The organism is Saccharothrix obliqua (assembly GCF_019375475.1).
Lineage (GTDB): Bacteria > Actinomycetota > Actinomycetes > Mycobacteriales > Pseudonocardiaceae > Actinosynnema > Actinosynnema obliqua.
Genome location: NZ_JAHXGQ010000010.1, coordinates 57,672 through 114,801, shown reverse-complemented (window position 1 = coordinate 114,801; position 57,130 = coordinate 57,672). Strand labels below are relative to the sequence as shown.

The 57,130-nt window shown below is 73.4% G+C and carries 56 protein-coding genes (1 of these 56 running past the window's edge); 48 read left to right on the top strand and 8 right to left on the bottom strand.

The window, feature by feature from the left end; genetic code table 11:
* Positions 1–1,234: the 5' portion of a PTS transporter subunit EIIC gene (locus KZQ38_RS27775; protein ID WP_219445959.1), read on the bottom strand. The gene continues 56 nt to the left of window position 1, outside the view; the window shows 1,234 of its 1,290 coding nt (coding positions 1–1,234); it begins with the start codon at positions 1,232–1,234; its stop codon lies beyond the left edge, outside the window.
* Positions 1,231–1,998: a GntR family transcriptional regulator gene (locus tag KZQ38_RS27770; RefSeq protein WP_219445958.1), complete on the bottom strand. Its 768-nt coding sequence runs from the start codon at positions 1,996–1,998 to the stop codon at positions 1,231–1,233. Before KZQ38_RS27770 ends, KZQ38_RS27775 begins: the two co-directional genes overlap by 4 nt.
* A gap of 166 nt (positions 1,999–2,164) precedes the next feature.
* On the opposite strand from KZQ38_RS27770, the gene KZQ38_RS36540 reads away from it, so the two are divergent.
* The 11 genes from KZQ38_RS36540 (at position 2,165) to nusB (ending at position 11,932) form a co-directional block, all read left to right on the top strand.
* Complete coding sequence (locus tag KZQ38_RS36540; protein ID WP_308258623.1) at positions 2,165–2,398, top strand: PTS sugar transporter subunit IIB; 234 nt, start codon at positions 2,165–2,167, stop codon at positions 2,396–2,398.
* Positions 2,395–2,850 (top strand): PTS sugar transporter subunit IIA, encoded by a 456-nt coding sequence (locus tag KZQ38_RS27760; protein ID WP_219445956.1) that lies wholly within the window; start codon positions 2,395–2,397, stop codon positions 2,848–2,850. The genes KZQ38_RS36540 and KZQ38_RS27760 overlap by 4 nt, the downstream gene beginning before the upstream one ends.
* 494 nt (positions 2,851–3,344) lie before the next feature.
* Complete coding sequence (locus KZQ38_RS27755) at positions 3,345–3,914, top strand: prepilin peptidase (protein ID WP_219445955.1); 570 nt, start codon at positions 3,345–3,347, stop codon at positions 3,912–3,914.
* Positions 3,915–4,065: 151 nt separating this feature from the next.
* Entirely contained in the window at positions 4,066–5,265 is a 1,200-nt protein-coding gene (gene aroC / locus KZQ38_RS27750) for a chorismate synthase (RefSeq protein ID WP_219445953.1), read from the top strand.
* Entirely contained in the window at positions 5,262–5,768 is a 507-nt protein-coding gene (locus KZQ38_RS27745; protein WP_219445952.1) for a shikimate kinase, read from the top strand. Before aroC ends, KZQ38_RS27745 begins: the two co-directional genes overlap by 4 nt.
* Positions 5,769–6,185: 417 nt before the next feature.
* On the top strand, positions 6,186–7,292 hold the full coding sequence (gene aroB / locus KZQ38_RS27740; RefSeq protein ID WP_219445950.1) for a 3-dehydroquinate synthase: 1,107 nt from the start codon (positions 6,186–6,188) through the stop codon (positions 7,290–7,292).
* Entirely contained in the window at positions 7,289–7,750 is a 462-nt protein-coding gene (gene aroQ, locus KZQ38_RS27735) for a type II 3-dehydroquinate dehydratase (RefSeq protein ID WP_219445948.1), read from the top strand. Before aroB ends, aroQ begins: the two co-directional genes overlap by 4 nt.
* Positions 7,751–8,282: 532 nt before the next feature.
* Entirely contained in the window at positions 8,283–9,770 is a 1,488-nt protein-coding gene (locus KZQ38_RS27730; RefSeq protein WP_219445946.1) for a glycoside hydrolase family protein, read from the top strand.
* Positions 9,771–9,827: 57 nt separating this feature from the next.
* Positions 9,828–10,913 (top strand): M24 family metallopeptidase, encoded by a 1,086-nt coding sequence (locus KZQ38_RS27725; protein WP_219445944.1) that lies wholly within the window; start codon positions 9,828–9,830, stop codon positions 10,911–10,913.
* 33 nt (positions 10,914–10,946) lie between these two features.
* The gene (gene efp, locus KZQ38_RS27720) at positions 10,947–11,510 is read left to right on the top strand and encodes an elongation factor P (protein ID WP_219445942.1); all 564 of its coding nucleotides are present in this window, start codon (positions 10,947–10,949) and stop codon (positions 11,508–11,510) included.
* A gap of 2 nt (positions 11,511–11,512) precedes the next feature.
* Entirely contained in the window at positions 11,513–11,932 is a 420-nt protein-coding gene (nusB, locus tag KZQ38_RS27715; RefSeq protein ID WP_219445940.1) for a transcription antitermination factor NusB, read from the top strand.
* Between the two features lie 904 nt (positions 11,933–12,836).
* Here the strand turns inward: nusB and bldD are convergent.
* Positions 12,837–13,325, bottom strand: a complete 489-nt coding sequence (bldD, locus tag KZQ38_RS27710; RefSeq protein WP_015103676.1) for a transcriptional regulator BldD — start codon at positions 13,323–13,325, stop codon at positions 12,837–12,839.
* A 258-nt stretch (positions 13,326–13,583) separates the two neighbouring features.
* Here bldD and pyrR point away from each other — a divergent pair, with 258 nt between their 5' ends.
* The 12 genes from pyrR to metK all read left to right on the top strand — a co-directional run bounded on the left by pyrR (position 13,584) and on the right by metK (position 26,185).
* Complete coding sequence (pyrR, locus tag KZQ38_RS27705) at positions 13,584–14,156, top strand: bifunctional pyr operon transcriptional regulator/uracil phosphoribosyltransferase PyrR (protein WP_219445938.1); 573 nt, start codon at positions 13,584–13,586, stop codon at positions 14,154–14,156.
* The gene (locus KZQ38_RS27700) at positions 14,153–15,106 is read left to right on the top strand and encodes an aspartate carbamoyltransferase catalytic subunit (protein ID WP_219445936.1); all 954 of its coding nucleotides are present in this window, start codon (positions 14,153–14,155) and stop codon (positions 15,104–15,106) included. Before pyrR ends, KZQ38_RS27700 begins: the two co-directional genes overlap by 4 nt.
* Positions 15,103–16,425 (top strand): dihydroorotase, encoded by a 1,323-nt coding sequence (locus KZQ38_RS27695; RefSeq protein WP_219445934.1) that lies wholly within the window; start codon positions 15,103–15,105, stop codon positions 16,423–16,425. Before KZQ38_RS27700 ends, KZQ38_RS27695 begins: the two co-directional genes overlap by 4 nt.
* Positions 16,422–16,907 (top strand): PH-like domain-containing protein, encoded by a 486-nt coding sequence (locus KZQ38_RS27690; protein WP_219445932.1) that lies wholly within the window; start codon positions 16,422–16,424, stop codon positions 16,905–16,907. Before KZQ38_RS27695 ends, KZQ38_RS27690 begins: the two co-directional genes overlap by 4 nt.
* Positions 16,904–18,016 (top strand): glutamine-hydrolyzing carbamoyl-phosphate synthase small subunit, encoded by a 1,113-nt coding sequence (gene carA / locus KZQ38_RS27685; protein ID WP_219445931.1) that lies wholly within the window; start codon positions 16,904–16,906, stop codon positions 18,014–18,016. Before KZQ38_RS27690 ends, carA begins: the two co-directional genes overlap by 4 nt.
* 2 nt (positions 18,017–18,018) lie before the next feature.
* Positions 18,019–21,318, top strand: coding sequence for a carbamoyl-phosphate synthase large subunit (gene carB, locus KZQ38_RS27680; RefSeq protein ID WP_219445929.1), 3,300 nt, complete (start codon positions 18,019–18,021; stop codon positions 21,316–21,318).
* Entirely contained in the window at positions 21,315–22,133 is an 819-nt protein-coding gene (gene pyrF, locus KZQ38_RS27675; protein ID WP_219445926.1) for an orotidine-5'-phosphate decarboxylase, read from the top strand. The genes carB and pyrF overlap by 4 nt, the downstream gene beginning before the upstream one ends.
* Before the next feature lie 301 nt (positions 22,134–22,434).
* The gene (gene mihF, locus KZQ38_RS27670; protein ID WP_033427832.1) at positions 22,435–22,752 is read left to right on the top strand and encodes an integration host factor, actinobacterial type; all 318 of its coding nucleotides are present in this window, start codon (positions 22,435–22,437) and stop codon (positions 22,750–22,752) included.
* Positions 22,749–23,348 (top strand): guanylate kinase, encoded by a 600-nt coding sequence (gene gmk / locus KZQ38_RS27665; protein WP_219445925.1) that lies wholly within the window; start codon positions 22,749–22,751, stop codon positions 23,346–23,348. Before mihF ends, gmk begins: the two co-directional genes overlap by 4 nt.
* Before the next feature lie 62 nt (positions 23,349–23,410).
* Positions 23,411–23,689, top strand: coding sequence for a DNA-directed RNA polymerase subunit omega (gene rpoZ, locus KZQ38_RS27660; protein ID WP_015103666.1), 279 nt, complete (start codon positions 23,411–23,413; stop codon positions 23,687–23,689).
* Positions 23,686–24,918, top strand: a complete 1,233-nt coding sequence (gene coaBC, locus KZQ38_RS27655; RefSeq protein ID WP_219445924.1) for a bifunctional phosphopantothenoylcysteine decarboxylase/phosphopantothenate--cysteine ligase CoaBC — start codon at positions 23,686–23,688, stop codon at positions 24,916–24,918. The genes rpoZ and coaBC overlap by 4 nt, the downstream gene beginning before the upstream one ends.
* A gap of 64 nt (positions 24,919–24,982) precedes the next feature.
* Positions 24,983–26,185 (top strand): methionine adenosyltransferase, encoded by a 1,203-nt coding sequence (metK, locus tag KZQ38_RS27650; RefSeq protein ID WP_219445922.1) that lies wholly within the window; start codon positions 24,983–24,985, stop codon positions 26,183–26,185.
* Between the two features lie 707 nt (positions 26,186–26,892).
* Here the strand turns inward: metK and KZQ38_RS27645 are convergent.
* A complete protein-coding gene (locus KZQ38_RS27645) occupies positions 26,893–28,887 on the bottom strand; it encodes a primosomal protein N' (RefSeq protein ID WP_219445921.1) in 1,995 nt (664 codons plus the stop codon).
* Between the two features lie 226 nt (positions 28,888–29,113).
* Here KZQ38_RS27645 and KZQ38_RS27640 point away from each other — a divergent pair, with 226 nt between their 5' ends.
* The 8 genes from KZQ38_RS27640 to KZQ38_RS37275 all read left to right on the top strand — a co-directional run bounded on the left by KZQ38_RS27640 (position 29,114) and on the right by KZQ38_RS37275 (position 37,491).
* On the top strand, positions 29,114–29,458 hold the full coding sequence (locus KZQ38_RS27640) for a hypothetical protein (RefSeq protein WP_219445919.1): 345 nt from the start codon (positions 29,114–29,116) through the stop codon (positions 29,456–29,458).
* Between the two features lie 74 nt (positions 29,459–29,532).
* Positions 29,533–31,305 (top strand): gamma-glutamyltransferase, encoded by a 1,773-nt coding sequence (gene ggt / locus KZQ38_RS27635; RefSeq protein WP_257902432.1) that lies wholly within the window; start codon positions 29,533–29,535, stop codon positions 31,303–31,305.
* Between the two features lie 122 nt (positions 31,306–31,427).
* Positions 31,428–31,562, top strand: a complete 135-nt coding sequence (locus KZQ38_RS36535) for a hypothetical protein (protein WP_257902387.1) — start codon at positions 31,428–31,430, stop codon at positions 31,560–31,562.
* Positions 31,563–31,623: 61 nt separating this feature from the next.
* Positions 31,624–32,169 carry a peptide deformylase gene (gene def / locus KZQ38_RS27630; protein ID WP_219445915.1) on the top strand — a complete coding sequence of 182 codons (546 nt, stop codon included), beginning with the start codon at positions 31,624–31,626 and terminating at the stop codon, positions 32,167–32,169.
* Between the two features lie 2 nt (positions 32,170–32,171).
* Entirely contained in the window at positions 32,172–33,095 is a 924-nt protein-coding gene (fmt, locus tag KZQ38_RS27625) for a methionyl-tRNA formyltransferase (protein WP_219445914.1), read from the top strand.
* Positions 33,092–34,510, top strand: a complete 1,419-nt coding sequence (locus KZQ38_RS27620; RefSeq protein ID WP_219445913.1) for an RsmB/NOP family class I SAM-dependent RNA methyltransferase — start codon at positions 33,092–33,094, stop codon at positions 34,508–34,510. Before fmt ends, KZQ38_RS27620 begins: the two co-directional genes overlap by 4 nt.
* Positions 34,507–35,031 carry a flavoprotein gene (locus tag KZQ38_RS27615; protein ID WP_219445912.1) on the top strand — a complete coding sequence of 175 codons (525 nt, stop codon included), beginning with the start codon at positions 34,507–34,509 and terminating at the stop codon, positions 35,029–35,031. The genes KZQ38_RS27620 and KZQ38_RS27615 overlap by 4 nt, the downstream gene beginning before the upstream one ends.
* Positions 35,032–35,067: 36 nt before the next feature.
* Positions 35,068–37,491: a LuxR C-terminal-related transcriptional regulator gene (locus tag KZQ38_RS37275; protein ID WP_219445911.1), complete on the top strand. Its 2,424-nt coding sequence runs from the start codon at positions 35,068–35,070 to the stop codon at positions 37,489–37,491.
* A gap of 4 nt (positions 37,492–37,495) precedes the next feature.
* Here KZQ38_RS37275 and KZQ38_RS27605 read toward each other — a convergent pair whose 3' ends face one another.
* Positions 37,496–38,125, bottom strand: coding sequence for an SDR family NAD(P)-dependent oxidoreductase (locus tag KZQ38_RS27605; protein ID WP_219445910.1), 630 nt, complete (start codon positions 38,123–38,125; stop codon positions 37,496–37,498).
* A gap of 154 nt (positions 38,126–38,279) precedes the next feature.
* On the opposite strand from KZQ38_RS27605, the gene rpe reads away from it, so the two are divergent.
* The 7 genes from rpe to KZQ38_RS27570 all read left to right on the top strand — a co-directional run bounded on the left by rpe (position 38,280) and on the right by KZQ38_RS27570 (position 44,203).
* The gene (rpe, locus tag KZQ38_RS27600; RefSeq protein ID WP_219446245.1) at positions 38,280–38,939 is read left to right on the top strand and encodes a ribulose-phosphate 3-epimerase; all 660 of its coding nucleotides are present in this window, start codon (positions 38,280–38,282) and stop codon (positions 38,937–38,939) included.
* A 32-nt stretch (positions 38,940–38,971) separates the two neighbouring features.
* Complete coding sequence (gene ribD / locus KZQ38_RS27595) at positions 38,972–39,949, top strand: bifunctional diaminohydroxyphosphoribosylaminopyrimidine deaminase/5-amino-6-(5-phosphoribosylamino)uracil reductase RibD (protein WP_219446240.1); 978 nt, start codon at positions 38,972–38,974, stop codon at positions 39,947–39,949.
* A 10-nt stretch (positions 39,950–39,959) separates the two neighbouring features.
* Positions 39,960–40,571 (top strand): riboflavin synthase, encoded by a 612-nt coding sequence (locus KZQ38_RS27590; protein ID WP_219445908.1) that lies wholly within the window; start codon positions 39,960–39,962, stop codon positions 40,569–40,571.
* Positions 40,568–41,842 (top strand): bifunctional 3,4-dihydroxy-2-butanone-4-phosphate synthase/GTP cyclohydrolase II, encoded by a 1,275-nt coding sequence (locus KZQ38_RS27585; protein WP_219445906.1) that lies wholly within the window; start codon positions 40,568–40,570, stop codon positions 41,840–41,842. The genes KZQ38_RS27590 and KZQ38_RS27585 overlap by 4 nt, the downstream gene beginning before the upstream one ends.
* Positions 41,839–42,318 (top strand): 6,7-dimethyl-8-ribityllumazine synthase, encoded by a 480-nt coding sequence (ribH, locus tag KZQ38_RS27580; RefSeq protein WP_219445904.1) that lies wholly within the window; start codon positions 41,839–41,841, stop codon positions 42,316–42,318. The genes KZQ38_RS27585 and ribH overlap by 4 nt, the downstream gene beginning before the upstream one ends.
* A gap of 5 nt (positions 42,319–42,323) precedes the next feature.
* Entirely contained in the window at positions 42,324–42,752 is a 429-nt protein-coding gene (locus KZQ38_RS27575) for a PH domain-containing protein (RefSeq protein ID WP_219445902.1), read from the top strand.
* A gap of 110 nt (positions 42,753–42,862) precedes the next feature.
* On the top strand, positions 42,863–44,203 hold the full coding sequence (locus KZQ38_RS27570; protein WP_219445901.1) for a M28 family peptidase: 1,341 nt from the start codon (positions 42,863–42,865) through the stop codon (positions 44,201–44,203).
* On the opposite strand, the gene KZQ38_RS27565 is transcribed toward KZQ38_RS27570, so the two are convergent.
* From KZQ38_RS27565 to KZQ38_RS27555, 3 genes are all read right to left on the bottom strand, one after another.
* Positions 44,157–45,146, bottom strand: a complete 990-nt coding sequence (locus KZQ38_RS27565) for a helix-turn-helix transcriptional regulator (protein ID WP_219445900.1) — start codon at positions 45,144–45,146, stop codon at positions 44,157–44,159. The two genes, KZQ38_RS27570 and KZQ38_RS27565, sit on opposite strands and share 47 nt — an antisense overlap.
* Before the next feature lie 61 nt (positions 45,147–45,207).
* A complete protein-coding gene (locus KZQ38_RS27560) occupies positions 45,208–45,693 on the bottom strand; it encodes a hypothetical protein (protein WP_219445898.1) in 486 nt (161 codons plus the stop codon).
* A complete protein-coding gene (locus KZQ38_RS27555; protein WP_257902386.1) occupies positions 45,693–47,081 on the bottom strand; it encodes a helix-turn-helix domain-containing protein in 1,389 nt (462 codons plus the stop codon). The genes KZQ38_RS27560 and KZQ38_RS27555 overlap by 1 nt, the downstream gene beginning before the upstream one ends.
* Before the next feature lie 446 nt (positions 47,082–47,527).
* Here KZQ38_RS27555 and KZQ38_RS27550 point away from each other — a divergent pair, with 446 nt between their 5' ends.
* From KZQ38_RS27550 to tpiA, 10 genes are all read left to right on the top strand, one after another.
* Entirely contained in the window at positions 47,528–48,013 is a 486-nt protein-coding gene (locus KZQ38_RS27550; RefSeq protein WP_219445896.1) for a hypothetical protein, read from the top strand.
* Positions 48,014–48,027: 14 nt separating this feature from the next.
* The gene (locus tag KZQ38_RS27545; RefSeq protein WP_219445895.1) at positions 48,028–48,429 is read left to right on the top strand and encodes a Rieske (2Fe-2S) protein; all 402 of its coding nucleotides are present in this window, start codon (positions 48,028–48,030) and stop codon (positions 48,427–48,429) included.
* Positions 48,430–48,491: 62 nt separating this feature from the next.
* Positions 48,492–48,977 (top strand): Rieske (2Fe-2S) protein, encoded by a 486-nt coding sequence (locus KZQ38_RS27540; protein WP_308258622.1) that lies wholly within the window; start codon positions 48,492–48,494, stop codon positions 48,975–48,977.
* 53 nt (positions 48,978–49,030) lie between these two features.
* Positions 49,031–50,977 carry an excinuclease ABC subunit UvrC gene (gene uvrC / locus KZQ38_RS27535; protein WP_219445893.1) on the top strand — a complete coding sequence of 649 codons (1,947 nt, stop codon included), beginning with the start codon at positions 49,031–49,033 and terminating at the stop codon, positions 50,975–50,977.
* A 26-nt stretch (positions 50,978–51,003) separates the two neighbouring features.
* Positions 51,004–51,861, top strand: a complete 858-nt coding sequence (rapZ, locus tag KZQ38_RS27530; RefSeq protein WP_372452295.1) for an RNase adapter RapZ — start codon at positions 51,004–51,006, stop codon at positions 51,859–51,861.
* Entirely contained in the window at positions 51,858–52,904 is a 1,047-nt protein-coding gene (locus tag KZQ38_RS27525) for a gluconeogenesis factor YvcK family protein (RefSeq protein WP_219445891.1), read from the top strand. The genes rapZ and KZQ38_RS27525 overlap by 4 nt, the downstream gene beginning before the upstream one ends.
* Positions 52,895–53,881 carry a DNA-binding protein WhiA gene (whiA, locus tag KZQ38_RS27520; RefSeq protein WP_219445889.1) on the top strand — a complete coding sequence of 329 codons (987 nt, stop codon included), beginning with the start codon at positions 52,895–52,897 and terminating at the stop codon, positions 53,879–53,881. Before KZQ38_RS27525 ends, whiA begins: the two co-directional genes overlap by 10 nt.
* Positions 53,882–54,075: 194 nt before the next feature.
* Positions 54,076–55,080, top strand: a complete 1,005-nt coding sequence (gene gap, locus KZQ38_RS27515; RefSeq protein ID WP_219445887.1) for a type I glyceraldehyde-3-phosphate dehydrogenase — start codon at positions 54,076–54,078, stop codon at positions 55,078–55,080.
* Positions 55,081–55,111: 31 nt separating this feature from the next.
* Positions 55,112–56,287: a phosphoglycerate kinase gene (locus KZQ38_RS27510; protein ID WP_219445885.1), complete on the top strand. Its 1,176-nt coding sequence runs from the start codon at positions 55,112–55,114 to the stop codon at positions 56,285–56,287.
* Entirely contained in the window at positions 56,287–57,072 is a 786-nt protein-coding gene (tpiA, locus tag KZQ38_RS27505) for a triose-phosphate isomerase (protein ID WP_219445884.1), read from the top strand. The genes KZQ38_RS27510 and tpiA overlap by 1 nt, the downstream gene beginning before the upstream one ends.
* Positions 57,073–57,130: the final 58 nt, after the last annotated feature.

Below are 57,130 nucleotides of genomic sequence, written 5' to 3'. Positions count from 1 at the left end.
CGGCGCTCGGGTCGGCTTCCGGGTCCTCGCTCTCGTCGCGACCCGGGGTCTTGAGGTTCCACTTGACGATCACGAAGCGGAACAGGAAGTAGTAGATCACCGCGTAGATGAGGCCCAGGACGATGAGCAGGACCGGCTTCTGCGCGATGTTGTAGTTGAGCACGAAGTCGATGGCACCCGCGGAGAAGCCGAAGCCGTCGTGGATGCCCAACGCGTTGCTGATGGCCATCGACGTGCCGGTCAGCACGGCGTGGATGACGTACAGCGGCCACGCCACGAACATGAACGCGAACTCCAGCGGCTCCGTGACGCCGGTGAGGAACGCGGTCAGCGCGGCGGAGCCCATGATGCCGGCGACGATCTTCTTCTGCGCGGGGCGGGCGGTGTGCACGATGGCCAGGGCCGCCGCCGGGAGCGCGAACATGAAGATCGGGAAGAAGCCGGTGAGGAACGTGCCCGCGGTCGGGTCGCCCGCGAGGAACCGCGGGATGTCGCCGGTCTTGCCCTCGAACTCGCCGAACACCTGCTGCACGAACGTGTTCGGGATGTGGTGCAGGCCCAGCGGGACCAGCAGCCGGTTGACCACGCCGTAGATGCCCGCGCCGATGATCGTGCTGCCGGACACCGTCTCGCCGAGCCAGGTGAGGGCCTTGTCGAAGATCGGGTACAGCAGGCCGAGGATCACGCCGACGACGATCATGACGCCCGCGACGAGGATCGGCACGAACCGCCGTCCGCCGAAGAACGCCAGGTACGGCGGGAGCTTGATGCGGTGGTACTTCTGCCACAGGACCGCGGTGATCAGACCGACCACGATGCCGGTCAGCACCGAGTAGTTGATCATCTCCTGCTTGGCGCCCGGTCCGGCGTCCGCGGGCAGCGGCAGCACGATCGGCGACAGGGCCTCGAAGACCGCCTGGGTCACCACGAAGCCGACCACCGAGGCCAGCGCCGTGGAGCCGTCACCGCGTCGGGCGAACCCGATGGCGACGCCGACGGCGAACAGCAGCGGCAGGTTCACGAACAGCGCGTTGCCCGCGCCGCCGATGACCGACGCGACCTTGTCCCAGCCGAGACCGTCCTTGCCGAGCAGGTCGGGCTGGCCGAGGCGCAGCAGCAGTGCGGCGGCGGGCAGCGACGCGATCGGCAGCATGAGACTGCGGCCGAACCGCTGCAAACCGGCCAGACCCTTGATCTCACGACCGCCGGTCGCCTGTGGGGCGCTGGCGCTCATGGGTTACCTCCCTTGGCAGCGAACGGGCCGGATTCCGGGACGGTCCGGTCCAGTTGCATGGTCACCTGGTAGAGATCGCCCCGGTACCAGGACGTCATGTCCTCGACGGGTCGGCCCAGCGAACTGGTGACCCGGCGGAAGACGAGGAGCGGGCTGCCGGTCTTGACGCCGAGCAGCCGCGCGGTTTCCGGGTCCGAGCCCTCGGCCCAGACCGTTTGCCTGGCGTGGTCGAGCTGCACGCCGTAGTTCTTCGCGAGCAGTGTGTAGAGCGAGCCGGTCAGGTCGTGCCGGTGCAGTCCCGGCACGACCCGCGGGTGGTACCAGCCGCGTTCGACGGCCAGCGGCACGCCGTCCGCCCGGCGCAGCCGGACGAGGTGGTAGGCGGGTTCGCGTGGCGGCAGACCGAGCGCCGCCGCCGCCTCGGGCGGCGGTACCTCGTCGGCGCACCGGTGCACCTCGGTGGCGGGGGCGAAGCCGCGCCTGCGCATGTCGTCGGTGAACGACTCCAGGTAGAGCTGGACGTCCATCCGGCGGCGGGCGGTGAACGTGCCGCGGCCCTTCGCCCTGGTCAGCAGCCCCTCGGCGACGAGTTGCCCGACCGCGGCGCGCACCGTGATCCGGGAGACCCGGTACTGCTGGGCGAGGTCGCGCTCGGAGGGGATCGGTGAGCCCGGCGGGAGTTCCTGCTCGGCCATGCGCCGCAGGATGTCCCGGAGCTGGGCGTGCTTCGGCTTCGGGCCGTCGACGATCTCGTTGCGGTTCATGACACCTCCCCGTGCTCGCACAGTCAGACCGGCATTGGTACTTTCCGGTCTAGACCAGTTGGTGCGGGGAGGATGCTCCGCGCGCCAAGCGGGTGTCAACCGCCGTTACGGGACCGTGCCCGAGTGGTGGCACCCTGCACTCCAGGTTGTCGAGAGAGGACTTGACGTGGCGGACAAGGCGGAGCAGATCCTCGCCGGGCTCGGCGGGGCGGACAACATCGTGGAGATCGAGCCCTGCATCACCCGGCTGCGCTGTGAGGTGGAGGACAGCGGGTTGGTGGACGAGAAGCTGCTCAAGGCGGCGGGCGCGCACGGCGTCATGCGGTCGGGCAGCGTCGTGCAGGTCGTGGTGGGCCCGGAGGCCGACACGATCGCGAGCGACATCGAGGACCTGCTGTGACGTTGCGCGTGGCGAGCCCGGTCGCGGGCCGCGTGGTGCCGCTGACCGATGTGCCGGACCCGGTGTTCTCGCAGGCGATGGTGGGTCCCGGCGTGGCGGTCGAGCCGGATCGCGTGGCGGGTGACGTGGTGTCGCCCGTGGACGGGACCATCGTCACGCTGCACCCGCACGCGTTCGTCGTGGCGACCGAGGACGGGGCCGCGGTGCTGGTGCACCTCGGCATCGACACGGTGCAGCGCAAGGGCGAGGGCTTCACGCTGCACGTGGTCAAGGGTGAGGCGGTGCGGGCCGGGCAGCCGGTCGTGACCTGGGACCCGGCCGAGGTCGAGGCCGCCGGGTTCGCGCCGATCTGCCCGGTGGTCGCGCTGGACGCGACGCCGGACGTGCTGCTCGACCAGGCCGCGCCGGGCCCGGTTTCGGCCGGGGACGCGTTGTTCTCCTGGCAGCGCTGACAGCGGCTTCCCCGGGCGTGGACGGCAGTTCGCGCCCGGGGGAGCGGCGCCCGGTGAGAACCGGCACACCGGGGGTCGGCACCCGGCGCCTGGCGCTGTGAGAGCGTGACCACCTGGGAAGACTTCTCAACGCGGCCCTTTCGGGCCGGCTTTCCCGGTGCGGTCCCTCCCGTGTGGCCACTCCGGCACGGCCCCCGCGCCCCGCGCGCGGCCCCCCGCGCGGCCCCCCGGCACGGCCCCCGAGCGGCCACCCCGAGCGGCCACCCCCGAGCGGCCCCCATGTGGCCCCTAGGTGGTCCTCCCCACACGGCCCCCCGGACTGCCCCCCGGGTCTGCCCCTCCCAGGACTGTCCCTCCCTAGGGTGGCTCTCTTGGCGCGACCACCGGGAACCGCTGAACTTCGGAGCGCGGGCAGCCCGGCCAAGGCCGGCGAATGGACCATCCGCCGGCCCTCCCGGTTGTGCTCCGAACGGCCCAAGGGCCACGGTGGACACATGGTCCTCCCCCTCACCGGCCTGGTGGCCGGAACCCTGGGCGCGCGGCTGCTGCGCGTCATCCCTCGCGGCACGGACGTCCGATGGCTGTGGTGTGCCCTGCCCACAGCGGCGCTGTGGTGCGTGCCGCCGGCGGTAGGCGTGCCGCCGGACTGGCTGCCGGTGCCGCTCGCCGTCTCCTGGCTGTCCGTGCTGCTCGCCGCTACGGATATCCGACATAGCCGCCTGCCGGACGCCCTCACCCTGCCCGCGTACCCGTTCCTGGTGATCGTGCTGTGGTTCGCGGGGGCTGATCTCTGGCGGGCAGTCATCGGATGTCTGGTCTTCCTGGGCCTCCACCTCACCGTGCACCTGATCCGCCCGTCGGCGCTCGGCGGCGGCGACGTGAAGCTGTCCGGCGCGCTCGGGGCGGTGCTCGGCGCGGTGTCGTGGGCGGCGTTACCGCTGGCTGCCGCACTCGCCTGCGTCGTGACGCTGGCCACCGCGCGGTGGCGTCCGCGTACCGGGCTGCCGCACGGTCCCGGCCTCGCGGGGGCGACGTGGCTCACCGCCCTCTGGGGTCCTTGGTGATACCAATGCCCGCCAACTGGTATAGACCGGTACTCACCGGTCTGGTCCGGTCCAGCCAACCTGCCACAAGTCGTCGTCGGCCCTGGCTCCCGGCCCTCGGGAACGGCGACGCGCATACCGGTGCGGGGTCGCGCTGTGGAAGGATTCGCGTGTGCTGCGCTGGATCACCGCTGGGGAGTCCCACGGACCAGCCCTGGTCGCCGTGCTGGAAGGCATGGTCGCCGGGGTGGAGGTCACCACTGCCGACCTGACCGTCCAACTGGAACGGCGACGGCTCGGATTCGGGCGTAGTCCCCGGATGGGCTTCGAGGCGGACGAGGTCGAGATCCTCGGCGGCGTGCGTCACGGGCTCACCCAGGGCGGGCCGATCGCCGTGCGCATCGGCAACACCGAGTGGCCCAAGTGGGAGAAGGTGATGTCGGCCGACCCGGTCGACCCGTCCGAGCTGAAGCCCACCGGGCGCAACGAGGCGTTGACCCGGCCCCGGCCCGGCCACGCCGACCTGCCGGGTATGCAGAAGTTCGGCTTCGACGAGGCGCGTCCCGTGCTGGAGCGGGCCAGCGCACGGGAGACCGCGGCCCGCACGGCGTTGGGCACGGTGGCGCGGCGGTTCCTGAAGCAGGTGCTCGACGTCGACGTGGTGAGCCACGTGGTGTCCATCGGCGGGGCGAAGACCCCGGCCGACGCGCCGGTGCCCGGTCCGGACGACCTGGCGGCGGTGGACGCGAGCCCCGTGCGCGCGTTCGACCCGCGCGGCACCGAGGCGATGGTGGCCGAGGTCGAGGCGGTGAAGGAGGCGGGCGACACGGTCGGCGGCGTGATCGAGGTGATCGCGTACGGCCTGCCGCCGGGTCTCGGCTCGCACGTGCACTGGGACCGGCGGCTCGACGCGCGGCTCGCGGGTGCGCTGATGGGCGTGCAGGCGATGAAGGGCGTGGAGGTCGGCGACGGCTTCACCACCGCCGAGCGGTGGGGCAGCCAGGCGCACGACGAGATCGACCGGGGCACCGGGCCGAAGGGCGTGACGCGTCGCTCCAACCGGGCGGGCGGGCTGGAGGGCGGCATCACCAACGGCGAGCCCCTGCGGCTGCGGGTGGCCATGAAGCCGATCTCCACCGTGCCGCGTGCGCTGTCCACGGTGGACGTGCGGACGGGTGAGCCCGCGGTGGCGATCCACCAGCGTTCCGACGTGTGCGCCGTGCCGCGTGCGGGCGTGGTGCTGGAGTCCGTGGTGGCGCTGGTGCTGGCGGAGGCGGCGCTGGAGAAGTTCGGCGGGGACTCGATCGCCGAGACGAAGCGGAACGCCGCCTCGTACCTGGAGGCGCTGGAAGCGCGCTGGGAGGGGCGGTGAGCCCGAGGTACGTCGTCCTCGGCCCTCCCGGGGCGGGCAAGACGACGGTGGGGCAGCTGCTGGCGGAGCGGCTGGGTGTGTCCTTCCGGGACACCGACGAGGACGTGGTGGCGACCACGGGGAGGTCCATTTCGGACATCTTCACCTCCGACGGCGAGCCTGCTTTCCGGGCACTGGAGGAAGCCGCGGTCGAGACCGGCCTGGGCGAGCACGAGGGCGTGCTGGCGCTGGGCGGCGGGGCGATCCTGTCGGCCACCACGCGTGCCCGCCTGGCCGGCCACGCGGTGGTGTTCCTGAACGTCGGGACGACCGAGGGCGTGCGCAGGACGGGCCTGTCCACGGCCCGCCCCCTGCTGGCCGGTGTGAACCCGCGCTCGACCTTCAAAACCCTCCTCGACGCCCGCCTGCCCCTGTACCGGGAGGTGGCGACCATCGAGGTGCTGACCGACACCCTGACCCCGGACGAGGTGGTGGACACCATCCTCGCCACCACTCCCCGGTAAGCGCCTCGACCAAGCACCCCGACCAGGCACCCCCTCGAAGCGCTCCGCCCGCCCCGCTCCGCCCGCCCCGCCCGCAGCGCGCTACCGGGAGGCACCCTCGCGGCGTTCCGCGTGCAGCGCGCTGCTCGGAGCGCCGCCCCTGGCACCGCGTCCGGAGCAATCTGCCCGCGGCCCCGACCAGCCCGCCCCGACCAGCCCGCCTCGAGCACCCGCGCCAGCGCGACCCGCCCGCCTCCTACCCCGCCCCTGTCGCTCCCGCTGGCTCCCTCTAGCTCCCTCTCGCCGCTCTCCCGGACCGGCTCCTGCCGGTGGTCGGGTGGTGGTCGGGTGGTGGTGGGTTCGTGGTCGAATGGGCATGGCGGCTCTCGCGGGCGACGGCGAGGGAGTGGCGATGGGCAGGAATGGGAGTGAGTGGTGATGGGCGAGCCGGTGCGCATCCGCGTGGCCGCGGAGCGGCCGTACGACGTGGTGGTCGGGCGGGGGTTGCTGGGTGACCTGGTCGACACCTTGCGCGGCACGGACAAGGCGGCGATCGTCCACACGATCACGCTCGCCGAGACCGCCGAGGCGGTCCGCGAGGAGTTGGCCGCGGCCGGGGTGGACGCGCACCGGGTGGAGATCCCGGACGCCGAGGACGGCAAGGACCTGCGGGTCGCCGGGTACTGCTGGAACGTGTTCGGTCAGATCGGGCTGGGTCGGCGGGACGCGGTGATCAGCCTCGGCGGGGGCGCGGTGACCGACCTCGCCGGGTTCGTGGCGTCCACGTGGATGCGCGGCGTGAAGCTGGTGCACGTGCCGACGACGCTGCTCGGCATGGTGGACGCGGCGGTCGGCGGCAAGACCGGCATCAACACCGACGCGGGCAAGAACCTCGTCGGCACGTTCTACGAGCCGCACGCCGTCCTGGTCGACCTCGCCACCCTGGAGACCCTGCCCCGCAACGAGCTGGTCGCGGGCATGGCGGAAGTGGTGAAGGGCGGGTTCATCGCCGACCCGGCGATCCTCGACCTGATCGAGGCGGACCCGGAGCGGGCGCTCGACCCGACCGGCGACGTCATCGAGGAACTGGTGCGCCGCAAGATCCAGGTCAAGGCGGACGTGGTGTCCAGCGACCTGCGTGAGTCCGACCTGCGCGAGATCCTCAACTACGGCCACACCCTCGGCCACGCCATCGAGCGCCGCGAGCGCTACCGCTGGCGGCACGGTGCGGCGATCAGCGTCGGCCTGGTGTTCGCCGCCGAACTGGCCAGGCTCGCGGGCCGCCTGGACGACGCCACCGCCGACCGCCACCGCAGCGTCCTCACGTCGCTCGGCCTGCCGACCCGCTACGACCCGGACGCGCTGCCGCAGCTCATGGAGGGTATGCGCGCCGACAAGAAGAACCGCTCCGGCGTGCTGCGCTTCGTGGTCCTCGACGGCCTCGCCAAGCCCGGCCGCCTGGAGGGTCCCGACCCGGCCCTGATCGCCGCCGCCTACTCGGCGGTCGCGGACGAGGCCAAGCCCGGCGGGAGCGTGCTGCTGTGAAGGTGCTGGTCCTCAACGGCCCCAACCTGGGTCGCCTGGGCACCCGTGAACCGGATGTGTACGGGCGTACCACGTACGCCGACCTGGTCGACCTGTGCACGGCGACCGGCCGCGAACTGGGCGTCGAGGTCGAGGTCCGGCAGACCGACCACGAGGGCGAGATGCTCGGCTGGCTGCACGGCGCGGCCGACGAGGGCACCCCGGTCGTGCTCAACGCCGCGGCGTGGACGCACTACTCGATCGCGGTCCGCGACGCCTGCTCGCAGCTCACCGCGCCCTGGGTGGAGGTGCACATCTCGAACGTCCACAAACGCGAGGAATTCCGCCACCAGAGCCACCTGTCGGCGATCGCGGACGGCATCATCGTCGGCCTGGGCGTGCGGGGCTACGCCCTCGCCATCCGCTGGCTGGCGGAGAACAACGCCAACGCCGACGGCAGCACCCCCGCCGCCGGCTGACCCCGCTGGTCCCGCAGGCCGCAGCCGGAGCCGCTGGCTGCGGGCCGCCGGCAGCGGCCCCGTTGTGTGGCAGAACGCACAGCCGGGCGGTCGGCGGTGCTTGGGCGGTCGAGGGTCGTCGGGCGGGCGTCGGTCGGCGGGCGTCGGGCGTCGGGCGTCGGGCGGGGATCGTCGGCGGTGGGCGGTGGGCGGTGGGCGGTGGGCGGTCGGGGGTCGGCGGTGGGCGGTCGGGGGTCGTCGGGCGGTCGGCGGTGGTCGGGCGGTGGCTTCAACGCAGCCTGCGCTGCGGGATCGGCTGGGGGATCGGCCGCAGTACCGGCTGCGGTATCGGCTGCGGTATCGAACGTATGCGCCCAGTAGTGGGTTAGCTCGTTGGTGCTCTCACCCGTTCGAGAAGAACGATCTCTACACTGTGCCGAAACGCACTGCGTCGGAACCGGATGTGGCCGAGCCCCCGGTGTCGCGCACACGGCACACGGCACGCACGGCACGCACGACACACGGTGCCGCATCTCGCCCGGAAGTGGAGATCATGGTCGGTCCGAAGAGGCTCCTCGGAACCCTCCTCGTCCTCGCCTCCTTGGCCGCGTGCGCACCGAGCGTCGCCGAGCCCGCCCCCATCAGTGTTGCGTCCACCACCATCGCAACCACCAGCCGACCGCCTGCGAAGGCTCCAGTCCCGGTCGCGGAGCGGGGCAGGCAGAGTCCCGGGATTGTCGCGGCCGGTCCGGAAGCTCCTTACAACTACGGCCCGGCGGTGCTCGCCGAGGGCGGTCGGATCCGGATGTGGTGGTGCAGCCAGCTCCGGTACGCGGACCCGCCCGGTGACGACCTGCTGTACGCCGAGAGCGCCACCCCGGACGGCCCGTTCACCGCGCCCGACGGCAGTTCGGGCCAGGCGGTGCTCAGCGGCAACGTCGGGGGGTTCGACGGGATGCACGTGTGCGACCCGTCGGTCCTCAAGGTCGGTGACACCTACTACCTGTACTACACAGGCGCGGCGGGGGAGCACGCGCACGGCAACGCCATCGGCGTCGCCACCAGCAAGGACGGCGTGCACTGGACGCGTGAGGCGGGCGGTCGGCCCATCGTCAGCCCCTCCTACGACACGACCCGCGAGAACACCTACGGCGCCGGCCAACCGTCGGTGCTGTTCGCGGACGGCTGGTTCTACCTGCTGTTCACCGACACCACGGGCCGGGCGGCGGGCTGGAACGGGGCCGGGCAGTTCGTGTTGCGGGCCAAGAACCCCACGTTCCTCAACCACGTGGAAGCCCTCGGCGAACACGGCTTCGAGGCAGTCGCCGACACCCGCAAGCCCCGCACGCGCTCGGTCGTGGACGCGTTCAGCGCGGACTGGATGTACGTGGACGCGTTGAAGGCGTTCGCCATCGCCCACGAGACCGAGCAGGGCACCACGATCACCTTCTGGAACCACGACTTCAGCGCGAACCCCGTCCCGGCGGTCACCATTCCCGGCCGCTGGCGGGAGGGGCCGGGACTGGTCCGCACCCCGGACGGCCACGCGCCGCTCTCCCCGGAGGACCCGTGCCACCGGGTGCCGCTGGACGTGGTGCGCGCGACGGTCGACGGCGCCGCCGCCGCGCCCACCGACCTGGCGCACTTCGGCCTCGACCTGGCCAACGCGCCGGGCTGCCGCACCAAGGACGCGGCGGCCCGCGTGCTGGACGGCTACGCGGTGCCGTCGCCGGAGAACACCGTGGACGTCGTCGTCGGTGGCAAGGTCGTGCGGGTGGAGCGCCGCTCGGTCGCGGACCGCCTGGCCACCCGCGTCCTGGACCGCCGCCCGCCGATCGTGGACGAGATGCCCGTGGCGGCGCGCGTCCCGGCCGGTGCGAAGGCGGTGCGCGCCCCGAACGGCGCACTGGCCCTGCTGCTGGAGGACAAGCGCTGGCTGGTGTCCGCCGAGGACGTGATGACCCTCAACTCGTCCACCGTCACCGCCGTCACCCAGCGGACCTGGGACGGCTACGAGCAGGCCGGCGACCTCCGCCGCTAGCGGCGCGCCCACGCCGGCGTGCTGTGCTGACGCCGGCACGGCCTCTAGGCTGCGGGTATGCCCCACTCGACTCGCCGCGCCGCGCTGCGCGCCACGCTCCGGGACCGGGAGCTGGACGCGCTGCTGGTGACCAACCTGCTCAACATCCGCTACCTGACCGGTTTCACGGGTTCCAACGCCGCCCTGCTGGTGTCGGCGGACTCCGACGAGGCCACCGTGTTCTGCACCGACGGCCGCTACCTCACGCAGGCCGCGCGACAGGTGCCGGACCTGGAGCGGGTCATCGACCGGCCGTGCGACGTGACGCTGGCGCAGCGGGCGGCGAAGGCGGGTCTCGACCGGACCGGCTACGAGAGCCACCACGTCACCGTCGAGGGCCTGGACACCCTGACCGACGCGGCTCGCGGCACCGAGCTGGTCCGCGCCTCCGGCCTGGTGGAGGAGTTGCGGCTGGTGAAGGACGACGCGGAGGTCGAGGCGTTGCGCATGGCGTGCGCCGCGGCCGACCGCGCCCTGGCGAGCCTGGTCGAGCACGGCGGCCTGCGTCCCGGTCGCACCGAGCGCGAGATCGCCCGCGAGCTGGAGAGCCGGATGCTCGACCACGGCGCCGCCGGGCCGAGCTTCGAGACGATCGTGGCGACCGGCGCGAACTCCGCCGTGCCGCACCACCGCCCGACCGACGCCGTCGTGCACGAGGGCGATTTCGTGAAGCTCGACTTCGGCGCCCTGGTCGACGGGTACCACTCGGACATGACCCGCACCCTCGTCGTCGGCCAGGCCGCGGACTGGCAGCGGGAGCTGTACGAGCTGGTGGCGGCGTCGCAGGCGGCGGGTCGGCAGGCCCTGGCGGTCGGCACGAGCTACCGCGACGTGGACGCGGCGTCCCGCGACGTGATCGAGCAGGCGGGTTACGGGGAGCAGTTCCTGCACGGCCTCGGGCACGGCGTCGGCCTCCAGATCCACGAGGCTCCGACGCTGTCCAAGGCCGGTGACGGTATGCTGCTGCCCGGTATGGCGGTCACCGTCGAGCCCGGTGTGTACCTGGCCGGGAAGGGCGGTGTTCGCATCGAGGACACACTGGTGGTGCGCCAAGGCGCCCCGGAACTCCTCACCCTGACCACGAAAGAGCTAGTGGTCGTCTGACGCCCGAACACACCAACAGGAGAGCCCACCCCAGTGGCCACGACCAACGACCTCAAGAACGGCCTGGTGCTGAACCTCGACGGCCAGCTGTGGACCGTCACCGCGTTCCAGCACGTCAAGCCGGGCAAGGGTGGCGCCTTCGTGCGCACGACGTTGAAGCACGTCCTGTCCGGCAAGGTGGTCGACAAGACCTTCAACGCGGGCACCAAGGTCGAAACGGCGACCGTCGACAAGCGGGGTATGACGTACCTGTACAAGGACGGCGCCGACTTCGTCTTCATGGACGGTGACACGTACGACCAGATCACCGTGCCCGCGGAGACCGTCGGCGACGCCGCGAACTACATGCTGGAGAACCAGGAGGCGGTGGTCGCGGTTCACGAGAACACCCCCCTCTACGTGGAGCTGCCGACCAGCGTCGAGCTGGTCATCAAGCACACCGACCCGGGCCTCCAGGGCGACCGCAGCACCGGCGGCACCAAGCCCGCGACGCTGGAGACGGGCGCCGAGATCCAGGTCCCCCTGTTCGTGACGACCGGCGAGAAGATCAAGGTCGACACCCGCGACGGCCGCTACCTCGGCCGGGTCAACGGCTGACCATGGGAGCACGCAGCAAGGCCCGGAAACGCGCCGTGGACGTCCTCTACGAAGCGGACCTGCGCGGCGCGGACCCGGTCACCCTGCTCGCCGAGCGGGTGGGTTCACCGGACGTGCCGCCGATCAACGACTACACGATCGGCCTGGTAGAAGGCGTCACCGCCAACCGCGCCCGGATCGACGACCTCATCTCGGAACACGCCGAGGGCTGGACTTTGCAGCGGATGCCGGGCGTGGACCGGGCAGTCCTGCGCGTCGGCCTGTACGAACTGCTCTGGGCGGCCGACGTCCCCGACGCGGTCGCCATCGACGAGGCAGTGGAACTGGCGAAGCAACTGTCGACGGACGACTCCCCCCGCTTCGTGAACGGCGTGCTGGGCCGCATCGCGGTCATCGCCGACCAACTACGGGCAGTCCTCTAACCACATACACGTCACCTGCTGCGTGTCATCCCCGTATGGCCTGCGCGCAGCGAACCACGCCCGATCCCGGGACGCAAACACGCTTTTCGTTTGCGTCCCGGGATCGGGCGTGGTTGTCTTGACCAGGTCATACGGGGATGACACGCAGCCTTTTCGTCATCCTTGGCGGTCTGCCTGTCCGGCGAGGACGCTTTTTTACCCCGATGGAATATTCAAAAGTATTCCAATTCCACTCCACCGCGCCAGGTATGCCGCCGATGCGCTAAAACCGCAGGTCAGCGGGCTTTGAGTGATCGCGGTGTGGCCTCCGGCCCCCGATGTCCATTGTCCCACGGGGGTACGACATTGTCCGGGGCGTGCGCGGGCGTGTGCAGGGTTGAGCGGCAGGGGAAAGACGCGGGGACGGGTGAGGGGTAAGGGAAGACGCGGAGAAGGTGCGAGGGGATGCGGGAAGACGCGAGGGGGAGACACGGGGAAGACGCGGGAGAAGACACAGGGGAGACGCGGGTGAGACGAGGGGAAGGCGTGCGGGCCGTGGAGTGAGAGGCCGGCAGAAGGCGCGAAGGAAGGGCGCGGAAGGCGGCGGGCTGCGAAAAGCCGAGATGTCGCGAGATGCGGGGAGCCGGGGCGCCAGCGCGAAGGCGGTGCCTGAGGGCGGGGGAGCGGCGCTCGCAGGGTTCAGGGCGGCGGCGCGGTAGGCGCGGGAAGGCGGCGGCCGCGAGAGCGGAACAGCGCAGAACGCCGGCGACAGGGGCCGGCACCGCAGGCCCCGGAAGACCCGGCCCCCGGAGGGGCCAAAACGCACGCGGACCCCTCACCGGGGTCCTCACGTGCGCCGACGCCGTCCGAGCGCCGTCCTCCGCCCCAGTCCGCAGAGGACGGCTCTCGGCTGATTTCGCCGAACTCAGTCCTCCTTGGCCGGTCGGGCCTCGGGGGGCAGCACACCCCAGTCGATGAGCTGTTCGGTCAGTTCGCCCGGCGTCATGTCGTAGATGATCGCCAGCGACCGCAGGTCCTCGGTCCGGATGGAGAGGACCTTCCCGTTGTAGTCGCCGCGCTGGCTCTGGATGGTGGCCGCGTACCGCGCGAGCGGCCCGACCTTCTCCGCGGGCAGCTGTTGCAACCGCTCCAAATTGATCACGATCTTCGTGGCGGGCTCGGCGCCGGACGGCACGCGGCCCTCGGGCAGCAGTTCCGCGACGGGAACCCCGTAGAAGTCGGCCAGCTCGGCGAGCTTCTGCACGGTCACGGCCCGGTCGCCGCGCTCGTACGAACCGACGACCACGGCCTTCCAACGTCCGCCGGACTTCTGCTCGACGCCGTGCAAAGACAGGCCCTGCTGCTGGCGGATCGCGCGGAGCTTGGCCCCCAGCGCCTTGGCGTAGTCGCCCATGTGGCGGTTCTCCGTTCATTCGCCCCGTCAGCCGGTAGGGGACTGCCGCGGGGAGGCTTAGATCAATACGCAGAGTAATGATTGCTCTCCGTGGTCACCAGGTCAAGCTGATCTCGCCGGCCCGGGTGGGCGAGACCACGTGGACCACCCGGAAGATTGACCCCCGAAGCCTGATACCGTGCTGGTCAGCCCGGTCCCAACCGGGTGTCCGACGTCCTTTAAGGACCCGTCCGGCGAGGCGGGGAAGGAGGTCCAGCCGTGGCGCCACGTCAACGTGGTGCGACGGACCCGGCCGGGGAGCGCGAGCTTCTCTCGGCCGGTGACGTCGCGCGCACCGTCGCCCGAATGGCCCATCAGATCATCGAGAAGACCGCTCTCGATGCACCCAGCGCACCCGCGGTAGTCCTGATGGGGATTCCAACCCGGGGCGCGCCGCTGGCCCGCAGGCTCGCGGACCGCATCCGGGATTTCAGCGGTGTGGCGGTACCCACAGGCACCCTGGACGTGACCCTCTACCGGGACGACCTGCGCCGCGGCCCGACCCGGCCGCTGGAGACCACGAAGCTCCCGGCCGGCGGCGTCGACGACCGCCTGGTGGTGCTCGTGGACGACGTCCTGTTCTCCGGCCGGACGATCCGCGCCGCCCTGGACGCCCTGCGCGACCACGGCCGCCCGCGTGCCGTGCAGCTGGCGGTGCTGGTCGACCGGGGCCACCGCGAGCTGCCGATCCGCGCGGACTACGTCGGCAAGAACGTTCCCACCGCCCGGTCCGAGGAGGTCCACGTGCTGCTGGAGGAGTTCGACCAGCGGGACGGGGTGGTGCTGCGGTGAGGCACCTGCTCGGCACCGAGGGCATCGACCCGGCGGACGCGGTCGCGATCCTCGACACGGCGGCCGGCCTGAAGCAGTCGCTGGAGGGCCGCGAGGTGCGCAAGCTGCCCACCCTGCGCGGCCGGACCGTGATCACCATGTTCTACGAGAACTCGACCCGCACCAGGGTGAGCTTCGAGATCGCCGGCAAGTGGATGAGCGCGGACGTGGTGAACGTCTCGTCGTCCGGTTCGAGCGTGAGCAAGGGCGAGTCGCTGCGCGACACGGCGCTCACGCTGGCCGCGGCGGGCGCGGACTGCGTGGTCGTGCGGCACCCGGCGTCCGGCGCGGCGCACCGCCTGGCGGGCTGGCTCAAGGACGTCGGCACGTCCGTGGTCAACGCGGGCGACGGGATGCACGAGCACCCGACGCAGGCCCTGCTGGACGCCGCGACCCTGCGAGAGCGGCTGGCCGGCGGCGACGCGACCGGCCAGGACCTGCGTGACCGCCGGATCGCCATCGTCGGCGACGTCCTGCACAGCCGCGTGGCCCGCTCCAACGTCCACCTGCTGACGGCGCTGGGCGCGCACGTGACGCTCGTCGCACCGCCGACCCTGCTGCCGACCGGCGTGGGCGCGTGGCCGGTGACCGTGTCGCACGACCTGGACGCGGAGCTGCCCAGCCAGGACGCGGTGATGCTGCTGCGCGTCCAGGCGGAGCGGATGCACGGCGGGTTCTTCCCGTCGGCCCGCGAATACTCCATCGCCTACGGCCTGAACGAGCGGCGGCTCGGCCTGCTCCCGGAGCACGCGGTCGTGCTGCACCCCGGTCCGATGCTGCGCGGCATGGAGATCGCGAGTTCGGTCGCCGACTCGCCCCGAGCCGCCATCACCGAGCAGGTGCGCAACGGCGTGCACGTGCGCATGGCCGTCCTGTACCACCTGCTCGCCCACGAGGAGGAGAACGCGTGAACACCCTGGTCCTCAAGGGCGTGCGACCTTACGGCGAAGGCCCGCTGTCCGACGTGCTGATCCGCGACGGCGTGATCGCCGGGATCACCTCCCACGACCCGAACACCGACCCGCACACCGACCCGCACACCGACCCGAACACGCCCGACACCGTCGTCGACGGAAACGGCGCGATCCTGCTGCCCGGTTTCGTGGACCTGCACACCCACCTGCGCGAACCCGGCCGCGAGGACACCGAGACCATCGAGTCCGGTTCGACCGCCGCCGCCCTCGGCGGCTACACGGCCGTGTTCGCCATGGCCAACACCGACCCCGTGACGGACAACGCCGTCGTGGTCGAGCACGTGGCCCGACGCGGTCGCGAGGTCGGCCTGGTGGACGTCCACCCGGTCGGCGCGGTCACCGTCGGCCTGCGCGGTGAGCAGCTCGCCGAGCTGGGCACCATGGCGCGGGCGGGCGTGCGGGTGTTCTCCGACGACGGCCACTGCGTGCACGACCCGCTGATCATGCGCCGCGCCCTGGAGTATTCGAAGGCGCTGGACGTGGTCGTCGCGCAGCACGCCGAGGAGCCCCGGCTGACCGCCGGCGCGCAGGCGCACGAGGGCGCGAACGCCGCCCGGCTCGGCCTCCAGGGCTGGCCCGCCGCCGCCGAGGAGGCCGTGGTGGCGCGGGACTGCCTGCTCGCCCGGCAGGTCGGCGCGCGGCTGCACGTGTGCCACGTGTCCGCCGCGGGCACCGCCGACGTGCTGGAGTGGGCGAAGGCCCGCGGCACCGCGGTGTCCGCCGAGGTCACGCCCCACCACCTGCTGCTCACCGACGACCGGCTGGCCACCTACGACCCGGTGAACAAGGTCAACCCGCCGCTGCGCACCGCCGCCGACGTCGAGCGGCTGCGGCAGGCCCTCGCGGACGGCGTCGTCGACTGCGTGGCCACCGACCACGCGCCGCACGCGCCGCAGGACAAGGACACCGAGTGGTCCGCCGCCCGGCCGGGGATGCTCGGCCTCCAGACCGCGTTGTCGGTGGTGGTGAAGACCATGGTGGAGACCGGCCTGCTGGACTGGCGCGGCGTGGCGCGGGTGCTCAGCGAGCGCCCGGCGGAGATCGCGGGCCTGCCCGACCACGGGCGGCCGATCGCGGTCGGCGAGCCCGCCAACCTGACCCTGGTCGACCCGGCCGCCACGTGGGTGGTCCGGGGCGCGGACTTCGCGAGCATCGCGGCGAACACCCCGTTCGAGGGCATGGAGCTGCCCGCGCGGGTCGTCGCCACGGTGCTGCGCGGGCGCGTGACCGCCGCCGCCGGAAGGATTCCCGCATGACCCGCGTGCTGCTGTCCCTCCTGGTCCTGGCCGTGTTCGCGTTGTGCGTCTACGGCATGTGGCACGGCTGGCGGGCCCGCGCCCGCCGCCAGGCCGCGGTGCTGCCCGAGTTCCCCGCGCCGCCCGCCGAACCGGGCGCCGCGAAGCTGGCCGCGACCGGCGTCTACGTCGGCACGACCGTGGGCGACGACTGGCAGGACCGGGTCGCGGTGGGCGACGTCGGCCACCGCGCCGAGGCGGTGCTGAAGCTGACCGACTCGGGCGTGCTGGTGGAGCGCACCGGCGCGAGCGCGATGTGGCTGCCGCTGGACGCCATCGAGGGCGCCCGCACCGCGCGCGGCCTCGCGGGCAAGGTGATGGCCGGCGACGGCCTGCTGGTGCTGCGCTGGCGGCTGGCCGACCAGACCTTCGACACCGGGTTCCGGGGCGACGACAAGGACGTGTACGAGCAGTGGGTTCAAGCGCTGGGAGGCAAGCGATGACGGACGCGGCACTGGTCCTGGAGGACGGCCGGGTCTTCCGCGGCGAGTCCTACGGCGCGGTCGGCGAGAGCCTCGGCGAGGTCGTCTTCTCCACCGGCATGACCGGCTACCAGGAGACCCTGACCGACCCCTCCTACCACCGCCAGATCGTGGTGCAGACCGCGCCGCAGATCGGCAACACCGGCTGGAACGACGAGGACGACGAGTCGTCCCGGATCTGGGTCGCGGGCTACGTGGTGCGCGACCCGGCACGCCGGCCGTCGAACTGGCGCGCCACCCGCGGCCTGGACGAGGAGCTGGTCCGGCAGGGCGTCGTCGGCATCGCCGGCATCGACACCCGGATGCTGACCCGCCACCTGCGGGAGCGGGGCGCGATGCGGGCCGGCGTGTTCTCCGGCGACCGGCTCGACTCGCCGGAGGCCATGCTGGCGCGGGTGCGCACCGCGCCGCCGATGACGGGTGCGGACCTCGCGGGCGACGTGACCACGCCCAGCCCGTACGTGGTGGACGCGGTCGGCGAGCGCCGGTTCCGGGTCGCCGCGCTGGACCTGGGCATCAAGTCCAACACGCCGCGGATGCTGGCGGCACGCGGCATCGAGGTGCACGTGCTGCCGCTGACGTCGACGTTCGCCGACGTCGAGGCGATCGCGCCGGACGGCGTGTTCCTGTCCAACGGCCCCGGCGACCCCGCCACCCAGGCGCACGCCGTCGAGCTGACCCGGGCCGTGCTGGACAAGCGCGTCCCGCTGTTCGGCATCTGCTTCGGCAACCAGATCCTGGGCCGCGCGCTGGGCCGCGAGACCTACAAGATGCGGTACGGCCACCGCGGCATCAACATCCCGGTCATCGACGTGGCGACCGGGAAGGTGGCGATCACCGCGCAGAACCACGGTTTCGCGCTGGAGGGCGAGCCGGGTGAGGAGTTCGGCTCCGACTTCGGCCGCGTCCAGCTCAGCCACTACTGCCCGAACGACGGCACCGTGGAGGGCGTGCGCGCCCTGGACGTGCCGGCGTTCAGCGTCCAGTACCACCCGGAGGCGGCAGCCGGGCCGCACGACGCCGCACCGCTGTTCGACGAGTTCGTGACCATGATGAGCGAGGGCCGCTGACCATGCCGAAGAGGACCGACATCAAGCACGTGCTGGTCATCGGCTCCGGCCCGATCGTCATCGGGCAGGCGTGCGAGTTCGACTACTCGGGCACGCAGGCGTGCCGCGTGCTGCGTGCCGAGGGCCTGCGGGTCAGCCTGGTGAACTCCAACCCGGCGACGATCATGACCGACCCGGAGTTCGCCGACGCCACCTACGTCGAGCCGATCACGCCCGAGTTCGTGGAGAAGGTGATCGCCGCCGAGCGCCCGGACGCGATCCTGGCCACCCTGGGCGGGCAGACCGCGCTCAACACCGCCATCGCGCTGCACGAGCGCGGTGTGCTGGAGAAGTACGACGTGGAGCTGATCGGCGCCGACATCGACGCCATCCAGCGCGGCGAGGACCGGCAGATCTTCAAGGACCTGGTGCGGCGCATCGGCGCGGAGGTCCCGCGCAGCGCCGTCTGCAAGTCCATGGAGGAGGTCCGCGCCACCGTCGCCGACCTGGGCCTGCCGGTGGTGATCCGGCCGTCGTTCACCATGGGCGGCCTGGGTTCCGGCATGGCGCACACCCCCGAGGAGCTGGAGCGGCTCGCCGCCTCCGGCCTCGCGGAGTCCCCGGTCACCGAGGTGCTGATCGAGGAGAGCGTGCTCGGCTGGAAGGAGTACGAGCTGGAGCTGATGCGCGACCGCAACGACAACGTGGTCGTCGTCTGCTCCATCGAGAACATCGACCCGATGGGCGTGCACACGGGCGACTCGGTGACCGTCGCGCCCGCGATGACCCTCACCGACCGCGAGTTCCAGCACATGCGCGACGTCGGCATCGCGGTCATCCGCGAGGTCGGCGTGGACACCGGCGGCTGCAACATCCAGTTCGCGATCAACCCGGAAACCGGCCGCATGGTCGTGATCGAAATGAACCCGCGGGTTTCCCGGTCGTCCGCGCTCGCGTCGAAAGCGACCGGCTTCCCGATCGCCAAGATCGCCGCGAAACTCGCCATCGGCTACACGCTGGACGAAATCCGCAACGACATCACCGGCGAGACGCCGGCCAGTTTCGAGCCGACGCTCGACTACGTCGTGGTGAAGGTGCCGCGGTTCGCGTTCGAGAAGTTCCCCGGCGCGGACCGGACGCTCACCACCACCATGAAGTCCGTCGGCGAGGCCATGTCCATCGGCCGCAGCTTCGTCGAGGCGATGGGCAAGGCCCTGCGCTCCATGGAGACCAAGGCGGGCGGCTTCTGGACCACGCCGGACCCGGACGCCACGCTGGAGTCCACTCTGGACGAACTGCGCACCGGGCACGACGGCCGCCTGTACACGGTGGACCGGGCGCTGCGCCTGGGCGCGACCGTCGAGCAGGTGCACGAGGCGTCGCGCATCGACCCGTGGTTCATCGAGCAGCTCGCGTGGCTGGTCGACCTGCGCCACGAGATCGAGCGCGCGCCGGTGCTGGACGAGCGCCTGCTGCGCAAGGCGAAGCGGGCCGGCCTGGCCGACCGCCAGATCGCCGCGCTGCGTGCCGAGCTGGCCGGCGAGGACGGCGTGCGCGCCCTGCGGCACCGCCTCGGCGTGCGGCCGGTGTTCAAGACCGTCGACACCTGCGCCGCCGAGTTCGCCGCGCGGACCCCGTACCACTACTCGGCCTACGAACTGGACCCCGAGGCCGAGACCGAGGTCACCGAGCAGCGCGACAAGCCCAAGGTGCTGATCCTCGGCTCCGGGCCCAACCGCATCGGCCAGGGCATCGAGTTCGACTACTCGTGCGTGCACGCGGCCATGGCGCTGCGCGCCGCCGGGTACGAGACGGTGATGGTCAACTGCAACCCGGAGACGGTGTCCACCGACTACGACACCTCCGACCGCCTGTACTTCGAGCCGCTGACGTTCGAGGACGTGCTGGAGGTCGTGCACTCCGAGCAGCGCTCCGGCACGGTCGCGGGCGTCATCGTGCAGCTCGGCGGGCAGACGCCGCTGGGCCTCGCGCGGCGGCTGGAGGCCGCGGGCGTGCCGGTCGTCGGCACCCCGCCGCACGCCATCCACCTCGCCGAGGACCGGGGCGCGTTCGGCCAGGTGCTGCACGACGCCGGCCTGCCCGCGCCGAAGTACGGCACCGCCACGTCGTTCGCCCAGGCCAAGGCCATCGCCGACGAGATCGGCTACCCGGTGCTGGTGCGGCCGTCGTACGTGCTGGGCGGGCGCGGCATGGAGATCGTCTACGACGAGGAGTCGCTGCGCGGCTACATCGCCCGCGCCACCGAGGTCAGCCCCGAGCACCCGGTGCTGGTCGACCGGTTCCTGGACGACGCCATCGAGATCGACGTGGACGCCCTGTTCGACGGCGAGGACGTGTTCATCGGCGGCGTCATGGAGCACATCGAGGAGGCGGGGGTGCACTCCGGCGACTCGGCGTGCGCCCTGCCGCCGATCACGCTGGGCGAGACCGACATCGACAACGTGCGGCGGTCCACGCGGGCCATCGCCGCGGGCATCGGCGTGCGCGGCCTGCTCAACGTCCAGTACGCGCTCAAGGACGACGTGCTGTACGTCCTGGAGGCCAACCCGCGCGCGTCGCGCACCGTGCCGTTCGTGTCCAAGGCGACGGCCGTGCCGCTGGCCAAGGCCGCTGCCCGGGTGATGCTCGGCGCGACCATCGCCGAGCTGCGCGCCGAGGGCCTGCTGCCCGCCGAGGGCGACGGCGCGAAGCTGCCGCCGCACGCGCCGGTCGCCGTCAAGGAGGCCGTGCTGCCGTTCCACCGGTTCCGCACGCCGGAGGGCAAGGGCGTGGACTCGCTGCTCGGGCCGGAGATGAAGTCCACCGGCGAGGTCATGGGCATCGACGTGTCGTTCGGGACGGCGTTCGCGAAGTCCCAGACCGCCTCGTACGGGTCGCTGCCCACGTCGGGCCGGGTGTTCGTGTCGGTCGCCAACCGGGACAAGCGGGCCATGATCTTCCCGGTCAAGCGGCTCGCCGACCTGGGCTTCGAGGTGCTGGCGACGGCGGGCACCGCCGAGGTGCTGCGTCGCAACGGCATCCCGTGCACGGTGGTCCGCAAGCACTTCGAGGGTGACAAGAACATCGTCCAGGCCATCCTCGACGGCACCGTGGACATGATCATCAACACCCCGTACGGCAACAACGGTCCGCGTGTGGACGGCTACGAGATCCGCACCGCGGCCGTGGCCAAGGACATCCCGTGCGTGACCACCATCCAGGGCGCCGCGGCGGCCGTGCACGGCATCGAGGCCGCAATCCGGGGCGACATCGGCGTGCGGCCCCTCCAGGCGCTCCAGGCGGCCCTGCGGGGTGAGGCGTGAGGTTCTCGGCCCGACTGGCGGCGGCCACGGCCGCCCACGGCCCCCTGTGCGTCGGCATCGACCCCCACCCGGGCCTGCTCGACGCCTGGGGGCTGCCCCGGGACGCCGCCGGCCTGGAGCGGTTCGCGCTGACCTGCGTGGAGGCGTTCGGGGGTCGCGTGGCCCTGGTGAAGCCGCAGGCGGCGTTCTTCGAGTCGCACGGCTCGAAGGGCGTCGCCGTGCTCGAACGCGTCGTGGCGGACCTCCGGGACAGCGGCACGCTGGTCCTGGTGGACGCCAAGCGCGGCGACATCGGCTCCACCATGGCCGCCTACGCGGCGGCCTACCTGTCGGACGGCTCGCCGCTCGCCGGCGACGCCGTCACGCTGTCGCCGTACCTCGGTTTCGGCTCCCTGGACCCGGCGCTCGAAGCCGCACGGGCGAGCGGGCGCGGCGTATTCGTGCTCGCGTTGACTTCCAATCCCGAGGGTTCCTCGGTGCAGCGCGCGACGGGCGCCGACGGCCGTTCCGTGGCGCAGTCCGTGGTGGACCAGGCGGCGCGCCGGAACGCGGGCGCCGAGCCGTTCGGCGACGTCGGGCTGGTGGTCGGCGCGACCGTCGGCGACCACGGCCTCGACCTCTCCCACCTGCACGGACCCGTCCTGGCCCCCGGTTTCGGGGCCCAGGGCGCGACCGTCGCGGACCTGCGCGCGGTGTTCGGCCGGGAGCTGCGCGGCGTGCTCCCGACCAGCTCCCGGGACGTGCTCCGGCACGGCCCGGACGTGGCCGCGCTGAGGGCCGCCGCACGTGCCGCGGGGGACTCGCTGGACGTGTGATCGCGATCAAATCGCGACACGCTTCGCGTGGTCCGCTCACCTGCGTAAACGTTGCCTGGTACGGTCCTGGCCACCGACAGGGCCATCCCCGGCCGAGCGCATACCACACAGGTCGTGCGCAACGCGTTACCGGTGGCGGTGATGGGACTGTCGGAGGGTGTTGGTACTACTACCACCCGCCGCTACGTCCAGGCGCTGAAAAGTTTCACCTGACTGGGACCCACGTTGTACCCAGGCAATTGCGCTCGGTACGGTCGCGGCACCGATCCAGAATTGAAATTCCCACACCACGGAGGAAATCGTGGCCCTTCCCCAGCTTACCGAGGAGCAGCGGGCCGCAGCGCTGGAGAAGGCTGCTGCCGCTCGTCGCGCTCGGGCTGAGCTCAAGGAGCGCCTCAAGCGTGGCGGCACGACCCTGACGGACGTGCTGAAGGCCGCCGAGAGCGACGAGGTCCTTGGCAAGATGAAGGTGTCCGCGCTGCTTGAGGCGCTTCCGGGCGTCGGCAAGGTTCGTGCGCAGCAGATCATGGAGCGGTTGGAGATCGCTCCGAGCCGTCGGCTGCGCGGCCTGGGTGAGCGGCAGCGCAAGGCGCTGCTCACCGAGTTCAGCGGCGAGTGAGTGACGGCACCGGGGCGGGGTCGGGCGTGCGCGCCCGGTCCCGCCTCACCGTTCTCTCCGGGCCCTCGGGCGTCGGCAAGTCCAGCGTGCTGGCCGAGCTGCGCCGGATGGAGCCGGACGTGCACTTCAGCGTCTCGGTGACCACGCGGTCGCCGAGGCCGGGCGAGGTCGACGGGGAGCACTACCACTTCGTCGACGCCGCCGAGTTCCGCCGCCTGGTCGACGCGGGCGCGCTGCTGGAGCACGCCGAGTTCGCGGGCAACTGCTACGGCACGCCCCGTGAGCCGGTGGAACGCGCGCTGGCGGCCGGTCGGCCCGCGTTGCTGGAGATCGAACTCCAGGGCGCGCGGCAGGTCCGGGCCGCGATGCCGGAGGCGCAGCTGGTGATGCTCGCGCCGCCGTCCTGGGAGGACCTGGTCCGGCGGCTGACCGGGCGCGGCACCGAGGACCCGGCCGTGGTCGCCCGCCGGCTGGAGATCGCCCGCGCGGAGCTGGCGGCGGAACCCGAGTTCGACGAGGTCGTGGTGAACGCCGACGTGCGTTCGGCCGCGACCCGCTTGCTAGACTTGGTGGTCGGCCCGGCGCCCGACGCGTGATGGCACGCGTGCGGCAGGCGCGGGACGGCCTCCAGACACACCAACCGCAGGAGCGTTGACGAGTGACCACGCACACCGAGCTGGGCCCGCTGTCGGGTTCCCCGGAGGGCATCACCAACCCGCCGATCGACGACCTGCTGGAGCAGGTCAGCTCGAAGTACGCGCTGGTGATCTACGCGGCCAAGCGGGCGCGGCAGATCAACGACTACTACGCCCAGCTCGGCGAGGGCCTGCTGGAGTACGTCGGCCCGCTGGTCGAGCCGGGTCCGCGGGAGAAGCCGCTGTCGATCGCGCTGCGGGAGATCCACGCGGGGCTGCTCGAGCACACCGAGGGCGAGTGACCGAGCCGGTCGACGCCCGCCCCCGGATCGTCCTGGGGGTGGGCGGTGGCATCGCCGCCTACAAGGCGTGCGAGGTGCTGCGCCGGCTCACCGAATCCGGCCACTCGGTCCGGGTGGCGCCCACCGAGGGCGCCCTGAAGTTCGTCGGCGCGGCCACGTTCGAGGCCCTGTCCGGGCAGCCGGTGCACGCCGACGTGTTCTCGGACGTGCCGTCCGTGGCGCACGTGAAGCTCGGCCAGGAGGCCGACCTCGTCGTGGTCGCCCCGGCGACGGCGAACCTGCTCGCGAAGGCCGCCCACGGGCTGGCCGACGACCTGCTCACCAACGCCCTGCTGACCGCGCGCTGCCCGGTCCTGCTGGTCCCGGCGATGCACACGGAGATGTGGGAGCACCCGGCGACGCGGGCCAACGTGGCGCTGCTGCGGTCGCGGGGCGTCGTCGTGGCCGAGCCCGCGAGCGGCCGGCTCACCGGCAAGGACACCGGCAAGGGCCGCCTGCCCGACCCCGCCGAGATCGTGGAGCTGGCCCGGCTGCTGCTGGAGCGCCCGGACGCGCTGCCCCGCGACATGGAGGGCCTGCACGTGGCGATCTCCGCGGGTGGCACCCGTGAGCCGCTGGACCCGGTGCGGTTCCTGGGCAACCGCTCGTCCGGCCGGCAGGGCTACGCGTTGGCGCGGGTCGCCGCGCAACGCGGCGCGCGGGTCACGCTGGTCGCCGCGCACACCGCCGACCTGCCCGCGCCGGCGGGCGTCGAGCTGGAGCGCGTGGGCAGCGCGGCCGAGCTGCGGGACGCGATGCACTGGGTGGGCAAGGACGCGGACGTCGTCGTGATGGCCGCCGCGGTGGCCGACTTCCGGCCCGTCGCGACCACCCCGCACAAGATCAAGAAGACCGACCGGGACCCGGACCCGGTCGCCCTCACCCGGAACCCGGACATCCTGGCCGAGCTGGTCGCCGCGCGCCGCGCGCGCCAGGTGGTCGTCGGGTTCGCCGCCGAGACCGGTGACGACTCGACCACCGTGCTGGAGTACGGCCGCGCGAAGCTGGCGCGCAAGGGCTGCGACTGGCTCGTCGTCAACGCCGTCGGCGACGGCAAGGCGTTCGAGGTGGAGGACAACGGGGGTTGGCTGCTGTCGGCGAACGGCGGCGAGACACCCCTGCCCCACGGCTCCAAGGCCCGCCTGGCGTCCGCACTGTGGGATGCCGTGGTCTCCTCGCTCGAAGTTTGACCACCGGGGTGCCAACCCTCAGTAAGCTTGTCCCAATCGCAGAGAAACCAGATTGAGGAGTGCCGTGAGCCAGCACAGCAGCAGGCTGTTCACCAGTGAGTCGGTGACGGAGGGGCACCCGGACAAGATCTGCGACGCGATCAGCGACTCCATCCTCGACGCGTTGCTGACCAAGGACCCCCGTTCGCGGGTGGCCGTGGAGACGCTCATCACGACCGGCCAGGTGCACGTGGCCGGCGAGGTGACCACGGAGACCTACGCGGACATCCCGTCGATCGTCCGGGAGAAGATCCTGGAGATCGGCTACGACTCGTCGGCGAAGGGCTTCGACGGCCGCTCCTGCGGTGTGAACGTCGCGATCGGCTCGCAGTCGCCCGACATCGCGCAGGGCGTCGACACCGCGTACGAGAACCGGGTCGGCGGCGCGGACGACGAGATCGACAAGCAGGGTGCGGGCGACCAGGGGCTCATGTTCGGCTACGCGTGCACCGACACGCCGGAGCTGATGCCGCTGCCGATCGCGCTGGCCCACCGCCTGTCGCGGCGCCTCACCGGGGTCCGCAAGGACGGCACCGTGCCGTACCTGCGCCCGGACGGCAAGACCCAGGTCACCATCGAGTACGCGGGTGACCAGCCGGTGCGCCTGGACACCGTCGTCGTGTCGACGCAGCACGCGGACGGCATCGACCTGGAGAAGCTGCTCGGCGTCGACATCCGGGAACACGTCGTCGCGCCCGAGCTGGAGAACCTCGGCCTGGACACGTCGAACGTGCGCCTGCTGGTCAACCCGACCGGCCGGTTCGTCATCGGCGGTCCGATGGGTGACGCGGGCCTGACCGGCCGCAAGATCATCGTCGACACCTACGGCGGCATGGCGCGGCACGGTGGTGGCGCGTTCTCCGGCAAGGACCCGTCGAAGGTGGACCGCTCGGCCGCGTACGCGATGCGCTGGGTGGCGAAGAACGCCGTCGCCGCCGGTCTCGCGACGCGCATCGAGGTGCAGGTGGCGTACGCCATCGGCAAGGCCGCGCCGGTCGGTCTGTTCGTGGAGACCTTCGGCACCGAGACCGTGGACCCGACCAAGATCCAGCAGGCCATCAGCGAGGTCTTCGACCTCCGGCCCGCCGCGATCATCCGGGACCTCGACCTGCTCCGCCCGATCTACAGCCCGACCGCGGCGTACGGCCACTTCGGCCGGACCGACGTGGACCTGCCTTGGGAGAACACGGACCGCGCGGACGCCCTGCGCGCGGCCGCCGGCGCCTGATCCGAGGCTCCGCTCTGGGGAAAGCACGACCAGCGCCGCCGATCCACCGCGCGACCGATCCTCTTCGGTCGATGCGGTCGGATCGGCGGCGCTGGTGTGTTTCCGGGCTGCGGCATCCCGAAGGTGGGTGTCCGCGGGTCGGGATTCGGTTGCCTGCGCCGGGATGCCGGGTTCGGGCGCGACGAACCCGTTGCGGCTGGGGGTGATTGGGCGCGGGTGTCCGGTTTTCGGGGGCTGTTGAGCCGAAGTAGGGCTCGGCTGGGTTGGGGGTAGGCAGCCGACGCCGGGCTGCGCCCCGCCGGGTGGGGACGCGGGTGGGGGCGCGCGGGCGGGGATGTGCCAGGCGGAGATGCGCTGGTGGGATCGCCCCGGGTTGGGGCGCGCGGGGTGGGATGTGTCGGGTGGGACGTGTCGGGCGGGATGTGTCGGGCGGAGATGCGCTGGGTGGGATCGCCCTGGGTTGAGGCGCGCGGGCCGGGGGCGCGGGGCGGGGATGTGCCGGGCGGGATGCGCGGGCGGGGATGTGCCTGGCGGGATGCGCGGGCGGGGATGTGCCTGGCGGGATGTGCCGGCGGGATGCGGCGGGCGGGGATGTGCCAGGCGGCGGGATGCGGCTGGCGGGGATGTGCCGGGTGGGGCGCGGCGGGCAGGGGCGCGCTGGGGGATCGTCCCGGGTTGGGGCGCGTCGCACCGGGTGGGGCCGCGGCTCAGAGGACTTCCAGCGGGTCCAGTTTTACTCGGATCGGGGTGGGGTCCTTGCGGGCGCTTCTGGTGGCCTGGAGGGCGGTCAGGGCTTCGGCCAGGGCCTTGCCCTCCGTTCTGGCCACTCGGATGAGGGCTCGTTCCTTCTGGCCGTCCTCGGCCAGGGGCACGGGGCCGAGGATTTCGCCGGTCCGGGGTAGGTGCAGGTCGTCCAGGGCCGCGGCCACGGCTTCCGGGGTGCCGTCCAGGGTGGCCATGCGGACGGCGGGTGGGAAGCCCAGTTCGGTCCTCGCCGCCAGCTCCTGCCGGGCGTGCCACACCGGGTCCCAGCGGACCAGGGCTTGGACCGGCGGGAGGCTGGAGTCGGCTACCACCACCACCTTGCCCGCGGGACGGGTGAGGGCTGCCGCGGTCATCCAGCGGCGGAGGGTTTCTTCTGTCGCGCGCAGGTCCGCTCGGCCCAGCAGTGCCCAGCCGTCCAGCAGGAGGACCGCCCCGTAGCCGCCGCCGTCGGCGGTGGGCTCGGCGCCCGGGGTGGCCACGACCAGGGCGCGTTCGCCCGGCACCGAGGACAGCACCTCGTCCGCACCCGACGTGCGCACCGGGATGTTGCTGAACGCCCGGCCCATCTCCTCGGCGGTGCGGCGGGCCCCGATCACCTGGCCGCGCAGGCGGCGTGAACCGCACGTCGGGCAGCGGAACGCCGCCTCCGTCGCACCGCACCACCGGCAGTACGCGGGCCTGGGCACGCCGTCATCGGCACCGCCGGGCAGCGCGAGCGGCCCCGCGCACCGGCGGCAGCGCGCCGTCGCGCGGCAGTTCCCGCACGCCAGCGATGGCACGTACCCGCGCCGCGGCACCTGGACGAGCACCGGCGCGCCCTCCTCGAACGCCGACCGGGCCGCGTCGAACGCGATCGACGGCAACCGGGCCGTCCGGGCCGCCGGGTCCTTCACCTCCTGCCACGCGTGGTCGCCCACCGCCGCCACCCGCGGCGCGACCGCGCGCAGCGTCTCCCGCGCCGCCACCACCTCGTGCGCCCACCCGCTGTCCACCAGCAGCTGCGCCTCCGCGGTCCGGGCGAAGCCGCCGACCAGCAGCGACGCGCCCGTCAGGTGCGACCGCTGGACCAGCACGTCGCGCACGTTGGGGTACGGCATCCGCGGCTCGGCGTGCAGGTCGTCGCCGTCGTCCCACACCGCCACCAGGCCCAGGTCGTGCACCGGCGCCAGCGCCGCGCCACGCGTGCCCAGCACCAGCCGGACCGCACCACGCCGCACCGCGAGCCACCGCTTGTACCGCTCCGACGGCCCGAGGTCCGCCGACAACGTCACCACGGCGTCCGGCCCCGCCAACGCCGCGCACGCCGCGTGCAGCCGGGCCAGGTCGCGGTGGTCCGGCACCACGACCAGCGCGCCCCGGCCGGTGCTCACCACGGTCGTCGCCGCCTCGGCCAGCCGTGCGGGCCAGTCCTCGGCGGGCAGCGCCTGCCACACCGCGCGTGCGACGCGGCCGGACCGCAACGCGTCCAGCAGGTTGGGCCCGTACGGGTACCTGGCCCACCCGTCCGCCGCGGGCTCGGGTGGTGCGGGCGCGGGTTCCGGCGACGGCTTTCCCTCGACCCGCGCGTGGCGCGGTGGAACGGCCATCCGGAGCACGTCGGTCAGCGAACCCGCGTACCGGTCGGCGACGGCTCGCGCCAGCTCCACGACCTCCGGGGAGAGCACGGGCTCGGGCGAGATCACGCGGTCGAGGAAGCTGAGCTTGCTGCCGTACTCCGATTCGTCGGCCCGCTCGATCAGGTAGCCGTCGACCAGTTGGCCCGCGAACCGGACCCGGACCCGGCAGCCGGGCACCGCGTCCGCGTCCTGGTCGGTCGAGACCTGGTAGTCGAACAGGCGGTCCAGGTGTGGCAGCGGCACGTCGACGCACACGCGGGCGACGGGCCGCGTGGATGCGGGCACGCGTTCGCCGCGCCTGGTGGTCGACTTCCCTGCCATGAGCTGAGGTCTACCAGAGAGCCTCCTGGGAGCTGTCGGGGCGGTACAGCCGTACGGGTGAGAAGAGGGGGTGGGGAGGTGGGAGCGGTGTGGAGAGGGGGCGGCCGGTGGGGAGAGGGGGCGGGTGCGGGGAAGGGCCGAGTGGCGAAGGCGGTGAGTGCGGGGGATGACTGGGGCGGGGAGGTGGTGCGTGCGGGGAGGGACCGGCGGGCGGAAGGGGCGAGTGATGGGGCTGAGGACCGGAGGGCCGGGTGTCGAAGGGGCGGAGGTGGTGGGGGATGTGGGGGACGTGGGGGACGTGGGGGACGTGGGAGAGGCGGGGGACGTGGGAGAGGCAGGGGAGGCGGGCGAGGCGGGCGAGGCGGGCGAGGCGGGGGTGGGAGCGGCGCTGGGACAGGGGGAAGTGGGAGAGAGGCAGGTGGGTGAGGGGGAGGTGGGCGAGGGGCAGGTGGGCGAGGGGCAGGTGGGCGAGGGGCAGGTGGGCGAGGGGCAGGTGGGCGAGAGAGCGGAGTGCGGGCATGTGAACAGTCTCGAACATGTGTTCGACAGCCGCAAGATCACGATCGAGTGAGACCGGCTCTCCACGCCGTGGGATTCGGCCCGGCGGGGGTTCTTCGGCGGGAAATGGCGGAGTACAAGGGAATGATGCTTCGTTCGACGGTTGTCGTCGCCTCCGCCGCGGCCCTCCTCGGCGCGTTGCTCGCGCCTGCGCACGCGGACTCCCGGACGCCGACGGTGCGGGTTCCGGAGGCGGTCGGGTTCGGTGGGGTGGTGTCCAGTGTCGACCCGGACGCCTCGCGGGTCGGGGTGGATGTGCTTCGTCGGGGTGGCAACGCCGTGGACGCCGCTGTCGCGGTCGCCGCCGCGCTCGGTGTTACCGACCCGTTCTCCGCGGGTGTCGGGGGTGGCGGGTTCTTCGTCCACTACGACGCCCGCCGCCAAGAAGTGTCTACTTTGGACGGGCGGGAGACCGCGCCTGCCGCCGCCGGGGCCGACCTGTTCCTCCAGGACAGCCAACCGATCCCGTTCGCCGAAGCGGTCACCAGCGGGCTGTCCGTGGGGGTGCCCGGCACGCCCCGCACCTGGCAGCGGGCGCTCGACCAGTGGGGCACGCTCTCCCTCGACCAGGCGCTGAAACCGGCCGAGGAGCTGGCGCGCCGGGGGTTCACCGTCGACGCCACCTTCCACCGCCAGGTCGCCGAGAACGCCGAGCGGTTCGCCGACATCACCTCCAGCCGAGCCCTGTTCCTCCCGCCGCCGGCCATCGGCAGCACGTTCCGCAACCCCGACCTCGCCGACACCTACCGCCAACTGCGCCGCGACGGCGTGGCCGCGTTCTACCGCGGCCCCATCGGGCGCGATGTCGTCGCCACGGTCAACCACCCGCCGAAGGACCCGGCCGCCACGCGCACCGTCCGGCCCGGTCGGCTCACCGCCGCCGACCTGGGCGACTACCGCGTCCCGCGCCGCGAGCCGAGCCACGCCCGCTACCGGGACCTCGACGTGTACGGCATGGCGCCACCGTCCTCCGGCGGCACGACCGTGGGCGAGGCGTTGAACATCCTGGAGACCACGAAGCTCGCGAACGAGTCGCCGACCCAGTACCTGCACCGCTTCCTGGAGGCGAGCCGGTTGTCGTTCGCCGACCGGAACCGCTGGGTGGGCGACCCCGCCTTCACCGACGTGCCCGAGCGCGAGCTGCTGTCGCAGGAGTTCGCCGACAGCCGCGCCTGCCTGATCTCCCCGACGCGAGCCCTCACCGGTCCCGTGTCGCCCGGCGACCCGCGTGACCCGAAGCCGTGCGCGACCACCGGCGAAGAGGCCGTCACGCCGTACGAGGGCACCGACACCACGCACCTCACGGTCGCCGACCGGTGGGGCAACGTCGTCGCGTACACCGTGACCATCGAGCAGGAGGGCGGCAGCGGGATCGTGGTGCCCGGTCGGGGGTTCCTGCTGAACAACGAGCTGACCGACTTCTCGTTCACCCCGGTCGCGCCCGGCGTGCCGGACCCGAACCTGCCGGGACCGGGCAAGCGCCCGCGCTCGTCGATGGCGCCGACGATCGTGCTGCGCCACGGCGAACCCGTGGTGGCGCTGGGCTCACCGGGTGGCGCGACCATCATCACGACCGTCCTCCAGGTGCTGACGCAGCGCCTGGACCGCGGCCTGCCGCTGCTCGACGCCGTCGCCGCGCCGCGGGCGTCCCAGCGCAACTCCGCGACCACGCAGGCCGAGGACCCCTTCCTCGGGACGCCGGAGGCCGCGGCGTTGCGCGTGCTCGGCCACCGGTTCGCGGCGACGGCCGAGATCGGCGCGGTGACCGCCGTGGAACGCCTGCCGGACGGGCGGTGGCGGGCGGTCGCCGAACCGACCCGCAGGGGTGGCGGCGCGGCCCGGGTGGTGTGGCCGGGCTGACGTACCCCTCACGTCGCACCGGCCTCATTCCCGGGTCGTAGCGGCGGTCGGTACTCCTTGCGGACGCGTGCGCACGTCCGCCTGCGGGACGGTGGAGCCATCGACGCGCAGAGGAGAACGACATGACCACCATCACGATGACCACCACCAGGACGCCGGCCGTCGTCACGGGCGTGCTCACCGCCACGCGGTTCGCGGGGCACTTCGCGGCGGCGTTGGTCGGTGTGATGTTCCTCGGTCGCCACTCCGGGCACTGAGGCGGCCCGGGTCGGCACCGCTCTCCTAGACTGGTCGTCTGCCCACGTTCGAGGAGAGTGCGTGACCGTCCAACCCATCCGGCTGTTCGGCGACCCGGTGCTGCGGACCCCCGCCGTCGAGGTCACCGAGTTCGACGCGGAGCTGCGCAAGCTGGTCAAGGACCTGTGGGACACCATGAGCGACGCCGGCGGAGCGGGCCTCGCGGCGCCGCAGCTCGGCGTGGGCCTGCGGGTGTTCACCTACCACTGCGACGGTTTCGCGGGTCACCTGGTGAACCCCACCTTCGAGGTGGTCGGCGACGAGGTGCAGGAGGGCCCGGAGGGCTGCCTGTCCATCCCGGGGATGAGCTGGGACTGCCGCCGGCACCGCAACGTGGTGGCCCGCGGCTGGAACATGCACGGCGAGCCGGTCGAGGTGGAGGGCACGGACCTGCTGGCGCGCTGCATCCAGCACGAGACCGACCACCTGGACGGCGTGCTGTTCGTGGACCGGCTCGACGAGCAGACCCGCAAGCTGGCGATGCGCGAGATCCGGCAGCAGTCCTGGTTCGACGGGACCGCGCCGGTCCTGAAGCAGTCGCCGCACCCGCTGTTCGGGGGTGCGTGAGGATGCGCCTGGTGTTCGCGGGCACGCCCGAGCCGGCCCTGCCGGCGTTGCGCGCCCTGCTGTCGTCCCGGCACGAGGTGGTCGCCGTCGTCACCCGCCCCGACGCCCCGGTCGGCCGGGGCCGCCGCGTCGAGCGGTCGCCGGTGGCCGCGCTCGCCGACGAGCTGGGCATCGAGGTGCTGACCCCGCCCAAGGCGGGCGATCCCGACTTCCTGGCCCGGCTGCGGGTGCTCGCGCCGGACCTGTGCCCCGTGGTGGCCTACGGCGCGCTGCTGCCCGAGTCCGCCCTGTCCATCCCGCGCCACGGCTGGGTGAACCTGCACTTCTCGGTGCTGCCCGCGTGGCGCGGCGCGGCGCCGGTGCAGGCGGCCGTGCGGCACGGCGACGACATCACCGGCGCGACCACGTTCCGGATCGTGAAGGCGTTGGACGCGGGTCCGGTGTTCGGCGTGGTGACCGAGCGGGTGCGCCCGCGGGACACCTCCGGCGACCTGCTGGGCAGGCTGGCCGAGTCCGGCGCGAAGCTGCTGGTGTCCACCGTGGACGGCATCGAGGACGGCACGCTGCGCCCGGTGGAGCAGCCGGAGGAGAACGTCAGCTACGCGCCGAAGGTGGCGGTGGAGGACGCGCGGCTGGACTTCGGCACGCCGGCGGCGGCGCTGGACCGGGTGGCGCGGGCGGTGACGCCGGACCCGGGCGCGTGGGCGGAGTTCCGCGGCGAGCGGCTCAAGCTCGGCCCCGTGACCCCGGTGGACGGGCCACCGCTCGCGCCGGGCGAGCTGCGGGTGGAGCGCAGGCGCGTGCTGGTCGGCACCGCCACCACGCCCGTCGAGCTGGGTGACGTGCAGGCGCAGGGCAAGAAGCGGATGGCGGCGACCGACTGGGCGCGCGGCGTCCGGGTCGAGGCGGGGGAGCGGATCGCATGACCGAGCGCTCGCGGTCGTCCCGGCCGCGCCGCCCGCACCCGCCGCGCCGCCGCACCGGCCCGGTCCGCCCGCCCGCGGTGGACCCGGCGCGGCAGGCCGCGCTGGACACGCTGCGCGCCGTCCGGCAGCGCGACGCCTACGCCAACCTGGTGCTGCCCGGCCTGCTCCGGGACCGCCGGATCACCGGCCGGGACGCCGCGCTGGCCACCGAGCTGGCCTACGGCACGGCCCGCGCGCAGGGCCTGCTGGACGCGGTGCTGGCCGCGTGCTCCGACCGACCGCTGTCCGAAGTGGACGGCGCGGTGCTGGACGCGCTGCGGCTGGGCGCGTACCAGCTCCTGCGCACCCGCATCCCACCGCACGCCGCCGTCGCGTCCACCGTGGACCTGGTGCGCGCCGAGCTGGGCTCGGGCGCGGCCGGTTTCGCGAACGCCGTGCTGCGCCGGGTCACCGGCCAGGACGAGGCGGGCTGGGTGGAGGAGGTCGCGCCGGACGAGGAGACCGACCCGGTCGGCTACCTCGCCATGGCGCACGCCCACCCGCGGTGGGTCGCGCAGGCGTTCGCGGAGGCGCTGGGCAGCCGGGGCGAGCCGCTGCGGTCCGCGCTGGCCGCCGACGACGCCCGGCCCGCCGTGCACCTCGCGGCGCGGCCCGGTGAGTGCAGCGCGGACGAGCTGGCCGCGATGACCGGCGGCGACGTCGCGCCGTACTCGCCGTACGGCGTGCACCTGGAGGCGGGTGACCCGGGCGACCTGGAACCGGTGCGCGAGCGGCTGGCGGCCGTGCAGGACGAGGGCAGCCAGCTGTGCGCGTTGGCGCTGACCCGCGCGCCGCTGGACGGGCCCGACGAGCGCTGGCTCGACCTGTGCGCGGGACCGGGTGGCAAGGCGGCGCTGCTGGGTGCGCTGGCGGCGGTGTCCGGCGCGGAGGTGGACGCGGTGGAGAAGGCGCCGCACCGCGCGGAGCTGGTCCGCAAGTCGGTGACCGGCCTGCCGGTCACCGTGCGCGTGGCGGACGGCCGGGACAGCGGCCTGCCCCCGGGCGGCTACGACCGGGTGCTGGTGGACGCGCCGTGCACCGGGCTGGGCGCGTTGCGCAGGCGGCCGGAGGCGCGGTGGCGGCGGCAGCCGTCCGACGTCGCGCCGCTGGCCCGGTTGCAGCGCGAGCTGCTGACGGCGGCGCTGGACCTGGTCCGGCCGGGTGGTGTGGTGGCGTACGTGGTGTGCTCGCCGCACCTGGCGGAAACGGTCGGCGTGGTCGCCGACGTGGCCCGGCGGACCGGCGCGGAGCGGCTGGACACGCGGGGCTGCTTCCCCGACGTGCCTGACCTCGGCGCGGGGCCGCACGTCCAGCTCTGGCCGCACCTGCACGGCACGGACGCGATGTTCTGCGCCCTGCTGCGCCGTCCCGCGTGACCGCGCCGCGCCCGGTCCTCGGGCTGGTCGCGTCGGCGGCGGGCGGCGTGGAGCGGTGGCTGCGCACCGGGCTGGCGGAACCGCTGGCCCGGCGCGGCTGGCGGCTCGCGATCACCACCACGCCCACCGCGGCGCGGTGGTTGGCGGACGAGGTGGGCGCGTTGGCGGCGTCGACCGACCTGCCGGTCCGGTGGGAGTCGCGGCTGCCGACCGAGCCGAAACCACACCCGGTGCCGGACGCGTTCGTGTTCGCGCCCGCCACGGCGAACTCCATCGCGAAGCTCGCCCTGGGCATCGGCGACAACCAGGCGCTGACCGTGCTGTGCGAAGCGCTCGGCCGGGGCGCGCCGCTGGTCGTGCTGGCCCAGGTCGGCGTGGACCAGGCGCGGCACCCCGCGCACCGGGGGCACCTGGCGGTGCTGCGGGAGGCCGGCGCGCGGGTGGTGACCGGCGGACCTGAAGACGTGCTGAGGGAACTCGACGCCGTTGCGCCGTTCGACGCATTCCGCCACCGGGCGTGAATTGACAGCCAAGCGAGACGCGTAGCAGGCTGGATCGTGTCGAAATCGTACGGCCGGGATCGTGAACGGGCTTCGGTTCTCCGCTTCCTGTCCGCGCCCGGTGGCCTGCTGGCCATCGACGGCCCGCCGTGCGCCGGGAAGTCCCTGCTGCTGCGCGAGGCGGTCGACGCCGCCCGCGACCGCGGGTACGCGGTGACCCCGGTCGACGGCGGCGTGCTCCGCGACCGCGTCGACCTCGCCCGCCTCCTGGACCGGACCGCCGAACGCCCGCTGCTGGCCGTCGACCACGCGCACCGGGACCCGGCGGCGGTGCTCGCCCTGCTGCCCGAGCTGGCGCGGCGGCGGGTCACCGCGTTGTTCGCGCTGACCGGCGCGCACGCCACCGGCGAGCTGCGTGACGCGTTGGCCGGGCACGTCCTCGCGCTGGCTCCGGTCGACGCGGACGTGGTGGCCGGTGTGCTGGCCGAACTGCTCGACGTGCCGCCGGGACCGGACCTGGCGGCGCTGGTCGCGTCGGCGGGCGGTGACCCGCGGTTGGTCGCCGAGCTGGTCCTCGGCCTGCGCGAGGAGGACCTGCTCGACACGTCGGGCGGCACGGCCGGGCTGCGTGCCGACCGGCTGCCGCGTCGCGTCACGACCGTGGTCGGCTGCCGCGTCGAGGCGTTGTCCGCGAAGGCCACCCAACTGCTGCGGGTCGCGGCCGTGCTGGGCCGGTCGTTCCCGTTGCGCGACGTGGCGGAGCTGATGGGCGAGACGACCGCCGCGTTGCTGCTGTCGGTGGACGAGGTGATCGCGTCCGGGCTGGTCGGTTCGGTGGACCGGCGGCTGGAGTTCGTGTCGGACCTGGTGTGGCGCGCGGTGGTGGAGGCCGTGCCGGAGGCGGTGCGGCACGCGTTGCGGCAGGACGCGGCCGGGTTGCGCCGCGTGCCGGAGCCCGCGGTGACCGCCGACCGGGCCGCCGGCGTGGTGCGCGACGTGCGCGCGCTGGCCGCGAGCGGCAGCCTGGGCTCGGCGGTCGCGCTGGCCCGCCACGGCCTCGCGCGGGGCCTGCCCGCGAGTGCCGCCGCCGAGCTGCGCACCGCGTTGACCGGCATCCTGCTCGCCGACGGCAGACCCGCCGCGGCGGCGGCCGAGGCGGAGCACGCGCTGGCCGCGCCCGCCGCGCCGCAGCCGCTGCGGAACCTGGCCGCCGCGGGCAGGCTGCTCGCGCGTTACCTGGCGACCGGCGGACCGGCGGGCGCGCACGCGCTGTCCGTGCTGACCGCGCCGGACCGGACGGCCAGCGACGCGGACGTGGTGATGGCGGCGACCGTCCACTCGTGCCTGGAGTGGTCGGCGGGCCACCTCGCCGAGGGCCTGTACTGGGGCCGCGAGTCGACCCGGTGGGAACTCGACCAGCCGACCGCGTGGTGGCAGTCGCACGCCGCCGTCGCGTACGCGATGAAGCTGTCCGCCCTGGGCCGGTTCGCGGACGCCGAGGCCCTGGTGCGCGGTGACGGGCCGGAGGTGGACGAGGCGGTCGCGGCGGGCGCGCCGACGGCACGCCTGATCGCGCGGGCCAGGGTGCTCGCGCAGGCGGGGCGGCTGGTGCAGGCGCACGTGGCGGCGCACTCCGGCCTGGCCGCGGCCCGCGACCGGGGGCTGCGGCTGCTGGTGCCGCTCGCCTCCACCGTGCTGGCGACGGTGGCGTTGCTGCGTGGTGACGTGCCCGCGGCGGCGGAGCACGTGCGCCGGTACGGGAGCGACCTCGCGGGTGGTGGCGCGGTGGCGCACTCCGGCCAGTGCGAGTGGGTGGAGCTGCTGCTCGCGCACGCCCGCGACGGCGCGCCGCGGGCCGCCGAGCTGGCGCGGGCGCGGCTGGCGGACGCGGCGTGCGCCCGGCGGGTGCTGGTGGACGAGCCGGGCGCGGCGGCGTGGCTGGTGCGGCTGGCGCGGTCGGTGGACGACCGGGCGCTCGCCGAGGCGGCGGTGGGCGCGGCGGAGGAGCTGGCCGCGGCCAACCCCGGCCTGCCGGCGGTCGTGGTCGGCGCGGGTCACGCCCGCGCGTTGCTGGGCCGCGACGAGGAGGGGCTGCTGGCCGCGGCCGACGGGCACGCGCACCCGTGGGCGGAGGCCGCCGCGCACGAGGACGTGGCCGGGCTGCTGGCGGAGACCGGCCGGGCGGAGCGGTCGGCCGCGCACGTCGCGCTGGCGTCCCGGATCTACGCGCGGATGGGCGCGGACGGCGAGGTGGGCCGGCTGCGGCGGGCGGGCGGCGAGTGGCGCCGGCTGTCCGCGCCGGAACGCGACATCGCCCGGCTGGTGGGCGCCGGGCTGACCAACCGGCAGGTGGCGCGGCAGCTCTACCTCTCGCCGCACACCGTGAACTACCACCTGCGCGGCATCTTCAAGAAGCTCGGGATCAGCTCCCGCGTCGAGCTGGCGCGCCTGGCGCACGCCGAGGAGCACGCCGAGGTGTGAGCGCTCACGCGCCCAGCGCGGGCGCGGTGTCGGCCAGCAGGTAGCGGACCTCGTCCACCACGCGGCGCACGTCGTCGGGCGCGACCACCGCGCAGCGCACGCCCCGCGGCGCGACCTCCAGGGCCAGGCACTCGGCGTAGGCGACGGCGGCGGCGCGGGAGGCCGCGTACGCGGCCACGCTGGAGCGCGGCACGGCGGCCGAGTGCGTGGCCACCACGATGATCGTCCCGCGCCCCCGGCACACCATCCGCGCCGCGACCGCGCGCGTGACGTGGAAGACGCCGTCCACGTTGACCGCGAACGTGTGCGCCCAGTCGGCCTCGGTGAGGGTGAGCACCGGGCCCGGCCGGAACGCGGCGGTGGTGGTGACCACCACGTCGATCGGCCCGAACTCCCGCTCCACCTGGTCCACGAGCGCGTCGACGGCCGCGCCGGACGTCACGTCGATCTGCCGCCCGGCGACCCGCAGCCCCGCGCGCTGGAGCCGTTCCACCAGGTCGGCCAGCCGCGCGCCGTCGCTGTCCACGGCGGCGACCAGCGCGCCGCGCCGGGCGAGCGACTCCACCAGTCCCGCGCCGAGCGGCGCGCACGCGCCCGTCACCAGCGCGACCCCGTGCTCCGATTCGGCATCCATCCCCAGTGCTCCCCAGGTCCCTGCCCCCACCCGAACGTAATCGCCCGGTGGCCGGTTGGGGAACTACCCGCGTGAGTAGTCGGCGGAGCGCGCCTCCCGGGTGGGTCGGCGCGAGCGCCGAACCCTAGACTGACCAGCCGTGGTCCACCAGCCGATGATCGCCCCGAGCATCCTGTCCGCCGACTTCGCCCGTCTCGCCGACGAAGCCGCCGCCGTGCACGGCGCGGACTGGCTGCACGTGGACGTCATGGACGCGCATTTCGTGCCCAACCTGACCATCGGCCTGCCGGTGGTGAAATCGCTGCTGCGCGCCACCGACATCCCGCTGGACTGCCACCTGATGATCGAGGACCCGGACCGCTGGGCCGTCGGGTACGCGGAGGCGGGCGCGCACAACGTGACCGTGCACGTCGAGGCCGCCGCCGACCCGGTGCGGGTGGCGAAGGACCTGCGTGCCGCGGGTGCGAAGGCGGGCCTGTCGCTCAAGCCCGGCACGCCGATCGAGCCCTACGCCGACGTGCTCAAGCACTACGACACGCTGCTGGTGATGTCCGTCGAGCCCGGTTTCGGCGGCCAGGAGTTCATGGCCGAGGTGCTGGACAAGGTCCGCACCGCCCGCCGCCTGGTCGACACCGGCCACCTGAACCTGCTGGTCGAGATCGACGGCGGCATCAACGCGGACACCGTCGAGCAGGCCGCCGAGGCCGGTGTGGACTGCTTCGTCGCGGGTTCCGCCGTCTACGCCGCCGACGACCCGGCCCGCGCGCTGGAGGGGTTGCGCGCGCAGGCGGTCCGGGCGGGCCGCGACCGGTGAGCGGGGGCGCGCCCGCCGACTGGGGCGCGGCGATGGCGCTGGCGGTCGAGGCGAGCGCACGCGTGCGCGGCACGACCAGCCCCAACCCGCCGGTCGGCGCGGTCGTGCTCGCGGCGGGCGGCGAGGTGGTCGGCGTCGGCGGCACCCGGCCGCCCGGCCAGGCGCACGCCGAGGTGGTCGCCCTCGCCGAGGCGGGCACGCGGGCCGCTGGTGGCACCGTCGTGGTCACGCTGGAGCCGTGCGCCCACCACGGGCGGACGCCGCCGTGCGCGGACGCCCTGGTCGCGGCGGGCGTCGCGCGGGTCGTGTACGCCAACGCCGACCCGAACCCGAAGGCCGCCGGCGGCGCGGACGTGCTGCGCGCGGCCGGTGTCGAGGTGGTCCACCTGCCGACGCGGGTCGAGCCGCTGCGCGCCTGGCTGCACCACGCCCGCACCGGCCGGCCGCACGTGACGTGGAAGTACGCCGCCACGCTGGACGGCCGGGTCGCCGCCGCGGACGGCACCAGCCGCTGGATCAGCTCCGCCGAGTCGCGTGCCGAGGTGCACGGGCTGCGGGCCGCGGTCGACGCGATCATGGTCGGCACGGGCACCGTCCGCGTCGACGACCCGCGGTTGACCGCACGGGGAACAGCGGCGGTCCGGCAGCCGTTGCGGGTGGTCGTGGGGGAGGGGGAGCTGCCGCCGGGCGCGCTCGTGCTGGACGACAGCGCGGAGACGCTGCACATGCGCACCCGCGACCCGGACGTGGTGCTGGCGGAGCTGGCCCGGCGGGGCGTGGTGGACGTCCTGCTGGAGGGCGGGCCTACGCTGGCGGGTGCGTTCGCGCGTGCCGGCCGGATCGACCGGGTGCTCGCCTACGTGGCGCCGAAGCTGCTCGGCGACGGTCCGGCCGTTCTGCGGGACGCGGGGGTGGCGACCATCACCGACGCTGTGGGATTGGTCGTGGAGCAGGTCACCATGTGCGGGCCGGACGTGCGGATCTCCGCCGTGCCGGCTGCCGCGCGATAGAGGAGGAACGGTGTTCACCGGGATCGTCGAGGAGTTGGGCGAGGTCGTCGCCGTCGAGGACCTGCCGGACGCGGCACGCGTCACCATCGCGGGTCCGCTGGTGACGGGCGACGCGAAGCACGGCGATTCCATCGCGGTGAACGGCGTGTGCCTCACCGTGGTGGAGGTCGTCGACGGCGCGTTCACCGCGGACGTGATGCGCGAGACGCTGGTCCGCAGCAGCCTCGCCAAGGTGGCCCGGGGCGACCGGGTCAACCTGGAGCGCGCCGCCGCCGTCGGGCAGCGGCTGGGCGGCCACATCGTGCAGGGCCACGTGGACGGCACCGGCGCGGTGCTGTCCCGCGACAAGGCCGAGCACTGGGAGGTCGTGCACTTCGCCCTGCCCGCGCACCTGGCGCGCTACGTCGTGGAGAAGGGCTCCATCACGGTGGACGGCGTCTCGCTGACCGTCGTGTCGGTCGACGCCGACCGCTTCTCGGTCAGCCTGATCCCCACCACGCTGGAGCTGACCACGCTCGGCCGGCGGGAACCGGGCGACCTGGTCAACCTGGAAGTGGACGTGATCGCGAAGTACGTGGAGCGGCTGGCCCGGCCCCACCTCGCGGCGGAGGAGGCGCGGTGAAGGACTTCGCCGACATCGAGCGCGCCATCGCGGACATCGCGGCGGGCCGCGCGGTCATCGTCGTGGACGACGAGGACCGCGAGAACGAGGGCGACCTGATCTTCGCGGCGGAGAAGGCCACGCCCGAGCTGCTGGCGTTCATGGTGCGCTACACGTCCGGTTACGTGTGCGTGTCGTTGACCGAGGCCGACTGCGACCGGCTCGACCTGCCGCCGATGTACCACACGAACCAGGACCAGCGCGGCACCGCGTACACGGTCACCGTGGACGCCCGTGAGGGTGTCACCACGGGCATCTCCGCCGCCGACCGCGCGCACACCATGCGGCTGCTCGCCGACCCGGCGTCGGACGCGAAGGACTTCACCCGGCCCGGCCACGTGGTGCCGCTGCGCGCCCGCGCCGGCGGCGTGCTGCGCCGGCCCGGCCACACCGAGGCGGCGGTGGACCTGGCGCGGCTCGCCGGGCTCGCGCCGGCCGGCGTGCTGTGCGAGATCGTGTCCCAGAAGGACGAGGGCGACATGGCCCGGCGGGACGAGCTGGAGGTGTTCGCCGCCGACCACGACCTCGTGCTGATCACCATCGCCGACCTGATCGCCTACCGGCGGCGGGTGGAGACGCAGGTGGTGCGGGCCGCCGAGGCACGCATCCCGACCGCGCACGGCACGTTCACCGCCGTCGGCTACGACTCGAAGCTGGACGGCATCGAGCACGTGGCGCTGGTGTACGGCGACCTGGGCGACGGCGAGGACGTGCTGGTGCGCGTGCACTCCGAGTGCCTGACCGGCGACGTGTTCGGCTCCCTGCGGTGCGACTGCGGGCCGCAGCTCGACGCGGCGCTGGAGGCGGTGGCGGCGCAGGGTCGCGGTGTCGTGCTCTACATGCGTGGTCACGAGGGTCGCGGCATCGGGCTGATGCACAAGTTGCAGGCGTACCAGCTCCAGGACCGGGGCGCGGACACCGTGGACGCGAACCTCGCGCTGGGCGTGCCCGCCGACGCGCGGGACTACGGCACGGGCGCGCAGATCCTGTGCGAGCTGGGCATCAAGTCGATGCGCCTGCTCACCAACAACCCCGCGAAGCGGGTCGGCCTGGAGGGTTACGGGCTGCGGGTGATCGACCGCGTGCCGCTGCCCGTCTCGCCCAACCCGGAGAACCTGCGCTACCTGCGCACCAAGCGGGACCGGATGGGGCACGAGCTGCACCAGCTCGAGCAGTACGAGGAGCACAGCCAGGGCGGCGCGGTCGTGAGCAGCACGGAGGTCGGGGAATGAGCGGCGAGGGCAGGCCGGCGGCGGCCGTGCCGGACGCGAGCGGGTTGCGGCTGGGCGTGGTGGCCACCCGGTGGCACGAGAAGATCACCGGGCAGCTGCTCGCGCGCGCGGTCGCGGCGGCGGAGGCGGCCGGTGTGCCGTCGCCGACCGTGGTGCGCGTGCCGGGCGGCATCGAGCTGCCGGTGGTGGCGCAGCAGCTGGCGCGGACCCACCACGCGGTGGTCGCGCTGGGCGTGGTGATCCGCGGTGGCACGCCGCACTTCGAGTACGTGTGCGACTCGGTGACCGCGGGGTTGACCCGGGTCGCGCTGGACGAGTCGACGCCCGTCGGCAACGGTGTGCTGACGGTCGACACCGAGGAGCAGGCGCTGGCGCGGGCCGGTTTCGCCGACTCCGTGGAGGACAAGGGGTACGAGGCCGTGGTTGCGGCGTTGGAGACGGCGTTGGTGTTGCGTGACCTGCGGGCTGCGTCGTGATCGCGGTGGCCGTCGAGTTCCGCCCCCGGAAGATCCGCACCGTCGCCGTGGTGAGCGCGGTGTTCCTGGTCGTCGTGTTCTCGATCGTCGGGTGGCTGCTCACGGACACCCCGACGGGCGTGATCTTCCGGACGTCCGACCAGGTGGCGATGGTGCTGCTGGGCGTGCTGCTGGCGTGCGGCGTGCTGCTGCTGGCCCGGCCGCGGGTGCGGGCGGACGCGGAGGGCGTCGAGGTGCGCAACGTGGTCACCGCGCGTCGGTTCGCCTGGTCCGAGGTGCTGCACGTGTCGTTCCCGGACGGCGCGTCGTGGGCGCGGCTGGAGCTGCCGGACGACGAGTACGTGTCGATCATGGCGGTGCAGGCGGTGGACCGCGACCACGCCGTGGCGGCCGTGCGCGCGTTGCGCGAGCTGCACCGCGCCGCCACTTCCTGACGACTCCGCTGGTGCCGTTGGCGGGCAGTGGTCCGCCAACGGCACTCTTCCCCCGGGTCGCCCGGTCGGCCTACGGTCGAGTGGTCGACACGCGGACCCTGGGGGCGGACATGCGGAGACGTTCTGTGCTGGCGGGCATGGCGGCGGCCGCGGGCGCGGTGGCGCTGGGGGTGAACCCGGCGGCGGCGGCACCGCGGCCGGGCGCGTCCCGGCCACCGGACCTGCACCTGGGTGACTACCCGGTGGTCGGACGGGTGCGGGCGCGGCGGGCCATGGAGCACCTGCGGGTGCTCAGCGACCGGATCGGGCCGCGGATCGGCGGCACCGAGTCCGAGCACCGGGCCCGCGACTACCTGGCGGACGTGCTGCGCGACCTGCGGTACCGGGTGGACCTCCAGCCGTTCGCGGTGCCCGACAAGTACCTGTCGACCCTGGAGCTGCCGGACGGCCGGCGCTGGTCGGCGGGCGCGTCCCGGTTCGGCGCGCTCGGCGTCACCGCGCGCGGGCCGCTGGTGGACCTCGGTGACGGCTCGGCGCTGCCCGCCGACCTCACCGGCCGGGTGGTGCTGCTGGTGAACGTGCCCGGCACGTCGACCGCCGTCCACGACGCCGCGGCGCGTGGCGCGGCGGCGGTGCTGATCGGGCGCGTGCCCGCGCCGCCCGCCGGCAAGACCGGCGCGTTCTCGCCCACCCTGACCGCGAACGTGGCCGTGCCGGTGCTGGGCGTCGCGCAGGTGCACGTGGAGCTGCTGCGTGCCGGGCGGCCCGCGGAGCTGACCGTGAGCACCACCCACCACGCCTCGCTGACCTCGTACAACGTGCTCGCCGAGCGGCCCGGGACGTTCGGCCGGGACAACGGCGTGGTCATGGTGACCGCGCACTACGACAGCGTGCCCGGCTCGCCGGGCGCCAACGACGACGGCAGCGGCACCGCGCTGGTGCTGGAGCTGGCACGCGTCCTGCGGTACCTGCCGACGCACCGGGCGCTGCGCTTCGCCCTGTGGGGCTCGGAGGAGCAGGGGCTGCTGGGCTCGCGCCACTACGTCGCGGGGCTCGCCGACGCCGACGCGGCCCGCATCACCGGGGTCTTCCAGAACGACATGGTCGCCACGAGCCACGGCCCGGCCACCGCGTACTGGCTGCTGTCCGTGGACGGCGGCGACAACGCGACCACCCGCGAGGTCGGCGCGGCGGCGAAGCGGCTCGGCTACGACCCGCGCGTGCACGGCCCGGTGCCCCGCGGGAGCAGCGACCACGTCCCGTTCCACGAGCGGAAGATCGCCGCCGCGAACTTCAGCTGGCGCGGCGAGGGCGGCCCGCACGAGCTGGAACCGCTCTACCACACGCCGGAGGACACGATCACGGCCAACGTGAGCGTCGACCGGCTCCAGGTGTCGCTGGAACTCATCGGCGCGGCGGCGTACCGCCTGGCGACGTACCCGCCGAGCTAGCCGCGTTCAGGAACCGCTCGCCGAGCACGCGCAGGTGCTCGGCGAGTTCGGGCGGTTCCACCACGTCGAAGTCCACGCCGACGTAGCCGATCCACAGGACCAACTCGGCCAGCGACGGCGAGCCGGCGGTCAGCAGCGTCCGGTCGTCGTCCAGGCGCTCCAGGTGCGCCGACGTCCGCGACGTGCGTTGCTCCACCACCTCCAGCGGCGCGTGCATGATCAGCTTCGCCCGGTAGGTGTAAGGCGCGACGGAGAGCTGTTGCGACACGTAGGACGCCAAGTCGTCCGACGGCGGTTCACGGGGCGTGAAGCGCCCGCCGAGCGTCGGCTCGGCGGTGATGCGGTCCACGCGGAACGTGCGCCAGTCCGCCCGGTCGACGTCCCACGCCACCAGGTACCAGCGACGCCCGGTGTGGGCCAGGCCCAGCGGCTCCACGTGCCGCTTCGTCGCGCCGTCCCGCCCGGTGTACGGGAACCGCAGCCGCTGGTGGTCGCGGCACGCGCCGGCGATCGCGGTCAGCGCGCCCGGGTCGACGGCGGGCGCGGCGCTGGTCAGCGCCACGGTGTGCCGCTGGAGCGCGTCGACCCGCCTGCGCAGCCGCGACGGCAGCACCTGCGCGAGCTTCGCCAGCGCGCGCACCGACGTCTCCTCGATGCCGGCGACCGTGCCGTTGGCGGCGGTGCCCAGGCCGACCGCGACGGCCACCGCCTCGTCGTCGTCGAGCAGCAGCGGCGGCAGCTCCGCGCCCGCGCCGAGCTGGTAGCCGCCCGCCGCACCCGGCGTGGCGTGCACCGGGTAGCCCAGGTTGCGCAGCTTGTCGACGTCCCGGCGCACCGTCCGCACGTCCACGCCGAGCCGCGCGGCGAGGTCGGGACCCGTCCAGTCGCGGCGCACCTGGAGCAGGGACAGCAGCTTCAGCAGGCGCGCGGAGGTCTCCAGCATGACGCCGAGTCTCGCACCGGTCGCGGACAGCGGGTGTCCGCGACCGGTGCGGCGACCCGGGCTACCGCCCGCGCCGGGCGCCCGGCGGCCACACGACCACCACCGGCACGCCCGACGCACGCGCGGTCTCCACCACGTCCGCCGTGCCGCCGCGGCCGTCCGGCGGGTTGCCGTCCCACACCGCGATCAGCAGCTCGACCGACGCGAGCATCCGCTCGTTCGCCATCACGTACGCCTGCCTGCCGGACACCTCGTTCGGCAGCACGCTCACCACGTCCGCCTCACCCAGCAGCTCGTCGTACTCGGCGCGCCGCTCGGGCTTGAGCTTGTCGCGGTAGTCCGCGGCGGGCAGCACCGCCTCGACCCGGCCGCCCAGGTCGAGCACGGCCCGCGCGAACAGCTGGTCCGCGCCGGGCGCCAGGCAGGTCACCCCGACCAGGGACGACCCGCCCGCCGCCTCGGCCACCAGCACCGCGCGGACGGCTTCCCGCACGGCGTCGGCGCACTCGGGCACCAGGTTGCTGTGCCCGGTTATCCCCACGCGCATCAGGCGGTCCGAACACCGCGGATCGCGTCGCGGGTCTCCCGGACCACCGGCAGGTCGCGGTGGCGCTCGGCCTCCGCGGCGAAGTCCTGCAACTTGCGCAGCACCCGCCCCGAGGCCAGTCCCGCCGCGGTGGGCAGGACCTCGTCGATCAGACCGCACGCCTCTTCCGGCTCACCCGCGACCATCCGGGTCCGGGCCAGTCCGATCACGTCGAACGTGCGGTTGCGCACCCTGGCCGGGTCGCGCAGCCGCAGCGCGCGGCGGATGTGCTTCTCCGCCTTCGGCGCCTGTTTCGGGTCGTGCCCGGCCAGGTCGCGCATCCGGGCCCCGATCACCCCTTCCAGCTCGGCTTCGTCGAAGCTGTCCAGCCACCGCGGCTCCGCGCCCGGTTTGCGTTGCGCGAAGCTGTCCTGCGCCTGCCCGACCGCGCGGTGGAACTCCCGCACCCGGCCCATCTGCGCGTACGCCCACGCCTCACGCGTGCGCAGCAGCGCCTCCAGGGTGGGCGTCGCGGAGCGCCGCGTGCCGTACTGGCCGAGCTGCACCAGCTCCAGCCCGTCCTCCGGCCGGCCCAGGTCGAACATCTGCCGCGCCATCGCCGCCAGGCACAGCGCCGCGAACGAGTCGTTCCGGCCCGCCTTGGCCATCCGGACGCCGAGCACGTAGTAGCGCTGGGCCGCGTGGTGCATCCCCGCGTCCCACGACATGCTCGCCGCGACCTTGGACAGCTCCGCGCCGATGAAGAAGGCCCGCTCCGTAGTGGGACCCGCGGGCGCCCGTGACAACCGCTCGGCCAGTTCCTCCAACTGCCCGAGCACCGCCTTGCGCGCCAGCCCGTACCCGCCTCGTCCGCCCCACCCGCGCAGCCCGTCCGCGACGTGCTGCAAGGCCGCCAGCTCCTCCTCGCCGATCGCCGCGCTGGACGACCACCTGGCCAGGGGCTGGAGGGGGTGGAGCCACCGCTGTAGCGGTTCGACCAGGGCGGGACCCATAGCCACCGCGGCCGCTCCGGTGAGCGCCGCTCGTCTGCTGATCGCCAAGTCGCTCCTCGCCGTCTCCTCGACCGATCTTGCGATGCTCGCCGCGTCCCACGCCGCGGTGAGCACATCGGGCGGTGCGGCCCGCTCGGGGCCGCCCGCCTGGCTTGGGAGTCCGACGCGGTCGAACCACAACCGGTCGCCGGGGACGCCGAGCGCCCGCGCGAAGTGGCGCAGGCGGTCGATGCGGTCGATCGGGTTCTCACCGGTCTCGTAGCGCGAGAGCTGCGCCTGGCTGATCCCCAGCCAGGACGCCATGCGGTCCTGCGTGACGCGACTGACGTGGTGGGGGTGGCGGCGGTAAGCGGCGAGGACCGCTCCCATGTCGCGGTCGGCGAAGGCCGCCACCATCGACTCGTGGTCCCAGAAGTCGGCTGCGACCCCGGGTGGGCCGAACAGCTCGGTCCGCGCGTTGCGCCGACACCGGTGGCACAGCCGGTCGGTGTTGTCGGCGGCGATCAGCGCTCCGCAAGACGGACAAGCGCGCCTGGTACTGGCTGCTCTACGAGCTTTCGGCTCCATCGGCCCGCTCCCGTCACTGAGAGTGCCCGACAGTCTATCGACATGTAATCGCGAGTCCATGCATTCCGTGCATAAGACGGGGTGGGGACGCTTGTCGGCGGCGTGGCGGGACCGGTCGGCGGGTCAGCTTGATGCGCGTGCTGCATGGGCCCCACCCGGTGCCGGTGTGGTGGTCCGGCCCCGCGCGCCCCACCCTGCGGTGAGTGCCTGCATCGGGACGACCCCCGTGCCCGAGCACCCGCCCGCTCCACCCGACCGGGGAGGGACTTCCGCTGATGACCATCACCGCCGGCGCCACATCGAGCCCGCGTTCCGGACCACGCGACCGCGCGCACCGCCATGCGCTCGGGGAAGCCGTCGCGGGTTACCGCCTGCTCGGCTGGAAGGTGTCCGTCACCGAGCAGGGCGTCTTCCTGCCGCTGGGACCCGCCACCACCGCCCTCGCCATGCCCGCCCGGATCGGCTCGCGGGTGCTGGCCGACCTCAAGGCCCGGATGCTGGCGGGGCCCGTCACCGTCATACCCGGGCCGCGGGAGCACTGGATCTTCCTCGCCGAGCTGGTGGCGCTGCTGCCCACGCACCTCAAGGCGCCGCCCGAGGTCCAGTTCGTCCGCTCGCCGCAGCGGATCGCGCTCCCGCCGACGATGACCCGGTACGGCTCGCTGCGCTGGGCGAACCCGCCGTCGCACTCCCGGCACTGGTTCCCGCCGTTCACGGCGGTGCTGGCCCTGGCCCGGACGGCGTCCACCCAGGGTCGGTAGGCGAGGATGGGCGGGTGGAACGACGGACGCTGCTGCTGTGCGGACTGCTCGCCCTGACCGGGTGCGGCTCGACCGGGCCCCGGCGGACGCCGGGTGTGGGCTCGGCCGCGCCCGGCGACCGGATCGCGGCGCTGGCCGACGTGCCCGCCGGGTCCGGCGCGCTGGTGGACATGCCCGGTGACGGGCAGTTGCTGCTGGTGCGCGGCGACGGCGCCGACGCCGCCGTGCGCGCGTTCAACCCGGCGTGCCCCCACCAGGGCACCGTCGTCAACCCGCCGGCGGCGGGTGTGATCACCTGCCCCACGCACCGCAGCACCTTCGACCCGACGTCCGGCGCGGTGCTGTCCGGCCCGTCGCCGAGCGGGCTCACCGAGGTGCCCGTGCGGGTCTCCGGCCAGGACGTGCTGCTGGGCTGAGTGCTGTCGACATCGACAGGTTCCCGCTGTTCGAGATGTCGAACCGGGCCGGCCGTGGTGTCGTGGAACCCACCACCGCCCCGACCACGCGGAGGACCGGTTTGCACACCACCGACCACCCGGGCGACCGCCCGTCCCGGCGCGCCGTGCTGTGCGGCGTGCTCGTCGCGCTGGCCGTGCCCGGCGGGCTCGCGGCGTGCGGCTCGACCACCACCCCGTCCGAAACCGCTCAGCCCGGGACCACCCAGTCGGGGAACGACGCCCTCGTCGCGTTGGCGGACGTGCCCGACGGCGGCGGTGTCGTCGTCCAGGCGAACGGGAAACCGCTGGTCGTGACCCGGTCCGGCAACGAGGTGCGCGCGTTCGACGCCGTGTGCCCGCACGCGGGCACGACGGTCGCCCCGCCCGTCGACGGTGTGATCAACTGCCCGGCGCACGGCAGCCGGTTCCGCGCGTCGGACGGGGAGAAGCTGGCCGGGCCGACGCCCACCGGGCTGAAGCCGGTGGACGTGGCGGTGCGGGGCGACCGGGTGGTTCTCGCGCGGTGAGCCGGCCGTCAGGTGGTCGTCCGGTTGTCGGTGGCCGCACGTAGGCTTGTCGGGTGGCCGATCCGTCGACCTATCGCCCCGCGACAGGCACCATCCCCGAAGCACCCGGCGTGTACAAGTTCCGCGACGCGACGGGCCGCGTCGTCTACGTCGGCAAGGCCAAGAGCCTGCGTCAGCGGCTGAACTCGTACTTCGCCGACGTCGCCGGGCTGCACCCGCGCACCCGCCAGATGGTGACCACCGCGGCCGCCGTCGAGTGGACGGTGGTCGGCACCGAGGTCGAGGCGCTCCAGCTGGAGTACAACTGGATCAAGGAGTTCGACCCCCGGTTCAACGTCCGCTACCGGGACGACAAGACCTACCCGGTGCTCGCCGTGACGTTGAACGAGGAGTTCCCGCGCCTGCACGTGTACCGGGGCCCGCGCCGCAAGGGCGTCCGCTACTTCGGGCCGTACGCCCACGCGTGGGCCATCCGGGAGACGCTCGACCTGCTGCTGCGGGTGTTCCCCGCGCGCACCTGCTCGGCGGGCGTGTTCAAGCGGCACGGCCAGATCGGCCGCCCGTGCCTGCTCGGCTACATCGACAAGTGCTCCGCGCCGTGCGTCGGGCGGGTCACCGCCGAGGAGCACCGCGTGATCGTGGACGACTTCTGCGACTTCCTCGCGGGCCGGACCGACGCGATGGTGCGGCGGCTGGAGCGGGAGATGACCGCCGCCGCGGAGGAGCTGGAGTTCGAGCGGGCGGCCCGGCTGCGTGACGACCAGGCGGCCCTCAAGCGGGCGCTGGAGAAGCAGGCCGTGGTGCTCGGCGACGGCACCGACGCCGACGTGGTGGCGTTCGCGCAGGACGAGCTGGAGGTCTCCGTCCAGGTGTTCCACGTGCGCGGCGGCCGGGTCCGCGGCCAGCGCGGCTGGGTCGTGGACAAGGTCGAGGAGACCGGCGTCGCGGCGCTGGTGGACCAGTTCGTCACCCAGTTCTACGGCGAGCAGGCGGAGTCGGCACGCGCCAGTGGCGTGGCGGCGGCCCCGGTGCCGCGCGAGGTGCTGGTGCCCGAGCTGCCCGACGACGTGGCGGCCGTGGAGAACTGGCTGACCGGCCTGCGTGGCGGCCGGGTCGCGTTGCGGGTGCCGCAGCGCGGCGACAAGCGCGCCCTCATGGAGACCGTCGAGCGCAACGCCAAGGAGGCGTTCCAGCAGCACAAGCTGCGTCGCGCGGGCGACCTGACGGCCCGGTCGGCGGCGTTGCAGGAACTCCAGGAGGCGCTGGGCCTGGACACCGCGCCGCTGCGCATCGAGTGCACCGACATCAGCCACGTCCAGGGCACGGACGTGGTGGCGTCGCTGGTGGTGTTCGAGGACGGGCTCGCGCGCAAGTCCGAGTACCGGCGGTTCGCCGTCCGCGAGGGCGCGGAGCAGGGCGACGTCGGCTCGATCGCGGAGGTGGTGCGCCGGCGGTTCCAGGCGTACCTGAAGGAGACCGCGCGGGAGGCGGACGGCCCGCTGCCGGGCATCGACCCGGAGACCGGTCGGCCGCGCCGGTTCGCGTACGCGCCGAACCTGCTGGTCGTGGACGGCGGCGCGCCCCAGGCGCAGGCCGCGGCGGACGTGCTGGCCGAGCTGGGCATCACCGACGTGGCGGTGGTCGGCCTGGCCAAGCGGCTGGAGGAGGTGTGGGTGCCCGGCGAGCCGGACCCGGTGATCCTGCCGCGCACCAGCGAGGCGCTCTACCTGTTGCAGCGGGTGCGCGACGAGGCGCACCGGTTCGCCATCGCCTACCACCGGCAGAAGCGGTCCAAGCGGATGACGACCTCGGCACTGGACGACGTGCCGGGCCTGGGGCAGGCGCGCAAGGCCGCGCTGCTCAAGCATTTCGGCTCGCTGCGGAAACTGCGCGCGGCGAGCGTCGAGGAGATCAGCGGGGTGCCTGGTGTGGGCAGGCGCACCGCGGAGGCCGTGCACGCGACGTTGAGCGCGGCGGGTACCGAAGGGGAGCCAAAGTGAGCGCACAGGCCGGCGAGAAGTCCGGCATCGAGGTCGCCGTGGTCACGGGCCTGTCCGGCGCGGGCCGCAGCACCGCCGCGAAGTGCCTGGAGGACCTGGGCTGGTTCGTGGTGGACAACCTGCCGCCGGAGCTGATCGCGACCATGGTGGAGCTGGGCGCGCAGGCGCGTGGCGCCATCACCCGGGTCGCCGTCGTGATGGACGTGCGCAGCCGGGCGTTCACCGACGACCTGGCGGCGGTCATCAAGGACCTGGACGCCCGCGGCTACAAGCCGAAGGTGTTGTTCCTGGAGGCCACCGACGACGTGCTGATCCGGCGGTTCGAGTCGGTGCGCCGCGGCCACCCGCTCCAGGCGGACGGGCGGCTCGCGGACGGCATCGAGGCCGAGCGCGTGCTGCTCACGCCGCTGCGCGAGGAGGCCGACCTGGTGCTGGACACCTCCGCGCTGTCGGTGCACCAGCTCCGGGCCAAGATCGAGGACACGTTCGGCAGCGAGTCGGCGACCCGGACCAGGGTCACCGTGCTGTCCTTCGGCTACAAGTACGGCCTGCCGATGGACTCCGACCTGGTCATGGACGTGCGGTTCCTGCCGAACCCGTTCTGGATACCGGAGCTGCGCGAGCAGACCGGCCTGGACGGCGACGTGCGCAACTACGTGCTCACCCAGGAGGGGGCCGAGGAGTTCCTGGACCGCTACCACGAGCTGCTGCGGCTGATCGGGGCCGGCTACCGGCGGGAGGGCAAGCGGTACCTCACGCTGGCCGTGGGCTGCACCGGCGGCAAGCACCGCAGCGTCGCCATCTCCGAGGAGCTGGCGTCGCGGCTGGCCGCCGAGGACGGGATGGCCGTGAAGGTCGTGCACCGGGACCTGGGACGCGAGTGAGCGGGCGGGGTCCCGGTCCGCGGGCGGTGGCCCTGGGCGGTGGGCGCGGGCTGCACGTCACGCTCACCGCGTTGCGCCGCCTCACCGACGACGTGACGGCGGTGGTGACGGTCGCCGACGACGGCGGGTCGTCCGGGCGGCTGCGCCGCGAGCTGGGCCTGCTGCCGCCCGGCGACCTGCGCAAGGCGATGGTGGCGCTGGCCGACCACGACGGCTCGGGCGCGTTGTGGGCGGAGCTGTTCCAGCACCGGTTCGGCGGCACCGGCGCGCTGGCCGGGCACGCCGTGGGCAACCTGGTGCTGGCGGGCCTGCTGGAGCGGCTGGGCGACCCGGTCGCGGTGCTGCGCGAGGCGGGCAGGCTGCTCGGCGTGCGGGGCCGCGTGCTGCCGATGTGCGCCGAGCCGCTGGAGATCGAGGCCGACGTGACCGGCCTGGACGACGACGCCGACGTGGTGCGGCGCATCCGGGGCCAGGTGGCGGTGGCCACCACGCCGGGCCGCGTGCAGCGCATCCGGCTGCACGGGCCGGGTGGCGCGGGGGAGCCGCCGCGCGGCTGCGCGGAGGCCGTGGACGCCGTGCTGGGCGCGGACGTGGTGCTGCTCGGGCCGGGCTCCTGGTTCACCAGCGTGCTGCCGCACCTGCTGGTGCCGGAGCTGCACGAGGCGTTGACCCGGACGTCGGCGAAGAAGGTGGTCGTGCTGAACCTCGTCCCCCAACCGGGGGAAACCGCCGGCTTCTCGCCGGAGCTGCACCTGGACGTGCTGTGCGCGCACGCGCCGACGCTGCGGGTGGACGCGGTGATCGCGGACGCGGACGCGGTGCCGGTGCCGGACCGCCTGCGGCGCGCCGCCGCAGCTCTCGGGGCCACGGCGCACCTGTGGCCGGTGGCGTTGGCGGGCTCGCCGGACCGCCACGACCCGGTGGCCCTCGCGACGGGCATCCGCCACGCGTTGGACGGCCTGCCTGCGGAGCCCGAGGTGTCGTCAAGTACAACGCTCCAGGAACAACGCGAGACCAGGGGAGGCGATGAGCCGTGGCGATGACGTCGGCGGTCAAGGACGAGCTGAGCAGGCTGGCCGTCTCCAAGACCTGCTGCCGCCGGGCGGAGGTCGCGTCGCTGCTGCGCTTCGCGGGCGGCCTGCACATCGTCGGCGGGCGGGTCGTCGTGGAGGCGGAGCTGGACCTCGGGTCGACCGCCCGGCGGCTGCGGCGGGAGATCCACGAGCTGTACGGCCACCAGTCGGACGTCTTCACCATCACCTCCAGCGGGCTGCGCAAGGGCACCCGGTTCGTGGTGCGGGTGGTGAAGGACGGCGAGGGCCTGGCCAGGCAGACCGGCCTGCTCGACCCGCGGGGCCGCCCGGTGCGCGGCCTGCCCGCGCCGGTGGTGTCCGGCGGGGTGTGCGACGCGGAGGCGGCGTGGCGCGGCGCGTTCCTCGCGCACGGCTCGCTGACCGAGCCCGGCCGGTCGTCGTCGATGGAGGTGACCTGCCCCGGCCCCGAGGCGGCGCTGGCGCTGGTCGGCGCGGCGCGGCGGATGGGCATCGGCGCGAAGTCGCGGGAGGTGCGCGGCGCGGAGCGGGTGGTGATCCGGGACGGCGACGCGATCGGCGCGATGCTGACCAGGCTGGGCGCGCACGACGGCGTGCTGGCGTGGGAGGAGCGCCGGATGCGGCGCGAGGTGCGTGCCACGGCGAACCGGCTGGCGAACTTCGACGACGCGAACCTGCGGCGCTCGGCGCGGGCGGCGGTCGCGGCGGCGGCCCGCGTGCGGCGGGCGTTGGAGATCCTCGGGCCGGAGGCGCCGGACCACCTGGCGGCGGCGGGCGAGCTGCGCCTGGCGCACCGGCAGGCGTCGCTGGAGGAGCTGGGCCAGCTGTCCGACCCGCAGATGACCAAGGACGCGGTGGCGGGCCGCATCCGGCGGCTGCTCGCGATGGCCGACAAGCGCGCCAAGGAGCTGGGTATGCCGGACACCGAGTCGGCGGTCACCGCGGAGATGCTGGAGGCCGAGGTCTAGCCCGCGGTCCGGCGCGTTACCGGATGTGGTTGTTACCGCTTGGTAACGCTGGATTTTCTTGTTCGATAAAGAGATCCTGGTGATCCACGTGACCAGGGGCGCAGTGCGCGGGATAGGCTGGGATCGCGGCTGCTCGCAGCCGATCCGCACGCACCCTGGCGCACATCGCCAGTCGAGCATCGAGGAGACTCACCGTGACGGTTCGCGTAGGTGTCAATGGTTTCGGCCGCATCGGTCGCAACTTCTGGCGCGCCGTTCAGGCCAGCGGGCACGACATCGAGATCGTCGCCTTCAACGACCTCGGTGACGTCAAGACGATGGCACACCTGCTCAAGTACGACAGCATCCTCGGGCGGCTGCCGAACGACGTGAAGGTGAACGACGAGGGCATCGAGGTCGACGGCAAGACCATCAAGGCCCTCGCCGAGCGCGACCCGGGCAAGCTGCCCTGGAAGGACCTCGGCGTCGACGTCGTGGTCGAGTCGACCGGTTTCTTCACCGACGCCGCCGCCGCGCGCAAGCACGTGGACGAGGGCGGCGCGAAGAAGGTCATCATCTCGGCGCCCGCCAAGGGCGAGGACCTGACCGTGGTGCTGGGCGCGAACGACGACCGGTACGACGGCTCGCAGACGGTGATCTCCAACGCCTCGTGCACCACGAACTGCCTGGCCCCGCTGGCCAAGGTGCTGCACGACGCGTTCACCGTCGAGCGTGGTCTGATGACCACCATCCACGCGTACACGCAGGACCAGAACCTCCAGGACGCGCCGCACAAGGACCTGCGCCGCGCCCGCGCCGCCGCGCTGAACATCGTGCCCACCAGCACCGGCGCGGCCAAGGCGATCGGCCTGGTCCTGCCCGACCTGAAGGGCAAGCTTGACGGCTACGCGCTGCGCGTGCCGGTCCCGACCGGCTCGGCCACCGACCTGACCGTGACCGTCGGCCGGGAGACCACCGTCGAAGAGGTCAACGCCGCCTACAAGGCCGCGGCCGAGGGCGCGCTGAAGGGCTACCTCCGCTACAACGAGGACCCGATCGTGTCCAGCGACATCGTGACCGACCCGGCGTCGTGCATCTACGACGCGCCGCTGACCAAGGTCATCGGCAACCAGGTGAAGGTCGTCGGCTGGTACGACAACGAGTGGGGCTACTCCAACCGCCTCGCCGACCTGGTGAACCTGGTCGCCAGCAAGCTCTGACCAGCGCGGCCACCGAGCGGAAAGACCGGTTGTGAAGACTCTCAGCGACCTGATCGCCGAGGGTGTGTCGGGTCGGCGCGTGCTGGTGCGCGCCGACCTGAACGTCCCCCTCGACGGAGACAAGATCACCGACGACGGCCGCGTCCGGGCGTCGGTGCCGACCATCAAGGCGTTGGTCGACGCGGGCGCGCGCGTCCTCGTCGCCGCCCACCTGGGCCGCCCCAAGGGCGCGCCCGACCCGGCGCTGTCCCTCGCCCCGGTCGCGAAGCGGCTCGGCGAGCTGCTCGGCCAGGACGTGGTGCTGGGCGAGGAGGCCGGCGGCGACGGCACCGCGGTGCTGCTGGAGAACATCCGCTTCGACCCGCGCGAGACCAGCAAGGACGACGCCGAGCGCGCCGCGCTGGCCGACGAGCTGGCCGCGAAGGCGGACGCGTTCGTGTCCGACGGCTTCGGCGTCGTGCACCGCAAGCAGGCGTCGGTGTACGACGTGGCGAAGAAGCTGCCGCACTACGCGGGCGGCCTGGTGCTCGCCGAGGTCGAGGTGCTGCACAAGCTGACCCCCGGCGACGACGCCGCGGACTCGCGCCCGTACGTGGTGGTGCTCGGCGGCGCGAAGGTGTCCGACAAGCTCGGCGTCATCGCGAACCTGCTGACCAGGGTCGACCGGCTGCTGGTCGGCGGCGGCATGGCGTACACGTTCCTCAAGGCGCAGGGCCACGAGGTGGGCCGCTCGCTGCTCCAGGAGGACCAGTTGGAGCAGGTCGCGGGCTTCCTCGCGCAGGCGCGGGAGCGCGGCGTGGAGCTGGTGCTCCCGGTCGACGTGCTCGCCGCGACCGATTTCGCGCCCGACGCCGACTACGAGGTGGTGCCCGCGTCGGCGATCCCGGCCGACCGCCAGGGCCTCGACATCGGCCCGGAGTCGCGCGAGCTGTTCGCCGCGAAGCTCGCCGACGCGAAGACCGTGTTCTGGAACGGCCCGATGGGCGTGTTCGAGTTCGAGGCGTTCGCGGGCGGCACCCGCGCCGTCGCGGAGGCGCTCGTCAAGAGCGACGCCTTCACCGTGGTCGGCGGCGGCGACTCCGCGGCGGCCGTGCGCGCCCTCGGCCTGCCCGAGGACGGGTTCTCGCACATCTCGACCGGCGGCGGCGCGTCCCTGGAGTTCTTGGAGGGCAAGGAACTGCCCGGCGTCTCGGTTCTGGAGGACTAGTGCCACGCCAAACCCTCATCGCCGGCAACTGGAAGATGAACCTCAACCACCTCGAGGCCATCGCCCTGGTGCAGCGGATCGCGTTCGCGCTGCCGGAGAAGTACCTCAAGAAGGTCGAGGTGGCGGTCCTGCCGCCGTTCGTCGACATCCGGTCCATCCAGACCCTGGTGGACGGCGACAAGCTGCTGCTCAAGTACGGCGCGCAGGACCTGTCGCCGCACGACTCGGGCGCGTACACCGGTGACGTGTCGGGCCCGATGCTGGCCAAGCTCGGCTGCTCCTACGTGACCGTGGGGCACTCCGAGCGGCGCGAGTACCACCACGAGGACGACGCCACCGTCAACAAGAAGGTCAAGGCCGCGCTCAAGCACGGCGTCACCCCGATCTTCTGCCTGGGCGAGCGGGTCGACGTCCGGGAGGCGGGCGGGCACGTCGAGCACTGCGCGGACCAGCTGGTGGCGGGCCTCGCGGGCCTGTCCGCCGAACAGGTGAAGAACGTCGTCGTCGCCTACGAGCCCGTGTGGGCGATCGGCACCGGCAAGGTGGCGTCGTCGGCCGACGCGCAGGAGGTGTGCGCGGCGCTGCGGGCGAAGCTCGCGGAGCTGCACGGCGAGGACGTGGCGTCGGTCGTCCGCGTGCTCTACGGCGGTTCGGTGAAGTCCGGCAACATCGGTGAGCTGGTCGCGCAGAAGGACGTCGACGGCGCTCTGGTCGGCGGTGCGAGCCTGGACTCGGACGAGTTCACGAAGCTGTGTGCCCTCGCGGCCGGTGGACCTCTACCCTGATGTGTTGAACAGCCCTGCCACCACTGTGGTCCACGGTCGGCAGTCGACCGGGTACTCT

Coding starts and splice junctions, on each gene's coding strand:
- KZQ38_RS36535 (WP_257902387.1), top strand. CDS start 31,428: ATGACCACCATCACGATGACCACCACCAGGACGCCGGCCGTCGTCACG.
- KZQ38_RS27570 (WP_219445901.1), top strand. CDS start 42,863: ATGCGGAGACGTTCTGTGCTGGCGGGCATGGCGGCGGCCGCGGGCGCG.
- carA (WP_219445931.1), top strand. CDS start 16,904: ATGACGGACGCGGCACTGGTCCTGGAGGACGGCCGGGTCTTCCGCGGC.
- KZQ38_RS27550 (WP_219445896.1), top strand. CDS start 47,528: ATGACCATCACCGCCGGCGCCACATCGAGCCCGCGTTCCGGACCACGC.
- KZQ38_RS27645 (WP_219445921.1), bottom strand. CDS start 28,887: ATGGCAGGGAAGTCGACCACCAGGCGCGGCGAACGCGTGCCCGCATCC.
- KZQ38_RS27560 (WP_219445898.1), bottom strand. CDS start 45,693: ATGCGCGTGGGGATAACCGGGCACAGCAACCTGGTGCCCGAGTGCGCC.
- fmt (WP_219445914.1), top strand. CDS start 32,172: ATGCGCCTGGTGTTCGCGGGCACGCCCGAGCCGGCCCTGCCGGCGTTG.
- carB (WP_219445929.1), top strand. CDS start 18,019: ATGCCGAAGAGGACCGACATCAAGCACGTGCTGGTCATCGGCTCCGGC.
- ribH (WP_219445904.1), top strand. CDS start 41,839: ATGAGCGGCGAGGGCAGGCCGGCGGCGGCCGTGCCGGACGCGAGCGGG.
- KZQ38_RS27690 (WP_219445932.1), top strand. CDS start 16,422: ATGACCCGCGTGCTGCTGTCCCTCCTGGTCCTGGCCGTGTTCGCGTTG.
- KZQ38_RS27640 (WP_219445919.1), top strand. CDS start 29,114: ATGGGGCTGAGGACCGGAGGGCCGGGTGTCGAAGGGGCGGAGGTGGTG.
- nusB (WP_219445940.1), top strand. CDS start 11,513: ATGGGAGCACGCAGCAAGGCCCGGAAACGCGCCGTGGACGTCCTCTAC.
- KZQ38_RS27565 (WP_219445900.1), bottom strand. CDS start 45,146: ATGCTGGAGACCTCCGCGCGCCTGCTGAAGCTGCTGTCCCTGCTCCAG.
- KZQ38_RS27605 (WP_219445910.1), bottom strand. CDS start 38,125: ATGGATGCCGAATCGGAGCACGGGGTCGCGCTGGTGACGGGCGCGTGC.
- ggt (WP_257902432.1), top strand. CDS start 29,533: ATGCTTCGTTCGACGGTTGTCGTCGCCTCCGCCGCGGCCCTCCTCGGC.
- KZQ38_RS27725 (WP_219445944.1), top strand. CDS start 9,828: ATGCCCCACTCGACTCGCCGCGCCGCGCTGCGCGCCACGCTCCGGGAC.
- aroB (WP_219445950.1), top strand. CDS start 6,186: ATGGGCGAGCCGGTGCGCATCCGCGTGGCCGCGGAGCGGCCGTACGAC.
- rpe (WP_219446245.1), top strand. CDS start 38,280: ATGATCGCCCCGAGCATCCTGTCCGCCGACTTCGCCCGTCTCGCCGAC.
- KZQ38_RS27770 (WP_219445958.1), bottom strand. CDS start 1,998: ATGAACCGCAACGAGATCGTCGACGGCCCGAAGCCGAAGCACGCCCAG.
- KZQ38_RS27730 (WP_219445946.1), top strand. CDS start 8,283: ATGGTCGGTCCGAAGAGGCTCCTCGGAACCCTCCTCGTCCTCGCCTCC.
- KZQ38_RS27755 (WP_219445955.1), top strand. CDS start 3,345: ATGGTCCTCCCCCTCACCGGCCTGGTGGCCGGAACCCTGGGCGCGCGG.
- KZQ38_RS27555 (WP_257902386.1), bottom strand. CDS start 47,081: ATGGTGGCGGCCTTCGCCGACCGCGACATGGGAGCGGTCCTCGCCGCT.
- ribD (WP_219446240.1), top strand. CDS start 38,972: ATGGCGCTGGCGGTCGAGGCGAGCGCACGCGTGCGCGGCACGACCAGC.
- bldD (WP_015103676.1), bottom strand. CDS start 13,325: ATGGGCGACTACGCCAAGGCGCTGGGGGCCAAGCTCCGCGCGATCCGC.
- KZQ38_RS27620 (WP_219445913.1), top strand. CDS start 33,092: ATGACCGAGCGCTCGCGGTCGTCCCGGCCGCGCCGCCCGCACCCGCCG.